Origin of the sequence: Arthrobacter sp. FX8, from assembly GCF_026723805.1 — a bacterium.
Classification (GTDB): Bacteria; Actinomycetota; Actinomycetes; order Actinomycetales; family Micrococcaceae; genus Arthrobacter.
Genome location: NZ_CP113505.1, coordinates 229,877 through 287,547, shown reverse-complemented (window position 1 = coordinate 287,547; position 57,671 = coordinate 229,877). Strand labels below are relative to the sequence as shown.

Below are 57,671 nucleotides of genomic sequence, written 5' to 3'. Positions count from 1 at the left end.
GGTCTTCGTTCATGTCGCCCACGATGACGACGGCGGCCCCCAACAGGTGCGCGCTGGTAGCTGCCGCAAGACCCACGGGACCGGCCCCGGCAATGTACACGGTGGAACCGACGCCCACCCCTGCCGTGACTGCGCCATGGAACCCTGTGGGGAAGATGTCCGAAAGCATGGCCAGGTCCATGATCTTCTCCATGGCCCGGTCCTTGTCCGGGAACTTCAGCAGGTTCCAGTCTGCGTACGGCACCAGAACGTAGTTGGCCTGGCCGCCGACCCACCCGCCCATGTCCACGTAGCCGTACGCGGCGCCGGGGCGCGCGGGATTCACGTTCAAACAGATGCCGGTCTTGCGCTCCTTGCAGTTCCGGCAGCGGCCGCAGGCGATGTTGAACGGCACCGAGCAGAGGTCGCCCACCTTGATGAACTCGACATCGCGGCCCACCTCCACCACTTCGCCGGTGATCTCGTGGCCCAGCACCAGGTTGGGCGGAGCCGTGGTGCGGCCGCGCACCATGTGCTGGTCCGATCCGCAGATGTTGGTGGCCACCGTTTTGAGGATCACTCCGTGGTTGACCGGGCGTCCCACGTTCGCGGGGTTGACGCCTGGCCCGTCCTTGAGCTCAAACGTCGGATAGTCAATGTCGATTACTTCCACCTTGCCGGCTTCTTTGTAGGCAACGGCTTTGTTCCCTGTCATCTATCGCTCCTGTAGTCAGGCGTCCGGTGGGACGGCCGTGATCTGGTTGGGTGGCACATCCCGCGAGGGGAACAGCCCTGGCCGATTTGTGCGTCCTGATATGTGAAGTGGTCAGGCAACGGTTCCGGGTGGGGATTCGCCCAGTCTAGGCACGGCCCCCCAAGGGGTCTAGGGGTATGAAGCCCCTTGTTTAGGGGAGCAATCCATGAGGGAAACCCCTATAGTGGCGTACGCTGCACCAACCGGTTCCGCTGCCCTGGAAACGACGCTGCCGGCTGGTTTCCGAACACGTTCTACCGTTGAGGAGCACCCATGAAAACGCGCACCATTGGACAACTCACAGTGTCCGCCCTGGGCCTTGGCTGCATGGGCATGAGCGAGTTTTACGGCGACGGCGATGAGCAGGAGTCGATCGCCACCATCCACGAGTTCCTGGATGCCGGCGGCTCCCTGCTGGACACAGCGGACATGTACGGCCCCTTCACCAACGAAAAACTGGTGGGCCGCGCCATCGCCGGCCGCCGCGAAGAAGCGGTCCTGGCCACCAAGTTCGGAAACGAGCGCCGCGAAGACGGTTCCTGGGTGGGCATCAACGGCCGCCCCGAATACGTCAGGTCCGCCTGCGACGCCAGCCTCCAGCGCCTGGGCGTGGACCACATCGACCTGTACTACCAGCACCGGGTGGACAAGACCGTTCCCATCGAGGACACGGTTGGCGCCATGGCGGAACTGGTCCAGGCCGGAAAAGTCCGGCACCTTGGCTTGTCCGAAGCATCCGCCGCGACCATCCGGCGGGCCCACGCCGTGCACCCCATCACCGCCCTGCAAACCGAGTATTCGCTGTGGGAGCGGGAGCCTGAAACCAAGGTGTTTCCCGTGCTCGCGGAACTGGGCATCGGTTTTGTGCCCTACAGCCCGCTGGGCCGTGGGTTCCTCACCGGGCAGATCCGCAGCGTGGACGATTTCGCCGAGGACGACTTCCGCCGCCACTCCCCGCGTTTCCAGGGCGACAACTTCACCCGCAACCTGGAACTCGTGGACCGGGTCAGGGAGCTGGCCGACAGGAAACAGTGCACTCCCGGCCAGCTGGCCCTCGCCTGGCTGCTGGCGCAGGGGGAACATATCGTCCCCATCCCGGGCACCAAGAAACGTGAACGGCTGCGCGAGAACCTGGGCGCCGTGGACATCGAACTCAGCCAGGACGAGCTTGAGCTGCTGGACCAGCTGGCACCGGCCGGGACAACTGCCGGCGCCCGCTACCCCAACATGTCCACCATCGACACGTAAACGCACCAACGGCGCTAAGGAGAACCATGGCAATGAACGACGACGAAGCACGGGTGCTGGACCAGTGGAGCCACCGGCTGGCCCAGGCACTGCAGATCCTTGACCTCAACATGGACCAGGAGATGCTCCTTGACCTGGCCCGCAAATCCTCCGAGAACGTGATCCATGCCGCCGCCCCCGTCACCACGTTCCTGGTGGGCTACGCGGCAGCGCTGGAGGCAGGCACGGGCAGCGCCGGGAACAGGGAAGCCGCTGCTGCAGCCATCGAGAAGGCTGCCAAGGTGGCGTTCCAGCTGATCGACGACGGCGCCCACGGCGGGCCGGCGGGCAGCGGGTGGGCGGACACCGGTCAATAGCCGGCGAGGACAGTCAGCCCGCGGCGGTGGGCTCGTCCTCCAGTACCTTCACCGGCTCCAGGCGGACGATGACCGCCTTGGACACGGGTGTCTGGCTGCCCTCGGCCACGCTGTCCAGCGGAACCAGGACATTGGCCTCGGGGTAGTACGCCGCGGCACAGCCCTTCGCGGACGGATAGGACACCACGCGGTAGTTCCAGAGGACCCGTTCCACGTTGTCCTTGTATACGCCGCGGATGTCCACGCGCTGCCCGTCGGCCAGCCCCAGTTCGGCAAGGTCTGCCGGGTTGACGAAAACCACTTCGCGACCCTTCCTGATGCCACGGTAACGGTCGTTGTTGCCGTAGATGGTGGTGTTGAACTGGTCATGCGAGCGCATGCTCTGCAGGATCAGGGTGCCGGCGGGGCGTTCCACGTGCTCAAGTTCGTTGACCGTCAGGATGGCCTTGCCGGTGGGAGTGTGGAAAGTCCGTGAATCCCGCGGGCCGTTGGGCAGCACGAAGCCGCCGTCCTGCCGGATCTTGCGGTTGTAGTCCCCGCACCCGTTGACAACGCGGGAGATGTGGTCCCGGATGAGGTCGTAGTTCTTCTCGAAGCCGGCCCAGTCGGCGTTGATGGTGTCTCCCAGCGTCGCCTGGGCCAGCCGGCAGATGATCGCCACCTCGGACAGCAGGTTGGGTCCCACCGGTTCCACCGTGCCGTGGGAAGAGTGCACCGCGCAGACGGTATCCTCCACTGAAACAAACTGCGGCCCGGTTTCCTGGCGGTCGATCTCCGTCCGGCCCAAGGTTGGCAGGATGAGCGCTTCAGCCCCGGCGACTCCATGCGAGTGGTTTAGCTTGGTGGAGATCTGCACGGAAAGTTCGGTGTTCTCCATGGCGCTCTCGGCCGTTGAGGTGTCCGACATCGCGCCCACGAAGTTGCCGCCAAGCCCCACAAAGACCTTGATGCCACCGTCGCGCATCTGCCGGACGGTTTCCACGGCATCCGCGCCGTGTTCCCGGGGCGGTTCGAAGCTGAACTCCTTGCCCAGGGCGTCCAGGAAGGCAGGCGGCATCTGTTCCCAGATGCCCATGGTGCGGTCACCCTGGACGTTGCTGTGGCCGCGGATTGGGGAAGCCCCGGCGCCGGGTTTTCCGATGTTGCCGCGCAGCAGCAGGAGGTTGATGATCTCCTTGATGGTGGCGACGCCCTTTTTCTGCTGGGTTATGCCCATGGCCCAGGTGATGATGACCTTGTCCGCAGCCAGGTAGCGGGCCGCCAGTTCATCGATTTCCCCGCTGCGCAGACCCGTGGCTTCGAGGACCACAGCTTCGTCGAGGTTGGCCAGGTGCGCCCGGAGTTCTGCCAGCCCCTCGCAGTGTTCCTGGAGGAAGGCGTGGTCCAGGACGTTGCCCGGATTGGCATCCTCGGCATCCAGCACCCGTTTCGAAACGGCCTGCAACAGGGCCATGTCCCCGCCGATCCGCACCTGCAGGAACTGGTCGGCAATCTGGGTGCCGTGGCCGATGACGCCCTTGACCTTTTGCGGGTTCTTGTACCGCATCAGTCCGGCCTCGGGCAGCGGGTTGATGGCGACGATGTGGCCGCCGGCCTCCTTGGCTTCTTCCAGTGCCGTCAGCATGCGCGGGTGGTTGGTGCCCGGGTTCTGGCCCATGACGATGATCAGGTCGGCCTTGCCGAAGTCGTCGTAGGAGACGGTCGCTTTGCCCACGCCGATGGTCTGGCCCATGCCCCAGCCCGAGGACTCGTGGCACATGTTGGAACAGTCGGGCAGGTTGTTGGTGCCGTAGGCCCGGATGAACAACTGGTACAGGAAGGCGGCCTCGTTGGAGGTGCGGCCGCTGGTGTAGAACGTTGCCTGGTTGGGGTTGGGCAAGGACTTCAGCTTGTCCGCGATGATCGTGAAGGCATCCTCCCAACTGACCGGACGGTAGCGGTCCTCCCCCGCGGGCTTGTACACCGGTTCGGTGAGCCGGCCCTGCATCCCCAGCCAGTACTCGGTGCGCCGGCGCAGTTCGCTGACGGGATGCCCGGCCCAGAATTCGCTTCCGACCACCACAGGGGTGGCTTCCCAGGTGACCGCCTTGGCCCCGTTCTCACAGAATTCGAAGGTCTTGCGGTGGCCCGGGTCGGGCCACGCGCAGCTCATGCAGTCAAAGCCGTCCTTCTGGTTCAGCGCCAGCAGGGTCTTGCGCGAGCGCTCCACGCCCATGTGCTTGAGGGCAGGCTGCATCGAGTGGTAGACGCCGGGCACGCCGGCAGCCCAGGTCTTGGGATGGCCGCTCACCTCAAGTTCGGATTCGTCGGGTTCTTCGACCTTCGGGTTTTCGCGCGCCACGTTGGGTTCTCCTTGCTTGCCGGTCCCAGATGCGCCTGCTGCCCAGCCGTTTCGGTAATTTCCACAGTTGTTGAGGCTGCCCCTGAAGTCAAGGACGGCCGCCGGCCGGCAGGCCCGTGGGCTGACACTCTGTCCGTCCTGCTTTTCCACATACGCCCGAAGGTTTACGACGGCGGCGCGGGGCTGGCGTAGGGTGGTTCCTACGGCTGAAGCAAGCGGCCGCAGTTTCTTCTGTGCGGAGCCGCTTTCCATGGCCGACGAACCAGCCCTCCGGGCCCTTGCTGAATCACCCTTCTCGCTGCCCCACCTGCGGGACGGCCAATTGGCCGGCATGGCAGCCCTTGCGGACGGCCGCGACGTCCTGGCCGTGATGCCCACCGGATATGGCAAATCCGCCATCTACCAGGTCGCCGCCCTGCACCTGCACAGGACCACCGGACGTCCCGCCGTCGTGGTTTCACCGCTTATTGCCCTGCAGGAGGACCAGTTGGACGGCCTGGCCCAGGCGCTCGGGCCGGATGCCGCTGTGGCCATCAACTCCTCGCACAGAGACGCCGAAGTCGAGGCGTCATGGCAGGCCGCCGAGGATGGCCAGGCCGTGTTCCTGTTCCTCGCCCCCGAACAGCTGGCCAAGCAGTCAACCGTAGACCGGATCAAAGCCCTGGGCATCTCCCTCTTCGTGGTGGACGAGGCCCACTGCGTTTCCTCCTGGGGCCACGATTTCCGACCTGACTACCTCGCCCTCGGCAATGTCCGGGAACAGCTGGGCAATCCGCCCGTGGCTGCCTTGACCGCTACGGCCTCCCCGCCGGTCAGGGACGAGATCGTGGAGCGGCTGGGCATGAACCAGCCACTGGTCCTGGTCCATGGCTTCGACCGGCCCAACATCAGCCTCGATGTGGTCCGCCACCATGAGGACAAGGGCAAGCGCAAGGCCGTCCTTGAGCAGGTGGCGGAGCTGGCCGGGAAGGGTCGAGGCCTGCTGTATGCGGCCACCCGGAAGGACACGGAGAAATACGCGGCCAAGCTGGTCAAGGAGGGGCTGCGCGCGGAGGCGTACCATGCCGGCCGTTCCGCGAGGGATCGGGAACACATCCATGAGCTGTTCCTGGCTGACCAGCTGGACGTCGTGGTTGCCACCACGGCGTTCGGCATGGGCATAGACAAGCCGAACGTCCGGTTCGTGGTGCATGCCGACATTCCGGAGTCGCTGGACTCCTACTACCAGGAGATCGGACGGGCAGGCAGGGACGGCGACCCCGCATCCGCCGTGCTGCATTACCGCTCCGAGGACCTCGGCCTGCGGAAGTTCTTCGGCACCCACTCCCCCGACCCCGGTTCCCTCCTGGCTGTGCTGAAGATCCTCAAGGCCGCCAAGGTTCCCGCGCCCAAGGCGTCCCTGGCCGAGCTCACCGGGTTACCCGGCCGCCGCATCACGGGACTCATCAACCAGCTGGAGGAGGTTGGCGCCGTCAGCACAGGCAAGCGGGGCATCCGGCTGACCTCCAAAGCCAAGCTGCCCGCACTGGTGGACGACGCCGTCGAACTCGCCGAAGCCCGGCAGCGCGTGGACCAGTCCCGGCTGACCATGATGCGTGCGTACGCGGAGACGGACGGCTGCCGGCGGCAGTTCCTGCTGGGCTACTTCGGCGAGGACCTGCCGGAGCCGTGCGGAAACTGCGACGGGTGCGCTGCTGCCGCTTCGGGGGACGCGGGGCAGCTGGACGAGGGGAAGGCGGGAAAGAAGTCCCACGCCAAGCAAAAGCAGGGGAAGAAACAGCCGGGCAAGGCGTCCGACGGCGGCGGGCCGGCTTCCGCCGCCGCCGAGCCTTTCCCGCTGCAGTCCGCGGTGGTGCACAAGGAGTGGGGGCCCGGCCTGGTGATGCGGCACGAGGATGACGTCATCACGGTGCTCTTTGAACAGGAGGGCTACAAGACGCTGTCCCGGACCGCCGTCATGGAGCACGAACTCCTGAAGCCCGCTTAGGTAGGCTGGAGGGACCCTCCGACGAAAGGCCCGCCGCGTGGAAGTATCTGCTTATATCTGGACCCTGACCATTGCGGGAATCGTGGGGCTGCTGGCCTTCGACTTCTTCTTCCACGTCCGTAAGGCGCACACGCCCTCCCTCAAGGAATCCGCCACCTGGTCCGCGATCTACGTGGGCATTGCCGTGCTGTTCGGGCTGGCCGTACTGGTGTTCGGCGGACCCGACATGGGGACCGAATATTTTGCCGGCTACGTGACGGAGAAGGCGTTGTCAGTGGACAACCTCTTCGTCTTCCTCATCATCATGGCCAGTTTCAAGGTGCCCCGCGCGGACCAGCAAAAGGTGCTGCTGTTCGGCATCGTGTTCTCCCTGATCGCCCGCACGGCGTTCATCTTCCTGGGCGCGGCACTGATCAACAGTTTTGCCTGGGTGTTCTACATCTTCGGGCTCATCCTGCTGCTCACCGCCGGCAACCTGCTCAAACCCGACAGCCACGACGACGACTCCGAAGGCCTGGTGGTCCGGCTCGCCAGGAAGCTCCTGCCGGCGTCGCAACACTACGACGGCGACAAACTCTTCACGGTGGAGAACGGCAAGCGGGTCCTGACGCCGATGCTGCTGGTGATGGTGGCCATCGGCGGCACGGACATCCTGTTCGCCCTGGATTCAATTCCGGCCATCTTCGGCCTCACCCAGAACGTGTTCATCGTGTTCACCGCCACCGCGTTCTCGCTGATGGGCCTGCGCCAGCTGTTCTTCCTGATTGACGGCCTGCTGGACCGGCTGATCTTCCTTTCGTACGGCCTGGCGGTCATCCTGGGTTTCATCGGCGTGAAGCTCATCCTGCACGCCCTGCACGAGAACACCCTTCCCTTCATCAACGACGGCAAGCACGTCAACGTGGTGGAGGTCAGCACCGTTGTCTCGCTGGGCGTCATCCTGGGTGTCCTGGTGGTGACCATCCTGGCGTCCATCTTCAGCCCCAAGGGCAAGGCCAAGAACGCGGTGTCCGGGGCGCGGCGCCACGCCACGGAATACATGGACCTCAACTACGAGACGGACATGGCCGAACGCGACAAGATCTTCGCCAAGATGTGCCGCGAAGAAAACCAGATCCGCAAGCTTCCCGAGAAGTACAAGCGGCTGGTCCGCAACGAAACCGAGTTCATGGAGCTGCTGCGCAACGCCCACGCGGAGCACGACAAAGCCCAGGTCCGGGCTGCCGCAGCCGAGAGCTGACGCCCGGCCGGCTTGCGGGGATGGGTTACCGGCCCAGCGCGGCCGCCCCGCTGGCCAGGCTGGTGATCCGCGCCCAGTCCTTGGCCGCGACGGCGTCCGCCGGAGTGAGCCAGCTGCCGCCCACGCAGGCCACATTCGGCAGCCGAAGGTAATCCGGGGCGGTGGCCGGGCTGATGCCGCCGGTGGGGCAGAACTGGACGTGCGGGATGGGCGCCCCGATGGCGGCCAGGTAGGACGGCCCGCCTGCAGGCCCGGCGGGGAAGAACTTCATCGCGTCCAATCCGGCTTCCAGGACTGCCATTACCTCGCCCACGGTGGCGACGCCGGGCAGCACCGGGACGTCCAGGGACAGCATGTGCGCGAGCAGCGCGGGGGTGACGCCGGGGCTGACCAGGAATGTGGCACCCGCTTGGACGGCGGCGTCGGCCTGGCCCGGCGTGAGGATGGTGCCGGCGCCCACCAGGATGTCCGGCACCTCCTGGGCGATCAGCTTCAGCGAGGTCAGTGCGGAGTCCGTGCGCAGCGTCAGCTCGATGGTCTTCACGCCGCCGTCCACCAGGGCACGGGCCAGGGGCACCGCATCCTGGGGGTCGTCGATGGTGACCACCGGGATGACAGGTGACACGCGGAGGACGCCTGATGCGTCAGCCATGGTGGATCTCATTTCCCAGGCCGTCCGGCCCGTTGGTTTCGATGATGCGGTACCAGTGAAGGAGCAGATCCCGGAAGGCTTTGTTCCCCGCCAGGTCCTGGTCGAAAATGGGCCGGAATCCCAGCAGCGCCGGAACCATGCTGTGGGCGTCCCGTGCAGCCGGCAGGGCTGCGTTCAGCTCCGCTGCCAGCGGATCGTTGAGGTCGGTTTCCAGGGTGCCCGCCACGTGGTGCATCCACGCGGCAACGGCTAGCGCCGCCCACCGTGGTGCCCGGCCGGCGTCGAGCGTTCCCCGGACTGTGGTGAGCAGCCGCAGCCCGACTTTCTGAGAGCCGTCGCTTCCCACCTTGGCCGTGGTGTGGCCCAGCGCCGGGTTGGCGAACCGGCGGAGAACCTGGTCGCAGTACTGCTCCCCGTCCAGCCCGGCCGGGAGGGTGATGCTGGGCAGCGCTTCCTCCAGCATCATGCGCCGGCAGGCGGTACGGAACGGCTGCACGGCCACGGCATCACTGATGGTTTCCTTGCCGGCGAGGAGGCCGAGATAGGCCAGCATCGAATGGCTGGCGTTGAGCAGCCGCAGTTTGGCTGATTCCCAGGCCGCGACGTCGTCGCTGAACACGGCGCCGGCGTCCTCCCAGCGCGGCCTGCCGGCGGCGAAGTTGTCCTCCATGACCCATTGCTTGAAGGGTTCAGCCACCACGGCCGCCTCGTCCTGTACACCGAGTTCATGTTCGACGGCGGCCAGGTCACCTGGCGTGGTGGCCGGCACCATCCGGTCCACCATGGTGGAAGGGAACGTCACATTTCCCCGCATCCATGCCACCAGGGGCCCGCTTTCGGTCGCGGGCAGGGCCGCGGCGAAGTTCCGGACCAAGGTCCCCGTCAGTATCCCGTTGGCCGGGAGATTGTCGCAGGAGAGCACCGTGACGGGCCCGGCGCCGGCCGTTGCCCGCTGTTGGAGGCCGCGGACGATTTGTCCGATGGCGGTCACCGGCGGCCGGCCGGTGAGGTCGGCCTGGACTTCCGGGTCGTGCAGGTCGAGGGTCCGCGTTTGCGGATCGAAGCCGTATCCCTTTTCCGTGATGGTGAGGGTGACGATTTTCGTGGCCGGTGCGGCGATTCGCGCCACCACCAATTCGGGGTTGTCCCTCCCGGATATGGCCTCAACGATGCTGGAGACCACACGCAGCGGGGCGGCGTTGGCTCCCCGTTCTGACACGGTGAACAAGCCCTCCTGGGGTGCCAGTTGCCGGGCCACGGAGTCGGAACGCTGGGTAACCCCCACGATTCCCCACTCGAAGTCGCCTGCCACAAGCATGGCGTCTTCCGTAAAGACGGCGGTGTGGGCACGCGCGAAGGCGCCCAGGCCCAGGTGGACGATGCCGGGCTGCAGTTTGTCCCGCCGGATGCCGGCCTGGTGTCTGCTGGTTGCCAGCGAAGATGTTGTCAGGCGTGCGATGGCTGGGCTCCTTCGGCGAAGTTCCCGGAGGCGTGGGCCTTGGTCTGCGCGAACGTGGGGATGAACCCGGTGCCGCCCTTGCCGCCCACCACCAGCGACGATGCGGCGGCCCCGTAGCGTGCCGCCGTCGGGAAGTCGTCGCCCAGCACCAGGCGTGCGGTCAGTGTTCCAATGAACGCGTCCCCGGCGCCGGTCTGGTCCACCACGGCGGGGGCGGGAATTGCGGGCACCCAGGCAGAGCCGGTCCCCGGGGCGGCGTCGCCGCTCCATTCGAGCTGGACCCCTTCCGCACCGCAGGTGACGGCGACGTTGGCGGTCCCCAGCGTGCGCAGCCTGGCCGCAGCTTCCTGCGGGAACGCCGCGCCGAGCAGCGCGCCCGTCTCGCCGGGGAAGGACGGTGTTACCAGGAAGGCCTGCGGCGCCAGGGCGGTGAGTGCCGCCGTCGCCTGTTCCGCTGTGGTGAGGCGGGGGCGGAAATTGGGATCGTAGACAAAGCGCGTGGCAAGGCCGGCAGCTTTGACGACGGCGGCGCGGGACGTTGGTGAAATGGCGCAGGCGATGCCGCCCGCCACCACGGCGCCGGCCGCCTTCACAACGTCGGGGTCGACGTCGTCCGGGCCCAGGGTGGAACCCACGCTGCCGCTGCGGGCGTAGGAGAACTCGCGTTCGCCGGCGGGATCGCTGTGGACCAGGTAAACGCCCTGCTGGCCGCGCCGGAACTTCAGGAGGTCAGTGGAAATGCCCAGCTCGGCGATGCGGGAGGCAATGGCTTGGCCCAGTTCATCGTCCGTCAGCACGGACAACAGGCCTACGGTGGCGCCTGCTGCTGCTGCGGCGGCTGCGACGTTGAGGGCGTCGCCGGAGATGCCAAGCTGCGCGGGAACGCCGTGGGCAAAGGGCAGGTCGGTGGCGACTTCGACGAGGATCTCCCCCATCACCACCACGTCAAAGGGTTGGTGGGCTGCAGTGTTCACCAGTCGTGCACCGATCCGTCCAGGCGCCGGTTCACCGGCAGGTATTTGGGGTCGAAGGGGAAGCGCGCGGCGGCTTCCTCGTTGAACTCGACGCCGATGCCGGGCGCGTCCCCGGGGTGCATGTAGCCGTCGTTGAATGTGTAGGACGTGGTGAACACCTCGTTCGCCGGCTCGCGGTGGCCCATGTATTCCTGGATGCCGAAGTTGGGGATGCTCAGATCCACATGGAGGGCGGCAGCGAACGAGGCGGGCGACAGGTCGCCTGCGCCGTGCGAGCCCGAGCGCACGCCGTAGAGGTCTGCGAGGGAGAAGATGCGGCGCAGGTGCGTGATGCCGCCGGCGTGCGAGACGGAGGTGCGGACGTAGTCGATCAGGCGTTCGGTGATGAGCTGCTGGCAGTCCCAGATCGAGTTGAACACCTCCCCGACGGCAACGGGGGTGGTGGTGTGCTGGCGGATCAGCCGGAATGCTGACTGGTCTTCGGCCGGGGTTGGATCCTCGATCCAGAACGGCCGGTACTGCTCGAGGGAGGCGCCAAGCCGGCCTGCTTCGATGGGCGTCAGCCGGTGATGGACATCGTGCAGGACGTGGACGCCGTAGCCGAACTCCGCACGGATGTGGGCCATCATTTTCGGGGCGAAGTCCAGGTAGGCGGTGGTCTCCCAGGTGTCTTCCTGGGGTACGTTTCCGCTGGCCGGTTCGTACAGCTTTCCGTCCACGGGCGCGATCCCGTAGGTCTTGTCCAGGCCGGGCACGGCAGCTTGGGCGCGGATGGCCTTGTAGCCAAGGTCCAGGTGGTGCTGGAAGTCCGCGCTGAGGTCCTCAAGGGTGGTGCCGCTGGCGTGTCCGTAGACCATCACGCCCTCGCGGGCCGCGCCGCCCAGGAGTTCATAGACCGGCATGCCGGCCGCCTTGCCCTTGATGTCCCAGAGCGCGACGTCGATGGCAGCGATGGCCGTCATGGTCACCGGGCCGCGGCGCCAGTAGGCACCCTTGTAGAAGTACTGCCAGGCATCCTCGATGCGGCGGGCATCGCGGCCGATGAGCAGCGGGCAGAGGTGCTCGGAAAGGTAGGAGGCTACAGCCAACTCGCGACCGTTCAGGGTGGCATCGCCGATGCCGGTGATGCCGTCCTCGGTTTCAATTACGAGCGTGACGTAGTTCCGTCCGGGCGACGAAACCACAACCCGTGCGTCGGTGATCTTCACTGGGAGTCCTTCTCATGGTGGTATGCAATGTTCGGGGCTTTAAGTGCCCGCTGTGAAAGCTCACAACGGGCACTTACCGCTGTTTTGGTAGGTAGGTGTCAGTCCATGCTGAGGCGGAGCATGACCTTGCTGCTGCCCGCGGCCGGGTCCGCGGCGGTTTGCATTGCTTGCTCCGCGTCGCCGATATCGAACTTGTGGGTGATGATGGGCGAGACGTCCAAGCCTTCTTTCATGGCCTGCAGGGCATCGGTGATCTCGTCCACGAAACGGTAGGACCCGATCCAGGTGATTTCCCGGGTGACCAGGTCCCCCAGCGCGGAAGCCGCGGGAGTGCCGGGCAGGTTGCCCACCTGGATGATGGTGCCGCCGCAGGCCGTGGCGCGTAGGACTCCGCCCAGGACTGCGGGGATGCCCGTGGCCTCGAAGACGAGCTCCATGTCCGTGGGAAGTGCCCCGTGCGAGACGTTCAGTACCTCGTCGGCGCCCATGGCCTTGGCAATCAGCAAAGACGCGTCGCTGATGTCGGTGGCAATCACGGTCCGCGCTCCGGCGTACTTGGCGGCCGCCGTGACCAGCGACCCGATGGGACCGGCACCGTTGACCAGCACGTCCCGGCCTTGCAGGCTGCCGGCACGGCTGACCGCATGCATGGCGACGGCGAGCGGCTCCGCCAGTGCCCCACGGAGGGTGTCCACCCCGTCCGGAAGCGGCCGGACCTGGAATGCCTTGGCGAGTTTCCGTTCGCTGAACCCACCGTCGGTGTGGGGGTCGAACGCCGCCGAACCGAAGTACCTGACCTGCGGGTAGAGGTTGGTCCGGCCCCGGAGCCGCTCCGGCATGGTGCCGTCCCCCACCAGTTCGGCCGGGTGCACCGTGACGGGCTGTCCCACTTCGAGATGTTCGACGCCGGCGCCCAGCTTGGCGATCCTGCCCGCCACCTCGTGCCCCAGGACGAGCGGTGACTTCAGCGCCGCGGTACCCGACGCTCCATGGCGCCAGTACGAAAGGTCGCTGCCGCAAATGCCGCCCCATTCGACGTCGAGCACTACCTCTCCCGGCCCGGCGACGGGCTCGGGCCGCTCATCGATGCGGAGGTCGTTGGCACCGTGTACGACGACGGCCTTCATACGGCGTCCTCCAGGCGCACCATGTCGCGGCCGCGGACCTCGGGGCCAACAGCGGCGGAAACCAGGGTAATTAGCGAGTAGCCGATGACCATGGCGGCGAGCGGCCACCAGTGACCGGTGACTGCGGTAAGCGTTGCCGCCAGCAGCGGACCGATGGCCGTGGCCAGGATGCCGCCGATTTCCTTGGCGAGGGCCAGCTGGGTGAAGCGGGTGCGGGCACCGAAGAACTCGGCCATGGTGACGCTTTCCATGGCGAACAGGCTTAGCACGCCCAGGTTCAGTCCGATGACCATGGCGATGGTGATAAGCGCCGAATTGCCGCTGGTGATCATGAGCATCATCGGGATGGCGTAGAGGGCAGTGAGGGCGCTGAGCACCAGGTACAGGGGGCGGCGGCCGAAGCGGTCACCAAGGAGGCCAATCAAGGGGATGGTGACGAAGCCGAGGATCGAGCCATACATGATCGCGTTGGTGCCCACGCTCTTGTCAGTCATCAGGACCGTGGCAAGGTAGCCCACCAGGAAGGTCTGCACCAGTCCGGAGTTGCCGGCCTGGCCAAAGCGCAGGCCCAAAGCGATCAGGAATGCCTTGCCCTTCTTCTGGTGCAGGGCCGCTTCGATGGTGCTTGTCTTTGCGAGCTCCTCGGCCGCGGCGATTTCGCGCTTGGACAGTGCAACGCCGTCCACCACGTCAGCGCGCTCTTCGAAGACGGGGCTTTCCTTGATGGAGCGGCGGATCCAGATGGCGAAGAGCATGATGACGAAGCTGGCCAGGAACGGGATGCGCCAGCCCCAGCTCAGCAGGTCTTCCTGCGAAAGGGAGCTGACCAGGATGGCCCACAATGCCGAGGCGCCAAGGGTTCCGGAATTGGTGCCCAGGCAGACCAGGGAGGAGATGATGCCGCGGCGGCGTGCCGAGGCGAATTCCGCCAGCATGACCGTGGCGCCCGCGATTTCCGCGCCGGCTCCGAAGCCCTGGATAAGGCGCAGGGCCACCAGGAGGATGGGTGCCCAGATGCCCACCATGGCGTACGTGGGAAGCACGCCGATCAGGGTGGTGGAGGCACCCATCAGGGCGATGGTGATGTAGAGGACCTTCTTGCGGCCGATCCGGTCGCCCATGCGGCCAAAGTAGACGGCACCGAAGAGGCGGGCAACATACCCCACGCCGTAGGTGGCCATGGCGGCGATCAGGCCGATGACGGGGCTGACATCCGGGAAGAAGATCTTGTTGAAGACGATGGCGGCTGCCAGCGAGTAGAGCTGGAAGTCCATGAATTCCATCGCCGTGCCAAGCCAGCCGGAAACGGCCACCTTTGCCAGGTCGCGGGTGTTCCGGGCTTCAACCTTGCTGCCGGTGGGCGGTGCAATGCTTTCGGTCATCAGTTGCTCCTTTGCAGGTGATGCTGTCTCAGGGGAGGAAGAGCGTTGAGGGGGTATGAACAGCGGAAAGCTGTGGTCTGCCCGGCGACCTGTCGTGAGACAACAGTGACCGGCAGCACTTCGATTTCTACTACCATACAAGCACTACCATTCTAGTGTGTCAACGGGTTAGACTGATGGCATGGCAACGGACAAAAGAGGCGCTACCCCCGGCTTTCGGTACGCGACCAAACCCTTGAGACGCTCCGCGGCAGGATCATCTCGCTCCAACTGCCACCGGGTGAGCCCCTGTCCGAGAACGAGTTGGCGCAGGAACTCGGCGTCAGCCGTACACCCGTGCGCGAGAGCCTCATCCTGCTCCGCGAGGAAGGACTGGTCCAGGTTTTTCCCCAGATCGGCTCGTTCGTCTCGCTGGTGGACCTGGCGCGCGTCTCCGAAGCGCAGTTCATCCGCGAAGCCATTGAGTGCGCGTCACTGCGGGACCTTGCCGTGGACACGGAGGGCATCGCCGTCCTGCGCGGAATCCTCAAGGCGCAGTCGGATGCTGACGCAGGCGGCGACGTGGAGGAATTCTTCCGGCTGGACGAGGATTTCCACCGGGAACTCCTGCGCCTGGCCGGACACGAATCCGCCTGGAGTGCGGTCAACTCCGCCAAGGCACACCTGGACCGGGCGCGCCGGATGAGCCTGCTGGACACCCGGCCCGTTTCCACCTTGATCGAGCAGCACACGGCCGTGGTGGACGCACTGGAAGCCAACGACCTTTCCGATGCGGACAGCCGCCTGCGCCTTCACCTTCGCGCCGTCTTCGAGGACGTCCAGCGCATCCAGGAAGCCACCCCGGAGCTGTTCTCCGACGCGGCTGCCCGGCGTCCTTCACGGCGGAGCGTTGCCCGCCTGACTTAACGGGCGTCCCACGCCGTTTCCTCCCGGATCAAGAAACCCATTCCACTGACCCGGCATCTGTTTGTCAGTCCCTCTTGCTAGGTTTGATTCCAGGCCAGGGAAACCGTCTCCGGGCCCGCAAACAGTTGGGGAGGCCCCGTGTTTCTGCTGGACGCTGCCGGTCATCATGCCGGATCCGCTGCGCCGCCGGACCTGGTCTTCTCCGCCAGCGACCTTGTGGCAGCTTCCGAGTGTGAGTACCGCACGCTGCGAATCCTGGACGAAAAGCTGGGGCGTACTCCCAAGGCAGAGTTCCCGGTCGATGAGATGCAGAAGCGCGCCGGCGAACTGGGCGACCGGCATGAACAGACCGTGCTGGCCAGCCTGGTGGCCAAGTACGGCCAATGGGACGCGGGCCGCGGGTCCGGCGTCTACTCACTGGACCGCGGCCAAAACCTCCGGGGCGAGCTTCAGGCGAAACACGCAGAGACCGAACTTGCCCTGCGGTCCGGGGCGGACGTCGTGTTCCAGGCCACCTACTTCGACGGCGAGTTCCTTGGTTACGCGGATTTCCTGGTCAATGAGGCGGCAGGCACCGGGAACCCCGGCCGGTACGAGGTCTGGGACACCAAACTTGCCCGGCACGCCAAGGTGGGGGCCCTGCTGCAGCTGGCTGCCTACGGCGACCAGCTCCTCGGGATGGGGCTGGATCCCTCCCCCGCCGTCACGCTGGTCCTCGGCACCCGCGTCGGCGACGATTGGCTGCGGAGCAGCCATTCCCTGCCGGACCTGCTGCCCGTTTTCCGTGAACGACGGCGGCGCTTCCGCCAACTCACAGCCACCCACCGGGCGGCCGATGGTCCCGTCCAGTGGCAGCAGCCCGGCGTCGTGCATTGCGGGCGCTGCGACTACTGCGCCGAGCAGGTGAAGTTGCACAGGGATCTGCTGATGGTGGCGGGCATGTCCGTGGTCCAGCGACGGAAACTTCATGCTGCAAAGATCACCAGCATCGATGAACTGGCAGCCATGCCGGCCGGCGAAGCCAGGAACTCCGTGGCCCGGCTCCGCGCCCAGGCGAGGATGCAGCTGGGCCTGGACCAGCCCGCAGGCTCGAGGACATTTACCAAGGATGGCCAGCCGCACACGGTCTCCTACACGGTCCTTCCGGACAACACCATCGGATCGCTGCCCGCCCCCAGTGCCGGGGACATCTTCTTCGACTTCGAGGGCGATCCGCTGTGGCAGGACCCGGCCACCGGCGCGTGGGGCATTGAGTACCTCTTTGGCGTCATCGAGGCCCCGGTGCCTGGTGCGGAAGGCGATCCCGTCTTCCGCCCGTTCTGGGCGCACTCCCGTTCCGGGGAGCGCCGCGCCTTCCTGGACTTCCTGGACTACGTGGAAAAGCGGCGTGCCCGGTACCCGGACATGCACGTTTACCACTACGCCCCGTACGAAAAGACCGCGCTGCGGAACCTTTCGCTTGCGCACCAGGCGGGCGAGGACACGGTGGATGACTGGCTCCGGCAGGGGCTGCTGGTGGACCTGTACGCCACGGTGCGGCATTCCCTTCGGATCTCGGAGGCGTCGTACTCCATCAAGAAGCTTGAACCGCTGTACATGGGAGACAACCTCCGGTCCGGGGACGTCAAGGACGCCGGCGCTTCGGTGGTGGCCTACGCCGCCTATTGTGCCGCCCGCGATGAAGGGCGGCAGGACGAGGCCGACACCATCCTGGCGTCGATTTCCGACTACAACCGGTACGACTGCCTCTCCACCCTTCGGCTGCGTGACTGGTTGCTTCGAATCGCTTCCGTGGCCCGTGCGGACGCCCAAGCGTCAGGGGACGCCCCTGCGGCGGCTGCTTTGACCGTTGCTCCCCCGACAGATCCCGCAGTCGACGGACGCCAGGATGCACAGGACGAAACCGCCGAAGAACGTCGGCTCCGCGAGTATCTTGCCGGCCTGCCGGACAACCGCCCGTGGACTGACGACGAGCGTGCCATCGCCATGGTTGCGGCAGCCACCGGATATCACCGGCGTGAGCGCAAGCAGTTCTGGTGGCAACACTTCGACCGGGTCGAGGCGCCGCTGGAAAACTGGTCCGACCAACGCAACGTGTTCGTTGTATCGTCAGCGGAAGTCGTCTCGGACTGGGCGTTGGCCAAGCCCCGGGAACGGATGCAAACCCGCGTCCTGAAGCTCCGAGGCACCATGACGGAGGGCTCCGATTTCCGCGCCGACTCCAACTGGTGCCGGCTGTACGACGCCCCGGGACCTGATGGCATGACCGCCCCGGACGCTGCCCCGGGGACCAGGGCCTACTCCTTCGGGACCAGGATCAGCGAACTGGAGCCGGCACCGGACAGCCCGGAACACTTCGTGACCATTGCCGAGCGGGAGACCGGGAAAGTTCGCGCCTATCCGCACCTTCCGGTGGCACTCACGGAGGACCAGCCCCTGGCCACCGCCAGCATTGAAGCAGCCATCGCGGACATCGCCAGCGCTGTCGGGGCTTCGGTGCCGTCCCTCCCCGCGCAACCGGGCCTGGACATCCTGCGCAAGTTGCCGCCGCGGTTCCACTCGCTGCCAGGGCCGGCGGACGTCCGGCATGGCGACGATGGTTCAGCCGATTACGCGCCGGCCATCACCGAATCTTTGCGGGACCTGGACCACTCCTATCTGGCCGTCCAGGGTCCGCCAGGGACAGGCAAAACCTACGTTGGTGCCCATGTCATCGGCAGGCTGGTGGCCGAGGGCTGGAAGGTCGGGGTGGTTGCCCAGTCCCACAACGTGGTGGAAAACCTGCTCTGCCGGGCAATCGAAACCGGCGGAGTGGACCCCCAGGTGGTGGGCAAGAAACTGGCCGCACCCCATCCTGTCCCCTGGAACCTCACCTCAGAAGGCGACGTGTCCCGCCTGCTGGCATCCCCGGGCGGATGCCTGGTGGGCGGCACCGCCTGGACCATGACCGGCAAGGAAGTCCCCGCCGGGTCCCTCGATCTCCTGGTCATTGACGAGGCCGGGCAGTTCTCGCTGGCCAACACCCTGGCGGTCAGCGTCGCGGGTACGCGGCTGCTCCTGCTTGGCGATCCCCAGCAGCTCCCGCAAGTCACCCAGGGCGCGCACCCGGAACCAGTGGACCAGTCCGCGCTTGGCTGGCTCGCGGCCGGCCACGCCACCCTTCCCGTAAGCCTGGGCTACTTCCTCGCCGATACCTGGCGGATGCATCCGGACCTGTGCCGGGCAGTGTCGAACCTCAGCTACGAGGGAAGGCTGGCATCGGCTCCGGCCGCGTCCCTTCGCGAACTGGAGGTCCTGGCGCCCGGGGTGGAGACGGTGTTCGTCAACCACACCGGCAACGCCACCGCGTCAAAAGAAGAAGCTGCAGAAGTGGTAAGCCAGGCCCGCCGGCACCTTGGCCTGAAATGGACCTGCGGCCCGGAGACCGAATCCCGCCCCCTCGGGCAGCAGGACCTGCTGGTGGTGGCCGCCTACAACGCCCAGGTCCACCTGATCCGCAGGCACCTGGCGGAGGCCGGACTGCCCGATGTCCGGGTGGGCACCGTGGACAAGTTCCAGGGCCAGGAAGCTCCCGTGGTGCTGGTCTCCATGGCATGCTCGGCCGTGTCAGAGGCTCCGCGGGGAGCGGAGTTCCTGCTCAACCGGAACCGCATCAACGTGGCGGTGTCCCGCGGCCAGTGGCGCGCGGTCATCATCCGTTCCCCCGACCTCACCAGCTACATGCCGCACAAGCCCGCGGGGCTGGAGGAACTCGGGGCCTTCATCGGGCTTAGTCCGCGGGATTAGCGCGGGACAGGCCCCCTGACGGCGCCGCGGGAACGTCGCTGCCGCGGGAGCGACTCAGTGCGCCCGGAAGCCCCGGAATTGACCGGAGGCTTCGGACATCGATGCCTCCACGTTGTCCACCCGGCCCGGCGTGCGGCCGGATTTGAGCCACTCCAGGAGCTGGCGCACCTTCGGCTCGGGCCCCTCGGCCACCACGGAAACCGAACCGTCGTCGAGGTTCTTCACTTCGCCGGAAAGTCCAAGGTCCTCAGCCTGGCCCATGGTCCGGAAGCGGAAGCCCACAGCCTGCACCATGCCGGACACGCGCGCGTCCAGCCGGATATTGGCCTGCGCCGGGTTTTCCTGCGCGGGCCCTGCGTGCCTACCCATGGTGGACCTCCTCGTCCGCAGCTTGCCGTCCCGGCCGGGCCGCGCTACCTGTCACCGTTGTTTGGAAACGACAGTCAGCGCGGCCCGGCCGGGCGGATGCATCCCTTAGTTGATGGTGATGTCGCGGGTGGCGTGGTTGTAGCGGATGGTCACCTTGCCGCCGGCGTGGTGCAACTCGTGGTTGGGACCGTCGAACGTGCCGAAGGCACCGTAGTTCTCAGTCCAGGATCGGTTGAGGGCGATCTTGAAGGTGTAGAACCCGGCGGGAAGCTCGGCGCTCTTCTTCCACAGCTGGTCCAGGAAATCGAATTCCATCTGCGCTTCGTCGTACTGCGGTGCCCAGTTCTCCGGGGCACCCAGGATGGTGTTGAAGTCACCAGCCAAGGCCACAGCTTCGGGCTGCGGAAGGGTTTCAACGTCCGGGCCCTCGAACGGCTCGGTGGCGGCGGAGGTCTCGGCAGCGGGGGCTGCTGCTGCTGCCTTGTCCTTGGCCGAAGCCTTGCCCTTGCGTACTGCCTTCACTACGGGTTCGACGGCGTCTTCGATCGCCTTGGCTGCCTTGCCCACCGCCGAGGCGGCCTTCTTCGCGGGAGCCTTCCTGGCGGTCTTCTTCGGAGCCTCCTCCTTGGCCGGAACCTCCAGCGTCGCCGCGGCGGCGGAGACCGGGCGGACAAAGCCTTCGGGAGCCGTGGGAACGGGAGTATCGGCAGGGACGGGAGTGCCGGCGTCGAGCGCTGCGGCGAAGGAATCAGCGTCGGGGAAGGCGACGGTAGCGCGCATGCCGTCCTCGGTGATGGTCCAGCCCGAGCGGCCCTTGATCAGCCAGCCGGCCTTGACCAGCTTGGCGGTGGCGGAGGTGAGGGTCTTGTGGCCGCGCGGGATTCCGCCGCTGAGAAGTTCTGCCTCATGCTCGTTGAACGGCACGCGGGCAGTTGCTTCCGCCAGGACCTGGCCTGCATTCAGTGCATCGCCGGACCACACGCCTTCGGTCAGGACATCGAGCACGGTCTTGAGTCGAAGGTAGGTGTTTTCTGCGGTGGACTTGGCCATGATTCCCCTTATATAAAAGCGATCGGTCTTAGGCATCTTGCCAACAGCCGATTAAATCGCGCGACTTTAATTGGTAAATTCTGCGTGTCGTGACCGACTATGAAGCGGATAGTGCCGCAAGTGAGGCGGAGGTCTCGGGTAAGGGCTGTCTGCATAACCCTCAAGTGCTGGCATGGATGCTGCCCTGCACTCCCCAGACACGCCTGCGGCACTTAGTTTACCGGGCAGAAAGACCGGCTGTTGCCCCCGACACAGCAGCGGTCAGTCGGACACTTCCCTGCCGTTCAATTCCGCCAGCAGCTCCGCTTTCCGCTCCTCTGACGCGAACGAGGAATGGATGGAGTTCGCTGCGAGGCGTGCCCTGTCGAAATCAGAGAGTTCAAACACCGAAGTCAGCTGCGCAAAGTTGTCATCCACGTAGCCGCCGAAGTAGGCGGGATCGTCTGAGTTGACCGAGACGTTGAGTCCGGCGGCCAGCATCGCGGGCAACGGATGGTCGGCCAGGGTGTCTACGGCACGGAGCCGGACGTTGGACAGGGGACAGACCGTCAGGGGAATGCGTTCGTCCACCAGGCGCTCCACCAGGTCGGGGTCATCCATGCAGCGGATGCCGTGGTCGATCCGCTCCACGCCCAGGAGGTCCAGGGCTTCGATGATGTACGACGCCGGGCCCTCCTCCCCGCGTGCGCCGTCAACCGCAGGCCTGCTTCACGCGCCTTCGCGTACAGCCGCTCAAACTTGGACGGCGGGTTTCCCACTTCGGCCGAATCCAGGCCGATGGCACCGATGGGCGCATTCATGGCCAGCAGCCGGCCGAGGACTTCCAGCGCGGAGTCCTCCGGCAGGTCCCGGAGGAATGCCGCGATCAGGATGGTGGAGATACCGTATTCCTCCTCCGAGGTCGCCAGCACCGATGCCACACCCCTGACGCACGCCTCAAGGGGAATGCCGCGGGAGAGGTGCGCCTGCGGGTCCATCATGATTTCCGCGTGCCGGACCCCGGCGGCAGCAGCCCGCTCCAAGTAGGCCCGGGTCATGTCCGCAAAGTCCTGCTCGGTACGCAGCACCGCCATGTTGGCGTAGTAGAGGTCAAGGAAGGACTGCAGATCCGTGAACTCATACTTCTCGCGGAGTTCGTCCAGACCGGAATACGGCAGCGCAATACCGTTGCGCTCGGCCAAGGCAAAGATGAGCTCGGGCTGCAGCGTGCCCTCGACGTGCAGGTGCAGTTCTGCCACCGGGAGGGGCTTGGCAGGGGCTGCGGGTTCCGCAGGGTCCGTTTCGGTTTCGGGCATGGTGCTGCCGCCGGCAAAGTTGTCCATCCGGTCAGGATAGTGCCCCTCCCGGTTTTGCGCCTGCCCGGGACTTCGACGCCTTAAAGACCGCCGGCTCCCCCCAGATGCACTGCACCTACCCGACACCCCTGCTGGAATCTCGATTTGATAACGCCCAAGCGATGTCCTAGCGTGAAATGCATGCCCGCCCGGCGGGCTCTTTGATTGCCCGGTGCTGCCTCCACCAGAACTGCCCAGCGGCAGCCACCGACAGTGACCTCTATTTGTCAGGGGCGGGCAGTGGCGCGACGATCTCCGGGGACGGAACCAGCGCTGGTGGCCTTCAGGAGCATCACCATCATGAAAAACACCAAATTCCGTACTGCCGCACGCCGTGGAGTCACCCTGGCCGCCGTCTCCGCGGCAGGTTTGGCCCTCTCAGCCACGGCGGCCAACGCAGCCACCCCGACCTCCACCTGGGATGCACTCGCCCAGTGCGAGAGCGGCGGCAATTGGTCCATCAACACCGGTAACGGCTTCTCCGGCGGCCTGCAGTTTACCTCCAGCACCTGGGCCGCTTACGGCGGAACCGGCTCCCCCGCGGATGCCAGCCGTGAACAGCAGATCGCGGTAGCGGAGCGGGTCCAGGCCTCCCAGGGTTGGGGTGCCTGGCCCTCCTGCGCGTCCCAGCTCGGCCTGAGCGGTGGCGGCGGAGCCCCGGTCCAGAGCGCGCCCGTCCAGGCTGCTCCCACGCAGAGCGTCCAGGTTCAAAGTGCCCCGGCTCAAAGTGCTCCGGTTAAGCAGGCACCGGCGCCGCGGCATGCTACGTCGGTTGCCCTTAGCGGCGAGACCTACACGCTGCAGGCCGGGGATACCCTGAGCATTGTTGCCGACAAGCTGGGCATCCAGGGCGGCTGGCAGCATCTTGCCGACGCCAACCTGGACACCATTTCGGATCCGAACCTCGTGTTCGAGGGACAGGTTATCCAGCTTCCCGCGTAACGCCTGAGGCGGCATCACCAGCGGCCCCCTGGCCGCCCGCCTTTGGAAGGCGACACAGACAGGTCGGCGATAGACAAATTCCGTTGACCAAAAGACGACCCCGGCACACCCCCACAAGGGATGTGCCGGCGTCGTTCTTTTAATTCCCGGGCCGCTGCCGGAGTCGGCAGGGAACCGCCGGTCAGCTGGCCGGCAGTTCGCGGACGATCCGCACCTTCCAGGCGGAGTCGTCGCTGGTGTCCAGCAGGGCAACCGTGCCGTGCGCAAGGTTCAGGGCGACACGCTTGACGGCCAGCAACTCCAGGTAGAGGTGCTCGTTCATGCGGCTGGGGGTGTCGATCATGTATTTCACGGCGTCGCGCACCTTGCGGTAGTTGGCGCTGCGTTCGCGGTGCATGTGCAGTTCCAGGGCGGAGCGCTGCTTGAGCCGCGGTTCGTGCCGGTTGAGCAGCGTCACTGCTGCGTGGACCGCAACGACCAGGGCGAGTGAGACTCCGTAGATCCACACGCCGCTGGACAGCAGGAACAGGGGCAGGTTGCCGATGGCCACAAGCGCGATGACCACGCGAAGGGCGGCGATCCGCCGGACCGTCCTGGCCACGGTGGCCATGCCGTCGCGGAACCGGTGCTGGTCCTTGCGCGCGGCGGCGGGATCGATGGTGAACTCGTCGAGGACCAGGATTCCCTGGGCTTCCGGGGCCAGCATCTGCCCGAAACGGGGCAGGGCGGTGCGGGCGTGGGCGACTGCTTTGTCAGGTGTAGATGTCATGAGAGAGCTTCCGAAACGCGATTGGGGTTGCGGTGATCTTAGTGGTTTAACCTGAACGTCGTATGCATGCGTCCACTATTTGGACATTAACCTCTCCGCGATGTGGCCGTTGGCACAGCAATTGGCACTTCCGCCGGGGACCGTCAGACTGAATAGATGCAAACCTTCCTCCCGTACCCTGACTTCCGCCAAAGCGCCAAAGCCCTGGACACTGCACGGCTGGGCAAGCAGCGGGTTGAAGCGCTGCAGACCCTCCGCGCCCTGGTGATTCCCGGGTACGGTTGGCAGACCCACCCCGCGATCCGCATGTGGATGGGCCACGTGCCGGCCCTCACCATGTATGGGCTGGCGATGGTGGACGAATGGATCGAACGTGGCCACCCGGACAACACCCGGGCGAACATCGCCGAGTTTGCGCCGCAGGCTGCCCATCCGGACTACGCCGCCAAGATCATCCTGCCGCCCTGGCTCGGGGACCCCGACTTCCACCTGAGCCACCGTTCCAAGCTGGTGCACAAGGAACCGAAGTTCTACACGTCCGTTTTCCCGGACGCCATTCCGGACATGGACTACGTCTGGCCCGAACCCCGGCACGAATTCCTGCCGCAGGAACCGGAGGGGGACATTCTCTGGATCCTGCGGGAGCCGCATGACGACGTCGACCCCCAGTCGCTCAGGACCGTTGCGCTTCCGCCGGTGAACCGGAGCGCTGCTGCCGCGGCCGCGATGTCGGCCGGAGATGACGGTTACTCCCCTGTCTACGTGGACGACGGGTCCCGCCGGCCGTCACGGGCGCCCAAGAAGGCGCCCCCGAAGCCTCAGGAGAAGAAGCCCACCCGCAAGCGCGCGGCGCAGGAGGAGGCGTTCCGGACCCTCCCGGGGAAGACGCCGGTTGCGGTTCCGTTCGAGAACGGAGCCAGGTTCGCCGTGGGACAGGTCGTGGGGCGCCCCATCACCCTCGATGACGGCCGCTTTGGCAGGAATTTCGAGGTCATGGAGATCATTGACCGCTCCGCGTTCGCGTACCCGGCGCTGTTGCAGGATCCGCGCGTGTTCTTCCCGGTTGAGGCGCCGTAGGTCGTGACGATTCTTTTGGCAGGGTGCGGCGACCTGGGTACCGAAGCGGGGCTCAGGTTCGCTGCGTCGGGGCACAGGGTTGTGGGCTGGCGCCGGTCCCCTGCGAAGCTTCCGGCAGCCATTGAAGGTGCTGCGGCGGACCTGGGCTCGCCCGAACTGCCGCCAGTCCCTGCGGACACCACCGCCGTCGTCATTGCCGTCGCTGCCGATTCCCCCTCGGAAGAGGCATACCGGACGGCGTATGTACGTGGTGTGGCACATGTCCTGGATGCGCTCGAGCGTGACGGCGTGCACCCGGACCGGGTGTTATTTGTTTCCTCCACGGCCGTCTACGGCGATGCGGGTGGCGGCTGGGTGGACGAATCCACGGCGCCGGATCCGGGCGGCTTCTCCGGACGGGTGCTGGTGGAAGCCGAGGATCTCCTGCACAACAGGCTTGCGGGAACCGGGACCACCGGTATTGCGCTCAGGTTGGGAGGCATCTACGGGCCGGACCGGACGCGGCTGATTGACCAGGTGAAGACAGGCTCGGCCGTGGTTCCCGAGGACGTGCGCTACACCAACCGGATCCACCGTGACGATGCAGCGGCCGCCATTGTGCACCTTGCCACCATGGAGGCTGCGCCCGCGCCGGCATATATCGGCGTGGATGATGAGCCGGCCGAGCTGGGTTCCGTGTTGCGGTTCCTTGCAGCCGAACTTGGGCTTCCAGAACCCCGGGTGGGTGACGCCGGTCCCGCTCGTGGAGGCAACAAGCGTTGCCGTAACCACCTGCTCCGAAGCACCGGGTTCACCTTCACGTTTCCCACGTTCCGGGAAGGGTACAGGGACGTCATAGCAGGGAACGGCATCCGCCATCCGTGACGAAGGCCGCCGTCCAATGGGTTACAGCCAGGTTGGCCGCGGGATGCCTGGCCCGAGCTAAGGCGGGGCATGGAATTTCGGCAGGTCATTGAGGCAGTTGGGCAGCTTGTCGACTTTGCGGGAGTCGCGGTGATGGTGATCGGGGCCGTGGTGTCCCTCCCGCTGGCGATCCGTGGCCATCAGCCGCGCCAGCTTCCGCCGGGGGCCGGGAAGCTGGGTTTCTACCGGTCCTACCGCCAGTTGCTGGGCCGGTCCATCCTGCTGGGCCTTGAACTGCTCGTCGCCGCCGACATCATCCGCACCGTTGCCGTCACACCCACGTTCGCCAGCGTTGGGGTGCTGGCCATCATCGTGCTGATCAGGACGTTCCTCAGCTTCTCCCTGGAATTGGAAATCACGGGGCGCTGGCCCTGGCAAAAGGAGCCGGCCGCGGCTCGTACCGGCTCCGCCGCCGCCCCCAGCTGAGCACCCGGGGTTGGGTTTTCCACATAGGGGTTTTGGGGGCTCTTGAGTGTCGGTGGTGGCTGGCAGAGTTGGGTTATGGAGGCCATTGGGGAGCAGCTGGATGAGTCGTTCGGCGGGTTGTTCGGCGGGTTGTTCGGCGGGAACGCTGACGACGCCGGCAGCCGGCGGACGAGTCCGGCCCGCCTTCGCGCCGTCCCCGGCGGGGAGGGATCCGGCCCTGCCATCCTCGGGGCACTTGCCGAAGAACTCGCCACCGCCGCCCTGGCCGCCCCGGACCTCCTGGCAGCAGCCACCTATGTCGAGGCCGCCGATTACGCCGCCCGGGTCGAGAACCTTGCCCGCACCGTGGAGTACCTGCAACTCATCTCAGCCCTGACTGTGGACCGGACCCGCACCCAAGCCATCACCCAGGCCGCGGCCAGGACCACCCACCCTGCCGCGCCCTCCCCTGCCGATGACGGCTGCCGCAACACCGCAGAGTTCCTCCGCCTCAGGCTCCGCATCCCCATCCGCGAAGCACGCCGCCGCCTCACCCTCGCCCAGCACACCCTGCCCCGCACCAGCCTCACCGGCGAACCACTCCCGCCAACCCGGCCCCACCTCGCCACCGCCCTCACACCCCACCCCGGCACGGACAGGACCCCGCAACCGCCCACCGGAACCCTCCAGGCACCGGCCGTGTCCTCCCACGCCGCGACCCTCATCACCGCCACCCTGGACCGGCTCCAACACCACACCACCCCGCACACCCTGGACCGGATCGAAAAGCACCTCACCACCGCAGCCACCACCACCGACCCCGACTTCCTCACCCGCCTGGCCCAACGCTGGACCGACACCATCGACGCCGACGGCACCGAACCCACCGAAGAAGCCCTCCGCCACACCCAAGGCGCCTTCATCCGCAAACCACGCCACGGCCTGCACCACCTCGAAATCTTCGCCACCACCGACCAATACGAACACCTCCTCACCGTCATGAACACCGCCACCAACCCCCGCACCACCACCCCAAACACCAGCACCAGCACCGGCACCGGCACCGGCACCGGGAACATCGCAACGGCGAACAACGCAACCGACCACACCGCCCAGCAGGCCCCGCCCGACCTGCCGGACCTGGACCGGCGCACCCGCGCCCAAAAACAACTCGACGGCATCATCACCGCCGCCAAAACCGCACTCGCCACCAACACCCTGCCCACCACCGGCGGCAACAAACCCCAAATCATCGCCACCATCCACTACCGGGACCTCTTCCCCACCCACACCACCACCCACAGCCCAGAAACAGGGACAGGGAAAGGGCCGGGAGCAGGAACACAGGACCGGCCGGGAGCAAAACCGGGAATACCCGCACCACCAGGGACACAGACAGGCACAGGGACAGAGGCAGGGACCGGGGCTTTCGCGTTCACCGGCCCCGTCGCCGCCACCACCCTGCGCAAAATCGCCTGCGACGCCGACATCATCCCCGCACTCCTGGGCACCAATGGCGAAATCCTCGACCTCGGCCGCAAAACCCGCCTCTTCACCCCAGCCCAACGCACCGCCCTCACCACCCGAGACCAAGGCTGCGCCTTCCCCAACTGCACCATCCCCGCACCCTGGTGCGAAGCCCACCACATCACCTACTGGACACACGGCGGACCCACCACCACCAACAACGGCGCCCTGCTCTGCAGCCACCACCACCACCTCATCCACAAAGAACAATGGACCATCACCACCACCAACCACACCCCAACCTTCATCCCCCCACCCCACATCGACCCCACCCAAAAACCCCAACAAAACCACTACTTCAAACCCCCACCACCACCCCACCAACACGAATGAAGACCAGACGGCCTTGCCACTACGGTTGCCCAGAAGTCCCGGCCGGGACCCCCTTGCCATCAGGCTCTTCCGGCCCGGCCCGGCCCTTCCTTCGACAACACCACCCGGGGACCGGCAGCCTCAGTTAGGCTTCAAGCATGACGGGCACATCAGTGCGAACGTTGCTGAATTTCTCTGCCTAGATCAGTCCAGCGAGCCTATTCAGCCGGGCCAATCGAAGGAGCACATGGGCCTTGACCGGAAACTTGGGTGCCCCGGCAGTGTGGCCGCGGCCACCGGAACTTCCTGCGCCGGTATTCTCCGACCAGCGGTGGCTCGACGCAGTCTTCCTCCACTGGCGCATCACGGAGGAAGAGGCAGCAACTTTCATGCCCGATGGCGTCCGGCCGGACGTGTTCGACGGCAGTTCGTGGGTGGGCCTGATCGGTTTCCGCATGGAACAGGCGGGACTTGGACGCGGGCCGGGCATTCCCTATCTGGGGAGCTTCAACGAGGTCAACGTTCGGCTGTATTCGCGGGAACCAAATGGGACCCGCGGCGTAGTGTTCCTGAGCCTGGATGCGAACCGGCTGCCCGTCGTTCTGGCAACGCGAGCGGTGGGAATTCCCTACGTGTGGTCCCGTATCCGGCAAAGGCCGCCTTTTCCCGGCAGTAGCGTCCGGCGCCAGCATGGCCACAGCGAGGTCGAGGCCGCCGCGATCACTGATGAATTTCCTGTGGGCTACTCCGTGCGCCGGTTCGGCAGCGCGGCGGCACGCAGCGACTTCACGGTGGTTCCCAGACTCCGCGCCGCCGCCGGCGATCCCCTGTCAGTCTTTCTGACCGCCAGGTTCGGCATGCATGGGCACTTCTTCGGAAGGACGGCCTTCATACCGAACACGCACCAAGCGTGGCCACTGTTCGGAGCTAATGTCCACCAGCTCAGCGACGGACTCATCAAAGCTGCCGGCATCAGTGTGGGCGGGCCGCCCGAGTCTGTCCTCTACTCGCCTGGAGTCCGGACCAGATTCGGCAGGCCACGTCTGGTCTGCGCCAGCGCCACCGGCTAAACCTCACGATCCGGCTGATGCAAACCTTTAGACGTCCTGCCAGCCCTGGCCTTCGCTGAAAGTACTCACCAGCGTGCCCACCCCCGCCTGCAGGGAGTTCGACGGGTCGAAGTACAAGGATGCCTCCGAGGCGCGGCTGTGGGTGATCAGCTGCTCAGCCTCGAGCTTCGCCTCAGGCACGGTAGCTCCGATAATTGCCGTACGGGCCGGAAGCTCGGGCGTGTGCACCACGTCGGCGCCGGTCTGGGTCAGCGGAACCGTGGTGCCGGTGTTGATCTCGTCGTGCGGGAACTCGAACTCGGCATCACCGGGAGCGGCAGGAACTGTGTACTCCAGGAAATAGGTCATACTCCACCCTTGCAGAAAAGCCGCCACTGCCAAAAGCCCTGATGGACTACTTGCCCAGGCCGGCCTTCCTGAGCGCCTCCGCCATTGCCGTGTTGACGGGCTGGGCTACAGGAGTGGGACGGCCACCACCCGCGGTCCTGCCTGACGGCTGCTTCCCTGGCTGTTGCCGGTCCGGGCGTCCGCTGCGCTCACCCTTGCTGCCGCCCGCTCCCCGGCGGTTGTCGTTCCCGCCCGGTCTCCCTGCCCCGGGCTTCGCCGAGCCGCTCCGCCCGGAACCTGCACCGCCGCTGGCCGGTTCGTCGTCGAGCCTTAGGGTCAACGAAATCCGCTTCCGCTCAGGATCAGCTTCCAGGACCTTGACCCTGACCACCTGACCGGACTTCACCACCTCGCGCGGATCGGACACAAAGCGGTTGGCCAGGGCGGAGACGTGGACCAGGCCGTCCTGGTGGACTCCGATGTCCACGAAGGCACCAAACGCCGCAACGTTGGTCACGGTTCCTTCGAGAATCATGCCCGGCAACAGATCAGCGATCTTTTCGATCCCCTCCGAGAAGGTGGCGGCGGCAAAGGCGGGCCGGGGGTCGCGCCCCGGTTTGTCCAGCTCAGCCAAGATGTCCCTGACCGTCGGCAGACCGAAGGTATCGTCAACGAACTTCTGTGGGTCCAGGGACGACGCCGGGGCCGCGCCGGCGGCCTTCAAAACCTTGCGCGCGACGGCGTATGCCTCCGGGTGCACGCTCGACGCGTCCAACGGCTCGGCTCCTCCGGAGATCCTCAGGAAGCCGGCACACTGTTCGAAGGCCTTCGCGCCCAGCCGCGGTACCTTCTTGAGGTCGGTGCGCTTGTTGAAGGGTCCGTGCTCGTTCCGGTAGGCCACAATGTTTTCGCTCAGCAAAGGACCGACGCCGGCCACCCGGCTCAGCAGCGCGGGCGAGGCGGTGTTGACGTCAACACCCACGGCGTTGACGCAGTCCTCCACGACGGCGTCCAGGCTGCGGTCCAGCTTCGACGCCGTCACGTCGTGCTGGTACTGGCCCACGCCGATGGATTTGGGGTCGATCTTCACGAGTTCGGCCAGCGGATCCTGCAGCCGCCGGGCAATGGAAACGGCGCCCCGGAGCGAAACGTCCATTCCCGGCAGTTCCGCGGCGGCGAGCGCGGAAGCAGAGTAGACGGACGCGCCAGCCTCGGACACCACGAGTTTCTGCGGTTTCCAGTCCACGTCCGGGAGGAGCTTGATCAGTTCGGCAGCCAATTTGTCCGTCTCGCGGGACGCCGTGCCGTTGCCGATGGCTACGAGTTCGACGGCGTGCTGCCGCGCCAACCGCACCAGGGTGGCCAGGGCGTCGTCCCACCTGCGTGCCGGGGCGTGCGGGTAGACCGTGTCTGTGGCCACCACCTTGCCGGTGCCGTCCACCACTGCGACCTTGACGCCCGTGCGCAGTCCGGGATCCAGCCCCAGCGTGGCGCGGTTTCCAGCAGGGGCGGCCAGCAGGACGTCGCGGAGGTTTGCTGCGAACACCCTGACCGCTTCGTCTTCCGCCGCCGCGAATAATCTTGCCCGGAGATCAGAGGTGAGGCGGGACAGCACGCGCGAGCGCCATGCCACCTGCGCGGTCTGCAGCAGCCAGGCGTCGGCGGGGCGGCCGCGGTCGGCGACCCCGAGGAACCTGGCCACGGCGGACTCGTAGCGGGCGCGGGCGGCGGTGAGGGCGGCCTCGTCCGATGGATCGGCTTCGGCGAGGTCCAGCTCAAGGATGCCGTCCTTCTCCCCGCGGAACAGCGCGAGGACCCGGTGGGACGGCATCCTGTCCGGCGCCTGGGCGAACTCAAAGTAGTCCGCAAATTTCTGGCCTTCTGCCTCTCTGCCCTTCTTGACGCGGGACACCATCCGGCCCTGGACCCACAGCCGGTCCCGCAAATTCGCTGCGAGGTCGGGATCCTGGGCCACCCTTTCCACCAGGATGGAGCGTGCACCTGCGAGCGCGGCGGCGGCGTCATCAACGGAATGCGCGCTGTTGAGGTACTTCGCGGCCTCGCGGTCGGGATCCAGGTCCGGCCGCTTCAAGAGTGTGTCCGCGAGCGGCTCCAGGCCTGCTTCCCGGGCGATCTGGGCCTTCGTCCGCCGCTTGGACTTGAACGGCAGGTAGATGTCCTCAAGCCGCGACTTGGTGTCCGCCGCCAAGATTGCCTTGCGCAGTTCCGGCGTCAGCTGGCCTTGCGCTTCGATCGCGTCGAGGACGGCACGACGGCGGTCCGCCAGCTCCCGGAGGTAGCGGAGCCGTTCGTCGAGGTCGCGGAGTTGGGTGTCGTCCAGCGTCCCGGTGGCTTCCTTGCGGTACCGGGCGATGAACGGAACTGTCGAGCCGCCGTCGAGCAATTCAACTGCAGCCTTCACTTGCCAGGCCTTGACCCCCAGCTCAGCAGCGATCCGGGCAAAGAGTTGGTCCTCCCCTGATGCGCTGGGGCGGACGGAAGCGGCGGAAGGTCCTGGCATTTGGGTCACCAGAACATCTTGCCTTACCGGCCTGCGGGGCTCCACCGCCGCCGTACTCGCTGAGGCGCCATAGGGAGAAGCAGGTATTCCCCTGGGACGCGCAAAGTGCTGTAGTGGACTAGCCATCACTGGCACCCATGCTCGAGGAAGAGGCCACCATGCGGGAATTGCTGGTTGTGTTTCAGGACGGGTTCGACGAAGCGAACGTCACCGTGACCGTGAACGGGAAGGCTGTGCGCAGGGATGTGGGGATTTCCACGAATCCGCTTCTCGGCATCGCGTCAGAGGTCTCGGTAGAGCTGCCGGCCAAGGGTGCCCAGGTGGGCGTTGAGGTCACCAACCGTGGGCTGAAAGCCATCACCAAGGTCAGCGGCAGGCCCAAGAGTGTGCTGGTGTCCATCGAGGACGGGCGCTTGGTGATGAAGGAAGGGACCGGCCGGGAAGCCGTGCTCTAGCGCTTTTTCCTTGCGGCAAAACTGGCTCTGGTAAGAGTCCATTCGTTGGAGTAGCATCTGATCACCGCCGGCATCCGATGGAGTCCGGCGGGCCACATAATTCTTCAGCCGTGAGGTCGTCGGATGACCTTCCGGTGTTGCTGCCCGGGACCAGCACCCCAGACAGCCAACGACGGCGGCACCCATGATGGGTGCCGCCGTCGTCGTTTTGTTCGACTCGGCCGATCCGCCGCTCAGCCCTGGTAAGCCGCTCAGCCCTGGTAGGCCGGGTAATCCGTGTAACCGGTGGCGCCTTCGGCGTAGAAGGTGGAGGCGTCGGGCTCGTTCAGCGGAAGGCTTTCCTTCCAGCGGCGGGCAAGGTCCGGGTTAGCGATCGCGGGGCGGCCCACCACCACGGCGTCCGCATGGCCCTCAGCCACCAGGCTCACGGCTTCTTCCCGGGTGGTGACCACGCCGAAGCCTGTGTTCACCAGGAAGGTGCCGCCGAAGCGTACGCGAAGGTCCTGGACAAGTTCGCCGGCAGGTTCGTGGTGCAGGATGCTCAGGTAGGCGAGGTTGAGCGGCGCAATGCTGTCCACGAGGACTTCGTACGTAGCACGAACATCCGCGGCGTCGGTCTCGGCAATGCCCTGGACGTTGTGCTCCGGGGAAATGCGCAGGCCCACCCGGTTCGCGCCGAGGGCGGCAACCACTGCGTTGACCGTTTCGATCACAAAACGGGCGCGGTTCTCGGGTGATCCGCCGTAGCTGTCGGTCCGGATGTTGGAATTCGGCGCTAGGAACTCGTGCAGGAGGTAACCGTTGGCCGAGTGCAGTTCCACACCGTCGAACCCTGCCTCAATTGCGTTCAGGGAGGCGTTGACGATCTCCTGGATGACGACGGGGAGTTCGTCGGTGGTCAGTGCCTGCGGCACCTGGTAGGGCTTCTTGCCGGCCGGCGTCCGGACGTCGCCGTCAATCGCTACGGCACTGGGGGCGACGATGTGCAGACCGCCGGTGATGTCAGGGTGCGAAACCCGGCCGCCGTGCATGATCTGGGCGAACATGCGCCCGCCTTCGGCGTGGACGGCATCCGTAACCTTTTTCCACCCTGCAACCTGCTCCTGGGTGACGATGCCCGGCTGGCCGGGATAGGCCTGTCCTGCGGGGGTGGGGTAGGTGCCCTCGCTGACGATGAGGCCAAGGGACGCGCGCTGGCGGTAGTGCTCGACGACGAGCGGGCCCGGGATGCCTTCCTGGCCGGCGCGGAGGCGGGTCAGGGGTGCCATCACCAGCCGGTTGGGAAGTTCAAGTTCGCCGAGGGTGAGTGGGGAAAACAGCATGCGCAGTTCCTTTCGAAGGCTGAAGACGTACTGCCTTTGCCAACTGTGGGGCGCGTGCAACTATTCCGGACTTTCGCTGGTGCGATGGGGATCACAGCCAGTTCTGCCCTGCTTTTGAACCTACCGTGGCGCTCCGGCACCCGGACAGCCCTGCCCCTGGGGATTGGCGTTGCAGTCGTCGGCGTAGTTGCGGGTGAGCGAGCGCCAGACGCTGATCCCTTGCGGGGGCGCGCTGAACTGGCCCTGGCCGGGTATCGGAAGGGGTGGACCGGAGTTCACCGAATAGGTGCCTTGGAACGAGGTTGTCAGCACCACCTGGAAATCGCCGGTGGATGCGTAGGCGTGGCTGGTCCGGGTCTTCTCGCCCCACCTGTCCTGCGGCAAGGCGCCGCCCATTGACGGCTGGGGGCCGAAAATTGTGCCGTCCCCGTAGTTCCAGGTGTATTGGACGGGTGTCGCCACCACGTGTACCTGTTGGCCGAACATGGTGATGTCGAACTGCTGTTCAATGGCTTCCGCGTAAAAGTTCGTCTCCGCGCCCCGGAGGGTATTGGGGCTGGGCTGCCCCACAACCTTCCCGGCGTTGACCGGCAGGTTCTGGAACTGGCGCTGGATGTCGGCGGCGATCCGGGGCAGGAGGTCCTCGGGCTTCGGGTCGTAAAGGCAGGTGGGTCCTGAGTGATGCGCCCAAACCGCGCCGGGCACGCCCCGCGGCCGCGACAACCACACGACCGGAATGCCCTTGGCACCGTCCTCCCGGTCCTTGCAGTCGAGCTGGCGGGCAAGGCAAGGGGTGTCAAAGTCTCCTCCGCCGAGGTGGCATTGGAGCTCGTACTTGTACTCGTTGGGGTCGGTGCTTACAGTCCCAGGTTCAGCACGACTAAATTCGCCAGTACCGGGGTCAGGCACCCAATTATCAGCCCCTACGCGAACTCCGGTGTTCACAAAGCCCCCGCCGATCCGTGGCTTCGAGTCCGAAGTGTCTTCTGCATAGGCAGTCAAAAAAGACGTAATCAAAAGCACCACACAGCAGGCGAGGACTGCGAGGGCCTTGCCTAGGTAGGCCATGGCTATCGGGTCAGCCCAAGGTCGTTGACCACCCATGCTGCGTCGGCGAACTTCACCATCGCGACGCTTCCCGCATTTGTTGCGGCTGTCTTCTCTTGATAGAGGCTTCCGTCGTGGTTATGGATAGCCAGTTCTTTCTGAAGTACTTGTAGAACCACCTGCATAGAGCCGTTGGTGGAAGGCTTGGCGGTAGCAACCGGAACTTCTATTTGGCCGCCAGAAATCCACTTACCTTCAGCCCAAGCAGCTTCGATATCGTCAACGAGACCCCGACAGAAGGTGCATTCAGCTTTGGAAAGCTTCGATAGAGCAACAGTGTCACCCGTCTCATATGCATAGCTCAGGACGGAGAACCAATACTTAGTAAATGCCTCTGCCCCTTCTTTCGTTTCCGTCTTGGCTACTTCCGGCAACACGGGAACCGGCACGTTTTGGGCGGGGCCGGACGCGTCGGCTGGCTTATAGACGGCGCTGGGTGTGGGGGTGGGAGTCGGCGTGGTGCTGGCTGTGGGCGTCTCGGCCGCCACGGGCGACGAAGTGCCGCCCGGCCCCGGAGAGCCCCCGGAATTGCAGCCGGACAGAGCCAGTGAAAGACCAATAACAAGGGCTGCTGCCCCGGACCGCACAGCGCGGGACGTAAAGAAGTTCTGTGATGTCATGGGCCGCTGTACCCCCAGTAAATTTCAAGACGGCTTGCTCCGGACAGTGAGTTAAGGGTAGCCCACGTCACAATTCGGCGACCGAACTTATCCACAGGCGGACCCGGTTCCGTTTCTACCATCCGGAATGCGACAGAAGAAGTCATAAAGGAAGCCGGCACACCACGTGCACCGGCTTCCTTTTGTAATGACCGCCAGAACTAAAGCGCCTATTTTCCGGCCGGGAGCACCAACTCCCCTGTCTTGTCCGTCGACAAGGCGAGCGAAGAAACGTACTGGATACCGCCGTCGGGAGCGTCCTGCGCGGAACGCACCATGTCCGGCCGCTCGAATTCCAATCCCGTCACGTGGCACAGGAGCTTGGCGTCGCTCGGGTTCCCCTCGGCGTCGAACATGGGCAGATCAATGCCGTCTTCGGTGCGGCGAAGATAAAACCTGCCGCGGGTCAGCACAGCGAGAACCGGCGGCAGGACCAGCGCCAGGCCAACCGCGAAAATGGGCGAGTACGGCTGGATTGCGGCACCGAACGCACCAAAGAACACGGCAATGGAAATTCCTGCGGACACCAGCATGGACACGAATCCGACCGGGTTCACGGCGTACAGCATGCCGCGGCGGAACTCCGGCACCTTCGGCGAGATCTTCAGCAGGTACTTGTTGATGGCGATATCGGACGCCACCGTGACCACCCAGGCCATGGCGCAGTTGGCGTAGAAACCGAGGATGGTATTGAGGAAATCGAACATGTTCGCTTCCATCAGAACCAGCGCAATCAGCAGGTTCACCACGACGAACACCATCCGGCCCGGGTACGTCTTAGTGATGCGCGTGAACGAGTTGGTCCACGCCAGGGAGCCCGAATAAGCGTTCGTGACGTTGATCTTAATCTGCGAGATGACCACCAGCACCACGGCCAGCGTCATGGCCAGCCAGGCCGGCATCATCTCCTGGTAGACGCCCAGGAACTGGTGCACGGGCTCATTGGCCGTGGCAGAGGCGGCGGGGTCCAGTGTGGCGATCAGGTAGATGGCGATAAACAGTCCCACAATCTGCTTGATCGCCCCAAAGATCACCCAGCCCGGACCGGCAAGGATCACCGCACGCCACCAGGCTCCCTTGTTGGCCTCGGTACGCGGCGGCATGAACCGGAGGTAGTCGATCTGCTCGGCGATCTGCGCCATCAGGGACAGGCACACTCCGGCTGCGAGCATCACGGACGCCAGGTTCGGTCCGCCATCGCCGGACGCACCCGCGTACGCGAAGAAGCTGTCGATGCTCTCCGGATGGGACATCAGCAGGTAGCCCACGGGAACCACCATCAGCAGCAGCCACAGCGGAGTGGTCCACACCTGAAGTTTGGCCAGGGTGTTCATCCCATAAATCACCAGCGGGATGATGATCACGGTGGAGGCGGCATACCCCAGCCACTGCGGGACGCCGAGCCCGAGCTCCAGGCCCTGCGCCATGATGGAGCCCTCCAGCGCAAAGAAGATGAAGGTGAAGGTCGCGAAAATAACGTTCGTGACCACCGATCCGTAGTAGCCAAAGCCGGAACCGCGGGTGATCAGGTCCAGGTCGATGTTGTACCGGGCCGCGTAGTAGGCCAAGGGGAATCCGGTGGCGAAGATGACGACGGCTGCCACCAGGATCCCCAGGATCGCGTTGACAGTGCCGTACGAGATCCCGATGTTCGCGCCGATCGAGAAGTCCGCCAGGTAGGCGATGCCGCCCAGCGCGCTCGTTGCCACCACTCCTGCACTCCACTTGCGGTAGGAGCGCGGCGCGAACCGCAGCGTGTAGTCCTCCAGGCTTTCCTTGGTGGCGTTCAGCGCCGCAGTGTTGCCTGCCGTCGGGGTTGCCGGGGAATGTCCGACGACGGCGGCACCGGATGGTGCCGCCGGTTCCAGTAATTGCGTTGTATCTGTGTCGTTGCCCATTAGGTGCGTCGCTTTCGTTTGCGTTTAGCCATCACGGCCCTGCGTGCGACGCTATCCAGCAGGAAAGACAGTCCGGTCACAAGCCTGTTTCGGAAGTGTTAAGCCTTGACGGACCTGTCACAAACAGGCGGAGATGGGTACAAAGCCTCTGGCGCATTTCTACTGCGAGTAGAACAATGGCCGCATGATGTTTGAACACGCGGACGGCAATCCCGTCCTGGAACTCGATGACGAGCAGTCCTGGCGCCTGCTGGCGGCAACGCAGCACGGGCGGCTGGTGGTTTCTGTTGCGGGGGAACCGGACATTTTCCCGGTGAATTACGTGACCTCAAACCGGAAGGTCTACCTGCGCACGGCGCCGGGAAACAAACTCGCGCAACTGACCATCAACGCCCAGGTGCTGTTCGAGACCGACGGCATCCTCTCGCAGGAGGCCTGGTCGGTTGTCCTGAGGGGCACAGCGCGTGTGCTCAGCAATTCGGATGAGCTCGCAGCCATTGAGGAGCTTGGCCTGAAGACCTGGGTTCCAACACTCAAGGACTTCTACGTGGAGATCGAACCGAAGTCCGTCAGTGGCCGGCACTTCGTGTTCGGCGAACAGCCGGAACGGGAGATCTAACCGCTCCTAGACTGGAAGGATGGCGGACAGGTCCACTGCAGACAAGCTCACCCCCGAGCAGCGCAGCTGGAACATGTCCCGGATCCGCGGCAAGAACACCAAACCCGAGCTTCTCGTCCGCAGGTTGCTGCACGCCAAGGGCTATCGGTACCGCCTGCACGGCAGGTCCGGCGGCACCAAACTGCCGGGAAATCCGGATCTCGTCTTCGCCGCCCGGCACAAGGTGATCTTCGTCAACGGCTGCTTCTGGCATTTCCATGACTGCAGGGTGGGCCTGCACGCTCCGAAAGCCAACGCCGAGTTCTGGGCCGCCAAACGCACCCGGACGCGAGAGCGCGACGAAGGTCAGCGCCGGCAGTTGGAAGACGCCGGCTGGGAAGTGCTGACAGTCTGGGAGTGCGAGCTGAAGGACCGTTCAGCCCTCGAAACCCAGTTGGTGAACTTCCTGGACGCCGGCGGCTGACGCAGGAATTCTTGAGGAAATCTTTAGCCGCTGCCGGCACTGTCCTTGATCCTGGCGGGGCAGGATGAACGGGTTGCCGCGATCAGGCAGCACGCCACTGGCAGTTTCGGAGCGGCTATTCCCTATCCCCTAGCTTCTCCGGGCCAACAGGGCGGACTTGAAGGCGGATGCGGACGAGTCACTGCTGTTGATGCGCCAGTCCGTTTCCTTCTGCAGATGGAACCAGACGAAGCCCATCACGTCCGGCTGCGCGGCCAGATAAGACACCAGGTCCGTGTTCCAGGCGGCTTTGGAACCACCCAACTCACTGGACGCTGTCTCCGCGATCAGGACGGGTTTTCCGGGTGCCAGGGTGCGGAGCTGGGAGATGCCGGGGCCAAGGAGATCCATCGGGGAAACCCAGCTGCTCCAGGTTTGGGACGTGCCCCAGTTGTAGCCGTCCAGCGCCACGATGTCCACGTAGCCTGCCCCCGGGTACAGGCCGGCCAGGTCGGTCGAGCCCCAGTAGGGCACGTTCGGGGACCAAACCCACTGGACATTGGCGGCACCCGTCGCGGCGACAACGTCGTGCACATGACGCCAAGCGGCCACATAGTCTCCGGGCTGGTTGCCGTTGACGCCCTCGGCCCACGGATACCAATTGCCGTTCATCTCGTGCGCAAAGCGCAGCATGACCGGCTTGCCCCAGGCCGCCAGCGACTGGCCCCACTGGGTGATATGTGCGTCGAAGTCACCGGCAGCCACCCGGTCAAGCGAATAGGCCGGCTGTTCCACCCCGCCGCCCCAAGCCCACGGCTCCCAGGTCACCAGGGGCGTGGCACCCCGCGAGCGCACCGCATCCATCTCGGCGATTGGCGGCGACTGCAGGAAATCCTTGTAGATCATGACCATCGAGGGACTTTCCCCTGCCAGGGTGGCCACCTCGTCAAGCTCGGTGCCGGCCAGCGCTCCCCCGGCGGTTGCCACTCCGAAGCGCAAGGGAGCCGTGCTGACTGTGGGCGCCTGCGGGGCAGGCGCTGGTGATGGAGCCGGGGCAGCCTGAACCACGAAAATCGCGGAAGCCTTGATGGACGAGGTCTTGGCAGTGATGGTGACGTTTCCGGTTGACGCCGCTGGAATGGTTATCCCCGTACTGAAAGCACCCGTCGATGTGGTCTGGAACGCGAAGGTCGTGGAACCCACAATCACTGTCCCGGTAGTGGAGACCTTGAACCCTGTTCCGGTAACGGTCACCGCGGAACCGGCCGGACCGGAAGCCGGGTTGAGCGTAACTTGAGGTGAAGTGGCTGCGCTGGCCGGCTGGATTATGGACACGGCCAAACCAGCCACGATTAAGAGCGCGGCAAATAAGGTCCTGAGCGTTCGGAACACGGCAATCTATCCCCAGATTGAAGGCGGTTTTGGGCCGCTGTTGACGTCAATGCGGAAAGCACTGGCCTTGATCCTATGGGCAGCAAACCGCACTCCCATCAAGAAAACCACAATTCTTGCCGAGTCTTCTGCAAGGTAAAGGGAACGGTCCTAACCTGAAAAAAGACGAAGCACCTCCGCATTACCACCCTGTTTTCCGAGTCAGCAATTCCAGCAGAAAGGAGTGTCATGAGCACTTCAGATGATGCGCCCAGGCCGCTGGTAGACCAGTCCGTCCTGGACCGGCTGCGGGAAGAGCTTGAGGAGGAAGAAGGCTACAGCAGGGTCTTCGTGGGGAACTTCATCGAGTACCTGCCACAACGGCTGGCCCGTTTGCGGCTTGCCCTGACCACCGGAGACCTCGACGGATCGATGGATGCCGTCCTCAGCTTGAAGACTTCAAGCCAGATGGTTGGAGCCGAGCGGCTGGCGGGGCTTGCCCTGGAACTGGAGAACGAGATCCGGGCCCAGGCGCGACACGCTGACATGACGGTGGCATTGCCCAGGCTGGCAGCCGCGTACCTGCGGCCCATCACCCAGTGCAGCAGGCAAACCACGCACCGGCTGCAGGCTCAGTGCTGCCCGGGCGCCAATCGGTAACCCACTCCGCGGACTGTTTGCAGCCACCGCGGCTGCTGCGGCGAGTCGCCCAACTTTTTGCGAAGGTTTCCCATGTGGACCTCGACGGAACGTTCGTCGGCCTCGCTGATGTAACTGCCGACGTCGTAATCCTCATCCCGAAGCCTGCGCACCAGGTCGGACTTGGTCCGGACCGTCCGGCCGGCTTCCAGGAGCGCGTACAGGAGTTCGAACTCCGTGCGGGTCAGGTTCATCTCTTTGCCGTCGACGGCCACCGTGCGGGACGCGTAGCTGAGCTCCAGCCCGTTGTGGCTGAAGTTTCCACGCTCGGGGTGGGCAGTTCCGTCTTGGGAAGCATCCACCGTTACCTCGCCGGGCTCGGGAACGGAGCGTGGCCGCCGCATCATGGCCGCGACGCGGGCGCGCAATTCGCGCGGCCGGAACGGTTTGGTGAGGTAGTCGTCCGCACCCGACTCGAGCCCGATCAGGGTGTCCAGTTCCTCGGTGCGGGCCGTGAGCATCACGATGTAGGCATCCGAAAACTCGCGGATCTGCCGCGACACCTCGAATCCGTCGATGTCCGGCAACCCCAGGTCCAGGGTGATGACGTCAGGATTCAGGCTCTTTGCCATCAGGACGCCCTCCGCGCCGCCGCTGGCGACCGAGACGTCGAATCCAGCCTGGGTCAGCACAGTGCGAACCAGTTCCCGAATGTCGTGGTCATCCTCGATGACCAGACCCACACGTGCCTCACTCATAGAGCCCCCTCAGTGCCAACGTCAGAAGTATAGCTGGCTGCGGATATCCTGCTGGTATGGCCCTGCAAACCCCCACATCCGCGTCTTCCACCCCATGAGCGACCCCACAGCCTGGTCCTCCGGACGGCTGCGGTTTTTCAAGCGGCCCTTTCACGAGTACCGGCTGACGGACCGGGTGGCCATGAGCCAGATGCCGTTGTTCGTGACCACCATCCTGACGGCCCTGCTGGTCTGGGCGTTCTTCCCGGACACCATGGACAACCCCCTTTTCGTCACGTTCCTCATCTCCCAGCTGGCGATCATGGCGCTGTGCTACCTCATCCCATGGGAGCGGCTGCCCTACACCAGCTTCCTGGCCATCCCGCTGCTGGACTTCATCTCGATCGCCGCCGGCCGGGAGGGCGGACAGGAAAGCCTCGCGGGTATCAGCCTGCTGGCCGTGTTCCCGGTCATCTGGCTCTGCGCGTCGGGCTACTACCCGCGGGCCGCCTTGTGGCTCTCCTTCCTGGGACCGCTGGCCATTATCTGGGTGCCGTTGCTCCTGAAGGGAAACTACACGCCACAGGACTTTGCCCGGTCGCTCCTGCTGCCGGTCATGATGCTGGGCATCGGCGTCTCAGTGAGCGTCCTGACCCTGAGCATGATGCGCCAGCAGACGCAGCTGGAGGAGAAAGACGAGCAGCTGCGGGCCAACCTGCGCATCAGCAAGCGCCAGGAGGCCCTGTTAAACACCGTGCTGGAAACCGTGCACCTGGGCGTCCTTGCCGTCGACGCCGACGGCCACGACGTCCTGATGAACCGGAAACAGCGCGCCAACCATGAACTGGCCAGGCCAAAGAATATCGCGGACCCCAACGAGCCACAGCTGCTGGTCTTCGGCCCTGACCGCAAGACGCTGGTCGCCGTGGAGGAGCGGCCGGTCCGCCGGGCCGTCCTGGGGGAAACCTTCACCGATTACCTCGTCTGGCTGGGCGAGGGGAAAGAACAGCGGGCCTTTGTCACGACGGCACGCGCCATGAAGGATTCCGATGGCAACCTCGGCGGCTCCGTCATCGTCTTCAGCGACGTCACGGACCTGGTGAACGCGCTCACCGCCAAGGACGACTTCGTCTCCAGCGTCTCCCACGAATTCCGCACGCCATTGACCTCCATCCTCGGGTACGTGGAGATCCTGCTGGCCGATGAGCTGGAAGGGCCGCAGCGCGAGATGCTGGAGATCATCCGCCGGAACTCCGAGCGGCTCCTGACCCTGGTGTCGGATCTGCTGTCCAGCAGGAACGGCCAGTTGATCGTCACGCCCCACGCCGTCGATGTGGCCGAACTCGTGCGCAGCAGCGTCTCCTCCGCGATGCCGCGGGCCGCCGCCGCCGGCGTCGAACTGCGGGCCGAAACCCCGGAGCGCCTGGAAGCTCACGTGGACAGCGCCCGGATCTCGCAGGTCCTGGACAACCTGGTGTCCAATGCCATCAAGTACTCACCGGACGGCGGCGAGGTGGTGGTGTCGCTGGCGCAGGAGGACGGCCACGTGGCCTGCCGCGTCACCGACACCGGCATGGGGATGAGCCCGGAGGACGCCTCCGAAGTGTTCGCCAAGTTCTTCCGCACCAGCAGCGTCCGCCGCACCGCCATCCCCGGCGTGGGCCTGGGCCTGCCCATCAGCAAGGCGATCGTCGAGGCACATGGCGGCACCATCGGCGTCGACAGCACGCTGGGCGAAGGGACCACCTTCATGTTCCGGGTGCCGGTGTAGCGGCCCGCGCCCGCGGGGTTACCTGGCGGGGCCTGCGGGGGCAGGACGCGGGTGGGAAACCACCTCGCCCCAGGACTGGCGGGCGAGGTCCCTGACGGAGGCAAGGATGGCCGACGGCGGCTGGCTGAGATCCAGCGGGAACTCCACGATGTCGATATCGGTGTTAAGGATGCGGCGGAGTTTCATTTCGCCCTTGCCGGCATAGACGAGCCAGGCGGTGGGTACGGCCAGCGCCGTGCAGTGCGCCAGCATCTGGTAATGGTCTGCGGTGAGGGACGCACCGGCGTCCGACGCGGCCCGGTACTTGGCGTTATACGCCACCACCGGCTGCCCACCCAGCAGGTGGACAGCATCCGGGCGCACGGACAGGCGGTCCGAGTCGCGCACCGCCTCGCTGAGGAGGGCGTTGTACCGCAGCCGAAGCTCCCCCGGATACGCGGCCATCGCCGCCCGCAGTGCGGTTCCCACGAAGTCCCCGAACACCTGGGCCATGTCCACCACGAACGAGGCCGTCCGCTGCCTGCCCTCCCCGCTTCCGCGGACGCGTTGCGCAGGATCAGCTCCGCCAGGCGCAGCACGGCGTGGTAGCGCAGGTTCATCCTGGTGGGCTTCCACGGCGGCACCGGCGCCCCGGACGGAAGGCGCGTGACGGCGTCGAGCTTTCCCTTCAGCTGCCGCAGCCGGCCCAGCACCTCCGGCCGTACCCCCGGCACCTGCCCCATCCGCTCCAGCGCAGCGCGCAGGATCCGGTTTTCCGCGATGTCCTCGGTGAACTCGTCGTACGAGACCTCCAGGGGAACCAGCATTCCGGGACGGCGGGAGATCTGGTCCGAAATCCGGATGCGTCCCTTGACCGTCCGCAGCGACTCGTCCACGGTGAGGTAGCCCTGCAGGACACCACGGCCCAGGGCCCCTTCGGCCAGCTGCGCCAGCGACTCGGCCAGGGCGCTCCACAGGTCCCGGTCCTCGTCAGCGGCCACCAGGTCCGGCCGGAAGCCCTGATCCCCCGCATAGCTGAGGAGGAAGAGGAGCCGGCTGAGCCCCAGCCTGTCCTTGGGCCGGACGTCCAGCTGGAGCGTGGGGGTCCGGACGGAGCCCACCTTGCCCACCGGTTCAATCCGGTACAGCCCCATGCCCATGGGGGATGCCTTGGCCAGCCCGCTGGAGTTCAGGAAGGAAGCACTTGGCGCGTCCAGCCGTTCCACCAGGCCGCCTGACAGCTCGTCCAGGACCAGGTGCCGCACGGACGCCCGGGGATCAGCGCGCTGCAACGCGTCCCAGCAGCTGGTCCAGCCCGAAGCGCTCCTCCAGCTGCGCCCGCGTGAGCTGGCCGTGGTAGTGCTCCTGCAGCAGCGGCATCAGCTCATACTTCCAGATCCGGCGGAGCCCGGCCGGGGTTTGGGCCGCCGGCTTCATGAAGTAGGACGGCCCGATCATCAGGTCCCGGTCCCACTCGTCGATGGCACCGTTCAGCGCATCCAGCAGCAGCGCCGGGGTGGTGTCCAGCTGCCGGGCCTGCAGGAACCGGAGCAGGGAGCCCTTGACCGGCTCGGTCTGCGGGTGCAGCTCAATGAAGGAGAACCGGCGGCGGATGGCTGCGTCCATCATGGCGATGGAGCGGTCCGCAGTGTTCATGGTGCCGATGATGTAGAGGTTGTCCGGCAGCGTGAACGGTTCGTTGGGGCTGTACTGCAGGTAGATCCGGTCGTCGCGGTATTCCAGCAGGAAGTACAGCTCGCCGAACACCTTGGCCAGGTTGGCGCGGTTCATCTCATCGATGATCAGGAAGTACGGCTTCTTCTCGTTCCCGGGCTTGGCGGCTTCCTCGGCCAGGCGGCGCAGCGGGCCAGCCACCAGCTTGAAGGACACCTGGCCCTCGTCCGTCTTGTCCGGCCGGTAGCCCTCGAAGAAGTCCTCGTAGGCATAGGACGGGTGGAACTGGACCAGCTTGACGCGCTCGTCGGTGGTGTCGTCCGCCAGCTCGGCGGCGAGGTGCTTGGCCAGGTAGGTCTTGCCGGTGCCCGGAGGGCCGTAGAGGACCAGCTGGCGGTTCTCCTCCAGCAGGTCCGCGATCTCCTGGAGCGGTTCCAGCTCCATGTGCAGCGACGCCGCGAATTCCTGCGTCAGCGGGCGGAAGCCCTCCTGGACAGGCTGGACGACGGCGGCACCGTCAGTGTCGCCGTCGGGCTCGGTTTCCGCCTCGGCAGGCAGCAGCGCCTGCAGCGCCTGGACCACCCGGGTCACGTCCACCACGATGCCGGGGGTGGCGAGCTGGCGCTGGACGTGCCGGGGAAGGCTGGTGGTGGTGTGCCCGTCGTCGAACCAGCGCACCTTACGCCGCAGCCGGCGGTTGTCGTCGTTGTACTCGGGCTCCCCCAGCACGCCGCCCAGCCGGACAGTTCCGGCGTGCTGGTAGAGCACCAGGTCACCCGGTTTCATGACGGTCAGGAAGGCAAACACCGCAGTCTTGGTGTCCTCGCGTTCCACGTAGCCAAGGTGTTTGTAGTCCTCGTCCACGGCGTGCTGGACCAGGCCGGCGGTGACGCCGGGGTCCAGGTGCCGGAGATGTTCGACGTCGAGGGTCACCTTTTCCTCGCCGTGCCAGGCCGTGAGCAGCTCGGCGTGGTCGCTGTGCGTGCGGAGCAGCCAGGCCCGCCGGCCGGGGTCGCCCACTTTGCGCCACTGGCTGACCAGCTGGCGGGAGTACCAGTCCGTGCGCTGGCCCGCCTGATCGTCCAGGTGCAGCCGGATGCGGTGGATGTCCGCCGTGATGTCCTCTTCGCTGTCGCCGTTGGCCCCGCCCACCAGCGACGCGAACGCGTCCCGGATTTCCTGCCGCTCCACGTCCGCCACCACCGGCTCGAAGTAGCTGGGCCAGGCCAGGAACTCAATGCTGCGGCGGATGGCGGGCTGATCGTCGGGAGTTGATGCAGCGAGGCGGTGGAACTGCACGGGGTCCTTGATGGCCGCCTGCACCACGCTTGCCGGCCGCTGCGCAACGTTCTGCACAAACCGGCACAGCCACTTCAGGTGGTCCCAGATGGTCCAGTTGAATTCGGCGGTCCGGTCGCGGATCACGCCGTGGTCCGTCATGCCGGCGTACAGCTCCTCGGGAAGCTCCAGCGGCGGCTCAAGCCAGCCCGCGGCCTCGGCCACGCGGGCGCGCTTGACCTTCAACGACTTCACTTCGTGGGCCAGCGGAAGCGACTGCAGGAACAGCAGCTCCACGGCCAACTGCTTGGCCCCGCGGGTGGCGCCCTCCAGGTTCTCGCGGAGGTTGGTCATCATCGGGGCCTTGGAGTCGGCGATGCCCCGGTCCAGGCGGTCGAGCAACTCCGCGGCCGCCGGAACCGACCAGGTCCGGGTGCGGCCGTCCAGGGGTGAAGCCTTGCCTTGGAGACCGGGCCCCAGCACGAACCACGCCGCATCCTCGATCTCCTTGGAGATGCCGAGGGCGCGGGTCATGGCAACAGTGGCAGTGGGGGTCATGCCTCCAAATTTACAGGGTCAAGCTGGGCGGCCGCTCCAAACCGTCCGGCCGCCCATCCGCCATGCCGGGCTAAATGCCGGTGGCGGGCCGCTTCCTGCCGAAGACGAAGTACCCCATGGGGCCGATGAAATTGATGAACGAGGCCGCCCGCCAAACAGCCTTTGGGCCGTTAATCAGCTCGGCGGGCCTGCGCGAGATGTCCCGTTGGGCGGCAACCAGCAGGGACACCTGCATGATCGCGGTAAGGATGATGCCCGCCCTGCCGGATGGGGACATTTCCTTCCATGTCTTCTTGTTCCGGCGGCCATGGGTCTTGTTCTTGGCCATCTTGTTTTTAGCCATCGGGGCTTCCTTTCACCGTTCGCTGGTTGTTCCAGTCCAGTGTGTCCAGACCGGCCCTGTCCAGAGGCTTACTGCCTGTAGGGGGCCATCCGTTCCTTTTGTTCCTGGCTGAGTCTCTGCACCCGGCCGGTCGTTTCGTCCACGAACGCCAGGTGGCTGCTCGCCTTCACGCAGTCCTCGCGGGTGACGGGGTCCTGGAGCAGGTAGTGGATATCGAAGCTGGCTCCCTTGACGGCGCCGATCCAGAGCTGCACCACCGCCGGAATGTTGCGGTACTCCAGCGTCCGGACGTAGCGGATCCTGTGATCCACCACCAGCGCCATGGTTCCGGCCGGAACGTCGTTGAACAGCGATACCGGCGGCTCCACACCGGGCAGACCCGCGCCCCGGGGCGGCCCGAAGGCGGCGATCCTTGCCTCCTCCAGCATCCTGACGATCTGGACATTGTTGATATGGCCGTAGGCGTCCATGTCTCCCCAGCGCATCGGCACCAGGACCTCAATGCGCTTACCGCCGTCCGGCCCGGCCCCTTCCGCGGCCTCCCGTCCGTCTTCCTGCCGCTGCAGCTGCTGGGCTGCCTCGGCCTGCTGGGCGCTCAGCTGCGCACCGCCGTCGAATCGTCCACCGGTACTTCTCCGGCATCTGCACCCGCGAACTGTGACATGTAGAGGCGGTGGTAGGCGCCCCGGGCATCGAGCAGCAGCTGGTGGTTGCCCTGTTCCACGATTTGTCCGTTTTCCATGACCAGGATGGTATCGGCATCGCGGATGGTGGAGAGCCGGTGGGCGATGACGAAGCTCGTGCGGTCCGAGCGCAACGCGGCCATGGCCTTCTGCACCAGGAGTTCGGTGCGGGTGTCCACGGAACTGGTGGCCTCGTCCAGGATCAGCAGCGAGGGGTTCGCCACGAAAGCACGGGCGATGGTGATGAGCTGTTTCTCGCCGGCGCTGACGTTGTTGCCCTCCTCGTCAATCACGGTGTTGTAGCCCTCGGGCAGCGCCCGCACGAAGCGGTCCACGAAGGTGGCCTTCGCGGCGGCCATCACCTGCTCGTGCGTGGCGTTGAGGTTGCCGTAGCGGATGTTGTCGTAGATGGAGCCGCCGAACAGCCACGCGTCCTGGAGGACCATACCCACTTTGGAGCGCAGCTCGGAGCGGCTGAGGTGCGTAATGTCCACGCCGTCGAGCATGATGGAGCCGGCGTTGAGCTCGTAGAACCGCATAACCAGGTTCACCAGCGTGGTCTTGCCGGCGCCCGTGGGCCCCACAATCGCCACTGTGTTGCCGGGCTCTGCCGTGAAGGACAGGTTCTCGATGAGCGGCTTGTCCGGGGTGTAGCTGAAGGTGACGTTCCGGAAGTCCACATGCCCGTCGGTCTTCGGCGGCAGGTGTTCGGTGGCGGTCTCGGCGTCCTGTTCGTCGGCGTCCAGGAATTCGAAGACGCGCTCGGAGGATGCCACGCCGGACTGCAGCATGTTGGCCATGCCCGCCATCTGGCCCAGGGGCTGGGTGAACTCACGGGAGTACTGGATGAACGCGGTGGCATCACCCAGGGACATGGCGCCGGATGCCACCCGCAGGCCGCCCACCACTGCGATGCCCACGTAGCTCAAGTAGGAGACGAACTGCATGACGGGGAAGATGATTCCGGACACGAACTGCGCCCCAAAGCTTGCCTTGTAAAGGGCCTCGTTGCGTTCCTCGAACCGGGCCAGCATGTCCGCATCGCGGCCGAAGACGCGGACCAGGTCGTGCCCGGAAAAGGACTCCTCGATCTGGCCGTTCAATGACCCGGTGTTCTTCCACTGGGCAGCAAAGAGCTTCTGGCTCCGGACTCCGATCAGGCCAGCGGCCACCCCGGACAGCGGAAGCGCGATCAGGGCAATCAGGGCCAACTGCCAGGAGACGATGAACATCATGATCACGATGCCCACCACGCTCAGCACGGAATTGACCAGTTGGGCGAAGGCCTGCTGGAGTGCCTGCTGGATGTTGTCGACGTCGTTGGTCACCCGGGACAGCACGTCGCCGCGCTGCCGGGTGTCGAAGTAGTTCAGGGGAAGCCGGTTCAGCTTGGCCTCGGTGTCATCGCGCAGCCGCCGGATGACCTTCATGACGATCCGGTTCAGCACGTACCCCTGCAGCCACATGAAGATGTTCGCCACGAAGTACATGAGCAGCACGATGGCGATGAGCATGGTGAGCTTGTCGAAGTTGATGCCGGTGCCGGGCACAAGTTCCATGCGGGCCACCATGTCCGCAAAGTTGTCCTGCCCCTGCTGCCGCAGGCCGGCAACGAACTGCTCCTTGCTGGCCCCGGCGGGAAGTTGTTTGCCAACCACCCCGGCGAAGATCACGTCCATGGCCTGGCCCAGGATCTTGGGGGCGATGACGTTGAGGACCACGGAGATGACCACCAGGCCCACCACGGCATATATGCCCAGCGCTTCGGGCTTCAGCAGCCCCATGAGACGTTTGGCAGACGGCCAGAAATGCTCGGCTTTCTTGGCCGGCATGGCACCGAACATGCCGCCGTCGGCTTCGGTGGGCTGGAACTCCTCTTCGACGTAGTCGTCATCCTCCGGCTGCCCTGCGCCCGGTTGTGCCTCCCCCGCGGGCGGCTGGACGGACATTGGCGTCTCTTCCACGGGACTGGAGTCCTTCTTGCGCGGGCTCATGCCACTTCCTCCACACTCAGCTGGGATTCGACGATTTCCTGGTAGGTGGGTGAGGTTTCCAACAGTTCCTCATGGGTTCCACGGTCAACGATCCGCCCGTTGTCCAGGACCAGGATCTGGTCAGCCTCGGTAATGGTGGAGATCCGCTGGGCCACGATGATCACCGTGGCGTCCGAGGTGGTGCGTTTGAGGGCGGCACGGAGCCGGGCGTCGGTGGCAACGTCCAGGGCGGAGAAGGAGTCGTCAAACAGGTAGACGCGCGGTTTGGTCACCAGCGCGCGGGCGATGCACAGGCGCTGGCGCTGGCCGCCGGAGACGTTGGTGCCGCCCTGCGAGATCCGGGAATCGAGTCCGTTCTTCTTTTCCCGGACAAATGATTCACCCTCGGCTGTCCGGAGCGCATCCCACAGTTCCTGGTCGGTCGCCTCGGTCTTGCCGAACCGGAGGTTGTGCCCGATGGTGCCGGAGAACAGGTAGGGACGCTGCGGCACCAGGGCGACGCGTTTGGTGATCTCCGCGCGGTCCAGCCTGTCCACCGGGACGCCGTCCATCAGCACCTGGCCTTCTGCGGCGTCGTACAACCGCGGCAGGAGGGAAAGGAGGGACGTTTTGCCGGCACCGGTTGACCCAATGATGGCGATGGTCTGGCCGGGGCGTGCAGTGAAGCTGATGTTGCTGAGCACCGGGGACTCGGCTCCCGGGTAGGCAAACGTGACGTTGCGGTACTCAACCACGCCTTGCAGGGAGGCCGGGGCTTCGGGACGCTCGGGGTCGTGGATGGAAGGTTCGACGCCGAGCACCTCGCCGATGCGGTCAGCACAGACTGAGGCGCGCGGGATCATCATTGCCATGAACGTGCCCATCATGACGGCCATCAGGATCTGCAGCAGGTACTGCAGGAATGCGGTCAGCGACCCCACCTGCATGGCACCGGCGTCCACCCGCTGCCCGCCAAACCACAGCACAGCGGCAGTGGACAGATGCAGGATCATGCTGATGGCCGGGAACATCAGGACGAACAGGGCGCCGATGCGGAGGGAGACGTCCGTGAGTTCCTTGTTGGCGCCACCGAACCGGTCCGTCTCATACGGTTCGCGGACGAAGGCCCGGACCACGCGGATACCGATGATCTGTTCGCGCAGGACGGCGTTGATCCGGTCGATCTTCCGCTGCATGGAGCGGAACAGCGGCATGAGGCGGACCACCAGGTACCCCACCACCATGGCCAGCAGCGGGACGGACACCCACACCAGCCAGGAGAGGTTGATGTCCTCACGCAGCGCCATGATGATGCCGCCGATGCACATGATGGGGGTGGCGACCATGAAGTTCAGCGCCATCAGCAGGAGCATCTGCACCTGCTGGACATCGTTGGTGCCGCGGGTGATGAGCGTGGGAGCGCCGAACGCGTTGACGTCCTTGGCGGAGAAGCTGGTGACTTTGCGGAACACCGCGCGGCGCAGGTCGCGGCCCACCGCCATGGCCGTCCTGGAGCCGAAGTAGACGCCGGCGATGGCCGCAGCTATCTGGGCGAAGGCCACCAGGAGCATCACTGCACCGGTGCGCCAAATGAAATCGGTGTCTCCGCGGGCCACCCCTTCGTCTATGATCTGCGCATTCAGGCTGGGCAGATACAGGGCGGCAATGGTGGACGCGAGCTGGAAAACGAGGACAGCCAGGATGTACGGCAAATACGGTTTGGAGTAGCGCCGTATAAGGGTGAGGAGCATGGACTCAACTCTAGTGATGCCCACCGACATTGGGTCCCCTTGGAAGCAGGTTTTCCGGCCGGAGCCACTGGTGGAGGGCCAGTCTACGGGGGCACCATGGGCAGCGGCATTCCCCGCAGTCCGCAGTAGAAGCCGCAGCCCGCACCGGGAAGTGTCTTCCCAGTGCGGGCTGCGGCGTTGGTGTTGCCGGTGCGGGGGCCGCGCCCTGCTGTCGATCGCCTGCCAGGCGCTGCTAGGAGCCGGCCCCGGCGGACGGAGCCCCGGCGGACGGAGCCTCGGCTGACAGGGCATCGGCTGACGGTGCGTCAGGCGCTGCGGCACTGTGCTTCCCGCGCCCTGCCAGGTACAGCGCGGCCGCTGCCTGGATCTTTCGCTCCTTCAGGAGCTTGCGCTGCATCCTGCTGAGCTCTGCCGCGGTGGCCGCCTGCCTGGCCGCCACGTCCTGCTGGGAGCGCAGCTGTTCCTGGATGTCCAGCACCAGGCCGCCCAGTTCCGCCTGCTGGCGGGCCAGCAGGTGCTGGGTGTCCTGCAGTTTCTGCAGGGTGGCGGCGGCGCTGGCCACCGCGTCGGCAGCCTTGTCCATCGTGTCGGCAGAGCGCAGGTCCAGCCCTTCGGAACGGAAGCTCCTGGCGAAGACTTCCTCGAAGTCCTCCGTGGCCACCCGCCCGGACGCCGCGGCAGCAGCGGCAGCACCGCCGTCGTACATCTTGGCCGGCGCTGAACCCAGCCCTGCAGGTGTGGCACTCCTTGCGGGCAGTCCGTTCCCGGGGGCGTTCCCGGCCGGCGGGACCACGGGCAGCTGGCCGGTCATGGCGGTCATTCCGGCTTCGCCGGCGGCGTTGGCCTGCAGTGTGGCCTCGGGGGTGATGTCCACGGTCCTGCGCAGCGGCACCTCCTTGATGAAGATCACGGCGATGAGGGCAACCGCGCTCACGACCGCGGAAATCATGAAGATGCCGGCAGTCGCGTCACCGTAGGCCGCCCGCATGATGTCCGCGACCGGTGCGGGCAGGTCCTTGAGGTCCATGCTGGCGCCGCTGTTGCCGGAAGCCTGGATGCCCAGCTTCGACAGTCCATCGGTGGCCAGGTCCTTGACGTGGTTGGCCATGACGGCGCCCAGGACGGACACGCCGATGGCGCCGCCCACCGAGCGGAAGAACGCGACGGAGGCACTCGCGGAACCGATGTCCTTGGCCTGGACCGTGTTCTGCACGGCGAGGACCAGGTTCTGCATCAGCATGCCCAGGCCGATGCCGAAGATGCCGGTATAAAGGCCGGTCAGCCAGAGTTCGGTGGTGTGGTCCATGGTTCCGGCTAGCGCCAAGCCGCCGATCAGCAGGACGGTGCCGCCGATCAGGAAGCGCTTCCACTTGCCGTAGCGGCTGATCAGCTGGCCGGACAGGACGGAACCGACCAGGTTGCCGGCGATCATGGGCAGGGTCAGCAGGCCCGCCTCGGTGGGCGTGGCGCCGCGGGCCACCTGGTAGTACTGGCCCAGGAAGGTGGAGGAGCCGAACATGGCCACGCCCACGGCAACGGATGCCACGATGGCCAGCGCGGTGGTGCGTTCGGAGATGATCTTCAGCGGGATGATCGGCTGCGAGACCTTGGATTCAACCAGGACCAGCAGTGCGAGCAGGAGGACGCCGCCGCCCACCATTACCGCGGTCTGCCAGGACCACCAGTCGTAGTAGTCGGCTTTGCCTGCGAAGGAGACCCAGACCAGGAGCAGGCTGACGCCGGAGGTGAGCAGGATGGCACCGAGCCAGTCGATCTTGGCCGGGCGCTTGATGTGCGGAACCTTGAGCGTGACCTGGAGCAGGATCAGGGCGACGACGGCGAGCGGCACGCAGACGAAGAACGTCCAGCGCCAGCCAAGCGAGCTGTCCACGATGAAGCCGCCCAGCAGCGGTCCGCCGGCGGTACCGACGGCCATGACGGCACCCATGTAGCCGGAGTACTTGCCGCGTTCACGCGGCGGAATGATGGAGCCGATGATCGCCTGGGCCAGGGCAGTCAGCCCACCCATGGCGATGCCCTGGATCACGCGGGCGGTGAGCAGGAACGGGATGTTTTCGGAGAAGCCTGCCATCACCGAGCCGGCCACGAAAATCACGATGCTGAGCTGGACCAGGACCTTTTTGTCGAAGAGGTCGGCGAGCTTGCCCCAGATGGGGGTGGTTGCTGCGTTGGCCAGCAGCGCGGCTGTGATGACCCACGCGAAGTCCGTCTGGGTGCCCTTGAGCTCGGACATGATGGTGGGCAGCGCGTTGGCCACGATGGTGCTGCTGAGGATTGCGGTAAAGAAGGCAGCGAGGAGACCGGTCAGGGCCTCCATGATCTGCCGGTGGTTCATGGGTGCGCCGGGTTCGTGGCGCTTGGATTGCCGCGACTCCTGTTTGGCGCTGCGTTGGCGCTGGCGCTCCTGTTCCTGGTCCGCGGCGGCGGTGACGTTAGCCATTAATGGACTCCTGCGTTTCGTGTTCAATGGTGGTTCCGGCCGCCCTTGCCCGGATGGAATTCTTCAGGGATGTGGTGAGCTTGCTCAGCATCGCGGCTGTTGCCACGGCGTCGTCCTCGTTCCAGTCGGCGAGGTAGGCCTGCAGGGTCTCCGCCCGGTGCCGCACCAACTCCGCAAGCTTTTCCTTGCCGCGCGGGGAGAGTGCCAACAGCTGGGCCCGGCCGTCGTCCGGATCCGGGGTGCGGACCACCAGGCCCGCGTCCGCCAGCTCCGCCACATGCCGGCTCAGCACCGGAGGGCTGACCCCCAGCCGCTCAGCCAGGTGCGCGGCACGGGTCTCGCCTTCGCCGATGAACTTGAGCACGCCCTGGAGGGCGATGCCCGTGTCCTGGCCCTTGATGTTGATCATGGTGACGCAGCGCAATGCGCGCTGGAGGTCATAGATGTTGCTGACGAGGTCGGCTGCAGTGGCCGGTGCGACAGACATGATCCTCCCTAAAGAATTAGTTGCTGCAAGCAACTGTATCAGGAAAAGGTTGCTTAGGGAAACGAAGTTGTTGCCGCTGGCCCTTAAACACACACGCTCCCCCACTTCAGCCGTTGTGGCAGAAGTGAGGGAGCGTGTGAGCGTTATTGGCTACATCAGTCGCCCAGGTGGGTGGGCCCGAACATCTTTAAAAGCGTCTCAACCACGACGACGTTGGGCCCGTCCCCGGCGAAGCCCGCCTTCAGCGCGTCCCCCACATCCTCCGGGGCAACCCGGGTGGCGGGAATGCCGAAGGACTCGGCAAGCCTGACGAAGTCCGGGCGGGCCAGTTCGGTAGCGGTTGCCTTGCCGAAGGCACCCACCATGTATTCACGCAGGATGCCGTAGCCGCCGTCGTCCACGATCAGCCAGGTGACCGGCACGTTGTGCTGTTTCGCCGTAGCCAGTTCGGCGATGGAATACATCGAGGAGCCATCGCCGGACACGGAGAGTACCCGGCCCGGCCTCCCCTGGGTTTCCAATCCCACGGCCGCTCCAATGGCGCCGGGAAACGCGAAGCCCAGGCCGCCGGCGCCCTGGGCTGAGTGGAACTGCCCCTGCCGCGCGTCCCAGCAGGACCAGCCCCAGTAGGCGGCGATGGTCATGTCCCAGAAGGTCTGCATGTCCGCCGGCACGGCCTCGCGGATGTCGGCCATGAACTTCAGTTCCTTGCCCAGGTCCTGGGATTCCAGCCGGGCACGGACCTTGGCGAGCGATTCCTGCACCAGCGACTCCGGCGTGGCGCCATGCCAGTCCGGGGCCGCGGCCCTGCCGGGCTGCAGTGCTTCATCAAGAGCTGCGAGCGCCTGCCCGGCGTCGGCACGGATGCCAAGGCCAGGCCGGTTGGATTCCAGCACCCGCGGTTCGGCGTCGATCTGGATGATCCGCCCGCGTGGTTCGAACGTGAAGTAGTTGGACGTCACCTCGCCCAGCGAGGAGCCGATCACCACCAGGACGTCGGCGTCCTCCAGGACGTCGGTCATGTAGCGGTCCTCGATCCAGGCCTGGAGGGACAACTCGTGGTTCCAGGGGAACGCGCCATTGCCGCCCGGCGTGCAAATCACGGGAGCGCGGAGTTTCTCCGCGATGGACAGCAGGGACTTCTCCGCCTTGCCGCGGCGGGTGCCGCCTCCTGCAATGATTGCCGGGCGCCTGGCTGCTTCCAGCCACTTCACGGCCTCCCGCACCAGTTCGATCCGCGGCGGGTTGTCCGCTGCCTCCGCCAAGGCATCCTCCACTGGAGGCACCATGATGGGATCCAGCAGCACGTTTTGCGGAATCTCCAGCCAGACCGGGCCCTGCGGCGAGGAGATGGCCTCGGTCCAGGCGTCCTGGATGGCGGACGGGATGCCCGAGGCATGCTGGATCAGCCGCTGACTCTTGGTCACGTTCGCCGCCGACGCCTTCTGGTCATCAAGCTGGTGCAGCATGCCCTTGCGCCTGGCACCCAGCCCCTCCAGGGGAATCTGGCTGGCCACCACCACCATGGGCACGCCCGTGGCGTAGGCCTCCTGCAGGCCGGCCAGGGACGTCAGCGCGCCGGGGCCGGTGGACAGGAACAGCACACCCACTTCCCCGGTGGCGCGGGAGTAGCCGTCCGCGGCAAAGGCGCTGTTGTTCTCGATCCGGGAGGAGACGAAGTGCAGGTTGCCGCGTCCCATCGCGTCGAACAGTCCCAGGGCATGCTGCCCCGGGATGCCGAACACCGTCTTGGCACCCAACGCTTCGAGGGTCTCGACGACGAGGTCCCCGCCATTGCGGGCACCCCTTCCCTCCGCGGGGGCGGGTGCCGCCAGTTCGGTCACGGCCCTACTCCTTGGTGGCCGCGGCGAAGCCGGCGGGACGGCGGGCCTCCTGGCCCAGGGCCTGCGCCTGGTAGCCCGTTTCGGCTCCGAAGCGGCTCCCGGGAACGGCATTGTCCGCCATGAGGGTCACCAGTTCGTACGCCACGTGGCTGGCGGCAACACCGGTAATTTCGGCATGGTCGTAGGCGGGCGCTACTTCAACGACGTCGGCCCCCACCAGGTTCATGCCGCGGAAGCCGCGGATGATCTCCAGGAGTTCGCGGCTGGTGATGCCACCTGCTTCCGGCGTGCCGGTGCCCGGTGCGTGTGCCGGATCCAGGACGTCAATGTCCACCGAGATGTAGAGCGGGCGGTTGCCGATCCGGTCGCGGACCTTGGCGACGGTTTCCAGCACGCCCTGGTAGTAGACGTCCGCTGAAGTGACAATGCCAAACCCAAAGCGGTGGTCGTCGTCGAGATCCTTCTTGCCGTAGAGCGGGCCGCGGGTGCCGATGTGGCTGATGGCTTCGGTGTCCAGGATGCCTTCCTCCACCGCGCGGCGGAAGGGCGTGCCATGGGTGTATTCGGCGCCGAAGTAGGTGTCCCAGGTGTCCAAGTGGGCATCGAAGTGGAGCATGGCGATGGGCCCGCCGGCGCGCTCGGCAGCGGCCCGCAGCAGCGGCAGCGCGATGGTGTGGTCCCCGCCCAGGGTCAACAGCTTGCTCCCGGCGGCGGTGAGGTCCAGCGCGTTCTGCTGGATGGTTTCGATGGCTTCGTTGATGTGGAACGGGTTGACGGCCATGTCGCCGGCGTCGGCCACCTGGATGTTCTCGAACGGGCTGACATCCCAGGCGGGATTGTAGGGACGCAGCAGCCGGCTGGCCTCGCGGACATGGTTGGCGCCGAAACGGGCCCCGGGGCGGTAGGAAACACCTGAATCGAACGGCACCCCCACCACGGTCACGTCAGCCTTGGCCACCTGGTCCAGGCGGGGAAGACGGGCATAGGTGGCAGCTCCGGCATAGCGGGGAATCCGGGATGAATCGATGGGGCCAAGGTTGCCGTTGGCTTCAATGCGCAGCTCTTCCAATGGAGGCCTCTCCTTCGAGGAGGTAAGGGACAGGTGTGACTGCAATCATACACTCCTGTTTCCCCTAGAGCATCAGGTGTTTACCAAACCTACCCCCGAACCCCGAGGACAAGTCAGCGGCTGGCGGCGGGCACCAGGACCCAGAGCACCTCTACGGGCTTGTCCGTGGGGTTGACCCAGGTATGGGGTTCGCGGCCGGGAAAGGTTACGGTGTCGCCGGTGCTCAGGTCGTATTCCTCGTTGGTGAGGATCAGCTTGATGGACCCCTTGATCACATGCAGCACATCCACGTCGCAGTCCACCGCATAGAGCTCGGACTCGCCGCGGCCGTGCGGCTCGATCACGGCCTGGATGATCTGGACCCTGCGCTCCGAGCGCGCCGTCAGGAGCCGCTCCACGATGCCCTGGCCGCCGAGCGAGATCCGGGGGCCGTCGTTCCGCTTGGTCAAGTGGGTCTCGGGTGCCGCAAAAAGGTCGCCAATGGAAATGGACAGGACCTGGCAGAGCGTCACCAGTGAGGCCACCGACGGTGAGGTCAGGTCCCGC

General features: G+C 65.7%; 46 protein-coding genes and 2 pseudogenes (2 of these 48 running past the window's edge). 17 read left to right on the top strand and 31 right to left on the bottom strand.

Going from position 1 to position 57,671, the window contains the following annotated elements; translation table 11 throughout:
• Nucleotides 1-694 carry the 5' portion of a formaldehyde dehydrogenase, glutathione-independent gene (fdhA, locus tag OUO20_RS01255; protein ID WP_018771377.1) on the bottom strand. Its footprint begins 518 nt before the window's first position, so only the first 694 of its 1,212 coding nucleotides appear in the window; its start codon is at nt 692-694; its stop codon lies off the left edge, out of view.
• Between the two features lie 312 nt (nt 695-1,006).
• Between fdhA and OUO20_RS01250 the strand changes: the two genes are divergently transcribed.
• The gene (locus OUO20_RS01250; RefSeq protein ID WP_268002660.1) at nt 1,007-1,981 is read left to right on the top strand and encodes an aldo/keto reductase; all 975 of its coding nucleotides are present in this window, start codon (nt 1,007-1,009) and stop codon (nt 1,979-1,981) included.
• A 26-nt stretch (nt 1,982-2,007) separates the two neighbouring features.
• Nucleotides 2,008-2,337 (top strand): DUF6457 domain-containing protein, encoded by a 330-nt coding sequence (locus tag OUO20_RS01245; protein WP_268002659.1) that lies wholly within the window; start codon nt 2,008-2,010, stop codon nt 2,335-2,337.
• Nucleotides 2,338-2,350: 13 nt separating this feature from the next.
• On the opposite strand, the gene OUO20_RS01240 is transcribed toward OUO20_RS01245, so the two are convergent.
• A complete protein-coding gene (locus OUO20_RS01240) occupies nt 2,351-4,678 on the bottom strand; it encodes an FdhF/YdeP family oxidoreductase (RefSeq protein ID WP_268002658.1) in 2,328 nt (775 codons plus the stop codon).
• Between the two features lie 250 nt (nt 4,679-4,928).
• Here OUO20_RS01240 and OUO20_RS01235 point away from each other — a divergent pair, with 250 nt between their 5' ends.
• Nucleotides 4,929-6,665, top strand: coding sequence for a RecQ family ATP-dependent DNA helicase (locus tag OUO20_RS01235; RefSeq protein WP_268002657.1), 1,737 nt, complete (start codon nt 4,929-4,931; stop codon nt 6,663-6,665).
• A gap of 37 nt (nt 6,666-6,702) precedes the next feature.
• The gene (locus OUO20_RS01230) at nt 6,703-7,905 is read left to right on the top strand and encodes a TerC family protein (protein ID WP_018771382.1); all 1,203 of its coding nucleotides are present in this window, start codon (nt 6,703-6,705) and stop codon (nt 7,903-7,905) included.
• Nucleotides 7,906-7,930: 25 nt separating this feature from the next.
• Here OUO20_RS01230 and eda read toward each other — a convergent pair whose 3' ends face one another.
• From eda to OUO20_RS01200, 6 genes are all read right to left on the bottom strand, one after another.
• Entirely contained in the window at nt 7,931-8,557 is a 627-nt protein-coding gene (gene eda, locus OUO20_RS01225; protein WP_268002656.1) for a bifunctional 4-hydroxy-2-oxoglutarate aldolase/2-dehydro-3-deoxy-phosphogluconate aldolase, read from the bottom strand.
• Nucleotides 8,550-9,929, bottom strand: a complete 1,380-nt coding sequence (locus OUO20_RS01220; RefSeq protein WP_442781122.1) for a mannitol dehydrogenase family protein — start codon at nt 9,927-9,929, stop codon at nt 8,550-8,552. The genes eda and OUO20_RS01220 overlap by 8 nt, the downstream gene beginning before the upstream one ends.
• A gap of 74 nt (nt 9,930-10,003) precedes the next feature.
• On the bottom strand, nt 10,004-10,990 hold the full coding sequence (locus OUO20_RS01215) for a PfkB family carbohydrate kinase (protein WP_268002655.1): 987 nt from the start codon (nt 10,988-10,990) through the stop codon (nt 10,004-10,006).
• Nucleotides 10,987-12,198, bottom strand: a complete 1,212-nt coding sequence (gene manD / locus OUO20_RS01210; protein ID WP_268002654.1) for a D-mannonate dehydratase ManD — start codon at nt 12,196-12,198, stop codon at nt 10,987-10,989. The genes OUO20_RS01215 and manD overlap by 4 nt, the downstream gene beginning before the upstream one ends.
• A gap of 98 nt (nt 12,199-12,296) precedes the next feature.
• A complete protein-coding gene (locus OUO20_RS01205; RefSeq protein WP_268002653.1) occupies nt 12,297-13,325 on the bottom strand; it encodes an L-idonate 5-dehydrogenase in 1,029 nt (342 codons plus the stop codon).
• Nucleotides 13,322-14,707: an MFS transporter gene (locus OUO20_RS01200; protein WP_268002652.1), complete on the bottom strand. Its 1,386-nt coding sequence runs from the start codon at nt 14,705-14,707 to the stop codon at nt 13,322-13,324. The genes OUO20_RS01205 and OUO20_RS01200 overlap by 4 nt, the downstream gene beginning before the upstream one ends.
• A 255-nt stretch (nt 14,708-14,962) precedes the next feature.
• On the opposite strand from OUO20_RS01200, the gene OUO20_RS01195 reads away from it, so the two are divergent.
• A complete protein-coding gene (locus OUO20_RS01195; RefSeq protein WP_268003356.1) occupies nt 14,963-15,613 on the top strand; it encodes a GntR family transcriptional regulator in 651 nt (216 codons plus the stop codon).
• 138 nt (nt 15,614-15,751) lie between these two features.
• Nucleotides 15,752-19,399, top strand: a complete 3,648-nt coding sequence (locus tag OUO20_RS01190) for a TM0106 family RecB-like putative nuclease (RefSeq protein ID WP_268002651.1) — start codon at nt 15,752-15,754, stop codon at nt 19,397-19,399.
• A gap of 54 nt (nt 19,400-19,453) precedes the next feature.
• Here OUO20_RS01190 and OUO20_RS01185 read toward each other — a convergent pair whose 3' ends face one another.
• The 3 genes and pseudogenes from OUO20_RS01185 to OUO20_RS01175 all read right to left on the bottom strand — a co-directional run bounded on the left by OUO20_RS01185 (nt 19,454) and on the right by OUO20_RS01175 (nt 22,140).
• Nucleotides 19,454-19,768 (bottom strand): acylphosphatase, encoded by a 315-nt coding sequence (locus OUO20_RS01185; protein WP_018771392.1) that lies wholly within the window; start codon nt 19,766-19,768, stop codon nt 19,454-19,456.
• Nucleotides 19,769-19,873: 105 nt separating this feature from the next.
• Nucleotides 19,874-20,818, bottom strand: coding sequence for a pullulanase X25 domain-containing protein (locus tag OUO20_RS01180; RefSeq protein ID WP_268002650.1), 945 nt, complete (start codon nt 20,816-20,818; stop codon nt 19,874-19,876).
• Between the two features lie 261 nt (nt 20,819-21,079).
• Nucleotides 21,080-22,140 (bottom strand): annotated as a pseudogene (locus tag OUO20_RS01175) (adenosine deaminase).
• Between the two features lie 312 nt (nt 22,141-22,452).
• Between OUO20_RS01175 and OUO20_RS01170 the strand changes: the two are divergent.
• Nucleotides 22,453-23,094, top strand: coding sequence for a LysM peptidoglycan-binding domain-containing protein (locus OUO20_RS01170; protein WP_056389450.1), 642 nt, complete (start codon nt 22,453-22,455; stop codon nt 23,092-23,094).
• Between the two features lie 181 nt (nt 23,095-23,275).
• Here the strand turns inward: OUO20_RS01170 and OUO20_RS01165 are convergent, their stop codons facing one another.
• On the bottom strand, nt 23,276-23,863 hold the full coding sequence (locus OUO20_RS01165) for a hypothetical protein (RefSeq protein ID WP_018771396.1): 588 nt from the start codon (nt 23,861-23,863) through the stop codon (nt 23,276-23,278).
• A 156-nt stretch (nt 23,864-24,019) separates the two neighbouring features.
• On the opposite strand from OUO20_RS01165, the gene OUO20_RS01160 reads away from it, so the two are divergent.
• The 5 genes from OUO20_RS01160 (at nt 24,020) to OUO20_RS01140 (ending at nt 29,157) form a co-directional block, all read left to right on the top strand.
• Entirely contained in the window at nt 24,020-24,940 is a 921-nt protein-coding gene (locus OUO20_RS01160; RefSeq protein WP_142068461.1) for an MSMEG_6728 family protein, read from the top strand.
• 3 nt (nt 24,941-24,943) lie between these two features.
• Complete coding sequence (locus OUO20_RS01155; protein WP_144601316.1) at nt 24,944-25,804, top strand: SDR family oxidoreductase; 861 nt, start codon at nt 24,944-24,946, stop codon at nt 25,802-25,804.
• A 69-nt stretch (nt 25,805-25,873) separates the two neighbouring features.
• Nucleotides 25,874-26,269, top strand: coding sequence for a DUF1622 domain-containing protein (locus OUO20_RS01150; protein WP_134165874.1), 396 nt, complete (start codon nt 25,874-25,876; stop codon nt 26,267-26,269).
• 75 nt (nt 26,270-26,344) lie between these two features.
• The gene (locus OUO20_RS01145; RefSeq protein ID WP_268002649.1) at nt 26,345-28,108 is read left to right on the top strand and encodes an HNH endonuclease signature motif containing protein; all 1,764 of its coding nucleotides are present in this window, start codon (nt 26,345-26,347) and stop codon (nt 28,106-28,108) included.
• 233 nt (nt 28,109-28,341) lie between these two features.
• Nucleotides 28,342-29,157 carry a YqjF family protein gene (locus OUO20_RS01140; RefSeq protein WP_268002648.1) on the top strand — a complete coding sequence of 272 codons (816 nt, stop codon included), beginning with the start codon at nt 28,342-28,344 and terminating at the stop codon, nt 29,155-29,157.
• Between the two features lie 27 nt (nt 29,158-29,184).
• Here OUO20_RS01140 and OUO20_RS01135 read toward each other — a convergent pair whose 3' ends face one another.
• Together OUO20_RS01135 and OUO20_RS01130 are read right to left on the bottom strand one after the other, a co-directional pair.
• Complete coding sequence (locus OUO20_RS01135) at nt 29,185-29,505, bottom strand: hypothetical protein (protein ID WP_018769623.1); 321 nt, start codon at nt 29,503-29,505, stop codon at nt 29,185-29,187.
• A 46-nt stretch (nt 29,506-29,551) separates the two neighbouring features.
• Complete coding sequence (locus tag OUO20_RS01130; protein WP_268003355.1) at nt 29,552-32,005, bottom strand: Tex family protein; 2,454 nt, start codon at nt 32,003-32,005, stop codon at nt 29,552-29,554.
• Nucleotides 32,006-32,142: 137 nt separating this feature from the next.
• Between OUO20_RS01130 and OUO20_RS01125 the strand changes: the two genes are divergently transcribed.
• A complete protein-coding gene (locus OUO20_RS01125; protein ID WP_018769621.1) occupies nt 32,143-32,460 on the top strand; it encodes a hypothetical protein in 318 nt (105 codons plus the stop codon).
• Nucleotides 32,461-32,711: 251 nt separating this feature from the next.
• Here OUO20_RS01125 and OUO20_RS01120 read toward each other — a convergent pair whose 3' ends face one another.
• From OUO20_RS01120 to OUO20_RS01105, 4 genes are all read right to left on the bottom strand, one after another.
• A complete protein-coding gene (locus OUO20_RS01120) occupies nt 32,712-33,782 on the bottom strand; it encodes an alkene reductase (RefSeq protein WP_268002647.1) in 1,071 nt (356 codons plus the stop codon).
• Nucleotides 33,783-33,902: 120 nt separating this feature from the next.
• Nucleotides 33,903-34,691: a PKD domain-containing protein gene (locus OUO20_RS01115; protein ID WP_268002646.1), complete on the bottom strand. Its 789-nt coding sequence runs from the start codon at nt 34,689-34,691 to the stop codon at nt 33,903-33,905.
• A 161-nt stretch (nt 34,692-34,852) separates the two neighbouring features.
• The gene (locus OUO20_RS01110) at nt 34,853-35,509 is read right to left on the bottom strand and encodes a DUF6318 family protein (protein ID WP_081620202.1); all 657 of its coding nucleotides are present in this window, start codon (nt 35,507-35,509) and stop codon (nt 34,853-34,855) included.
• Nucleotides 35,510-35,718: 209 nt separating this feature from the next.
• The gene (locus tag OUO20_RS01105) at nt 35,719-37,446 is read right to left on the bottom strand and encodes a purine-cytosine permease family protein (protein WP_268002645.1); all 1,728 of its coding nucleotides are present in this window, start codon (nt 37,444-37,446) and stop codon (nt 35,719-35,721) included.
• Nucleotides 37,447-37,630: 184 nt separating this feature from the next.
• Here OUO20_RS01105 and OUO20_RS01100 point away from each other — a divergent pair, with 184 nt between their 5' ends.
• Both OUO20_RS01100 and OUO20_RS01095 read left to right on the top strand, forming a co-directional pair.
• Nucleotides 37,631-38,065 carry a pyridoxamine 5'-phosphate oxidase family protein gene (locus OUO20_RS01100; RefSeq protein ID WP_026265824.1) on the top strand — a complete coding sequence of 145 codons (435 nt, stop codon included), beginning with the start codon at nt 37,631-37,633 and terminating at the stop codon, nt 38,063-38,065.
• Between the two features lie 19 nt (nt 38,066-38,084).
• The gene (locus tag OUO20_RS01095; RefSeq protein WP_018769616.1) at nt 38,085-38,528 is read left to right on the top strand and encodes a very short patch repair endonuclease; all 444 of its coding nucleotides are present in this window, start codon (nt 38,085-38,087) and stop codon (nt 38,526-38,528) included.
• 129 nt (nt 38,529-38,657) lie between these two features.
• On the opposite strand, the gene OUO20_RS01090 is transcribed toward OUO20_RS01095, so the two are convergent.
• Entirely contained in the window at nt 38,658-39,899 is a 1,242-nt protein-coding gene (locus OUO20_RS01090; RefSeq protein WP_134165612.1) for a glycosyl hydrolase, read from the bottom strand.
• Nucleotides 39,900-40,127: 228 nt separating this feature from the next.
• Between OUO20_RS01090 and OUO20_RS01085 the strand changes: the two genes are divergently transcribed.
• Nucleotides 40,128-40,538 (top strand): Hpt domain-containing protein, encoded by a 411-nt coding sequence (locus OUO20_RS01085; RefSeq protein WP_134165613.1) that lies wholly within the window; start codon nt 40,128-40,130, stop codon nt 40,536-40,538.
• On the opposite strand, the gene OUO20_RS01080 is transcribed toward OUO20_RS01085, so the two are convergent.
• Nucleotides 40,511-41,275, bottom strand: a complete 765-nt coding sequence (locus OUO20_RS01080; RefSeq protein WP_186447835.1) for a response regulator transcription factor — start codon at nt 41,273-41,275, stop codon at nt 40,511-40,513. The two genes, OUO20_RS01085 and OUO20_RS01080, sit on opposite strands and share 28 nt — an antisense overlap.
• Nucleotides 41,276-41,369: 94 nt before the next feature.
• On the opposite strand from OUO20_RS01080, the gene OUO20_RS01075 reads away from it, so the two are divergent.
• Entirely contained in the window at nt 41,370-43,025 is a 1,656-nt protein-coding gene (locus OUO20_RS01075; protein ID WP_268002644.1) for a sensor histidine kinase, read from the top strand.
• An 18-nt stretch (nt 43,026-43,043) separates the two neighbouring features.
• On the opposite strand, the pseudogene OUO20_RS01070 reads toward OUO20_RS01075, so the two are convergent.
• The 11 genes and pseudogenes from OUO20_RS01070 to OUO20_RS01020 all read right to left on the bottom strand — a co-directional run.
• A pseudogene (locus tag OUO20_RS01070) lies at nt 43,044-44,296 on the bottom strand (5-methylcytosine restriction system specificity protein McrC).
• Nucleotides 44,283-46,514 carry an McrB family protein gene (locus OUO20_RS01065; RefSeq protein WP_268002643.1) on the bottom strand — a complete coding sequence of 744 codons (2,232 nt, stop codon included), beginning with the start codon at nt 46,512-46,514 and terminating at the stop codon, nt 44,283-44,285. The pseudogene OUO20_RS01070 and the gene OUO20_RS01065 overlap by 14 nt, the downstream one beginning before the upstream one ends.
• A gap of 70 nt (nt 46,515-46,584) precedes the next feature.
• A complete protein-coding gene (locus tag OUO20_RS01060) occupies nt 46,585-46,842 on the bottom strand; it encodes a membrane protein (RefSeq protein WP_026265820.1) in 258 nt (85 codons plus the stop codon).
• Between the two features lie 83 nt (nt 46,843-46,925).
• The gene (locus OUO20_RS01055) at nt 46,926-47,342 is read right to left on the bottom strand and encodes an acyl-CoA thioesterase (protein ID WP_268003354.1); all 417 of its coding nucleotides are present in this window, start codon (nt 47,340-47,342) and stop codon (nt 46,926-46,928) included.
• Between the two features lie 110 nt (nt 47,343-47,452).
• Nucleotides 47,453-49,489 carry an ABC transporter ATP-binding protein gene (locus OUO20_RS01050; RefSeq protein ID WP_326498086.1) on the bottom strand — a complete coding sequence of 679 codons (2,037 nt, stop codon included), beginning with the start codon at nt 49,487-49,489 and terminating at the stop codon, nt 47,453-47,455.
• Between the two features lie 41 nt (nt 49,490-49,530).
• A complete protein-coding gene (locus OUO20_RS01045; protein ID WP_268003352.1) occupies nt 49,531-51,264 on the bottom strand; it encodes an ABC transporter ATP-binding protein in 1,734 nt (577 codons plus the stop codon).
• A 232-nt stretch (nt 51,265-51,496) separates the two neighbouring features.
• Nucleotides 51,497-53,725: an MDR family MFS transporter gene (locus tag OUO20_RS01040; RefSeq protein WP_268002642.1), complete on the bottom strand. Its 2,229-nt coding sequence runs from the start codon at nt 53,723-53,725 to the stop codon at nt 51,497-51,499.
• Entirely contained in the window at nt 53,718-54,212 is a 495-nt protein-coding gene (locus OUO20_RS01035) for a MarR family winged helix-turn-helix transcriptional regulator (protein ID WP_018769604.1), read from the bottom strand. The genes OUO20_RS01040 and OUO20_RS01035 overlap by 8 nt, the downstream gene beginning before the upstream one ends.
• Nucleotides 54,213-54,367: 155 nt before the next feature.
• Entirely contained in the window at nt 54,368-56,056 is a 1,689-nt protein-coding gene (locus OUO20_RS01030; RefSeq protein ID WP_268002641.1) for a thiamine pyrophosphate-binding protein, read from the bottom strand.
• A gap of 4 nt (nt 56,057-56,060) precedes the next feature.
• Nucleotides 56,061-57,125, bottom strand: a complete 1,065-nt coding sequence (gene speB / locus OUO20_RS01025) for an agmatinase (protein ID WP_018769602.1) — start codon at nt 57,123-57,125, stop codon at nt 56,061-56,063.
• Nucleotides 57,126-57,238: 113 nt separating this feature from the next.
• Nucleotides 57,239-57,671 carry the 3' portion of a helix-turn-helix domain-containing protein gene (locus OUO20_RS01020; protein WP_018769601.1) on the bottom strand. The gene runs 143 nt beyond the window's last position, so only the last 433 of its 576 coding nucleotides appear in the window; its start codon lies beyond the right edge, outside the window; the stop codon is at nt 57,239-57,241.

Coding starts and splice junctions, on each gene's coding strand:
- OUO20_RS01245 (WP_268002659.1), top strand. CDS start 2,008: ATGGCAATGAACGACGACGAAGCACGGGTGCTGGACCAGTGGAGCCAC.
- OUO20_RS01105 (WP_268002645.1), bottom strand. CDS start 37,446: ATGGGCAACGACACAGATACAACGCAATTACTGGAACCGGCGGCACCA.
- OUO20_RS01085 (WP_134165613.1), top strand. CDS start 40,128: ATGAGCACTTCAGATGATGCGCCCAGGCCGCTGGTAGACCAGTCCGTC.
- OUO20_RS01200 (WP_268002652.1), bottom strand. CDS start 14,707: ATGACCGAAAGCATTGCACCGCCCACCGGCAGCAAGGTTGAAGCCCGG.
- OUO20_RS01095 (WP_018769616.1), top strand. CDS start 38,085: ATGGCGGACAGGTCCACTGCAGACAAGCTCACCCCCGAGCAGCGCAGC.
- OUO20_RS01080 (WP_186447835.1), bottom strand. CDS start 41,275: ATGAGTGAGGCACGTGTGGGTCTGGTCATCGAGGATGACCACGACATT.
- OUO20_RS01160 (WP_142068461.1), top strand. CDS start 24,020: ATGCAAACCTTCCTCCCGTACCCTGACTTCCGCCAAAGCGCCAAAGCC.
- OUO20_RS01150 (WP_134165874.1), top strand. CDS start 25,874: ATGGAATTTCGGCAGGTCATTGAGGCAGTTGGGCAGCTTGTCGACTTT.
- OUO20_RS01075 (WP_268002644.1), top strand. CDS start 41,370: ATGAGCGACCCCACAGCCTGGTCCTCCGGACGGCTGCGGTTTTTCAAG.
- OUO20_RS01135 (WP_018769623.1), bottom strand. CDS start 29,505: ATGACCTATTTCCTGGAGTACACAGTTCCTGCCGCTCCCGGTGATGCC.
- OUO20_RS01120 (WP_268002647.1), bottom strand. CDS start 33,782: ATGCTGTTTTCCCCACTCACCCTCGGCGAACTTGAACTTCCCAACCGG.
- OUO20_RS01205 (WP_268002653.1), bottom strand. CDS start 13,325: ATGAAGGCCGTCGTCGTACACGGTGCCAACGACCTCCGCATCGATGAG.
- OUO20_RS01065 (WP_268002643.1), bottom strand. CDS start 46,514: ATGACCCCCACTGCCACTGTTGCCATGACCCGCGCCCTCGGCATCTCC.
- OUO20_RS01050 (WP_326498086.1), bottom strand. CDS start 49,489: ATGTCCGTCCAGCCGCCCGCGGGGGAGGCACAACCGGGCGCAGGGCAG.
- OUO20_RS01045 (WP_268003352.1), bottom strand. CDS start 51,264: ATGCTCCTCACCCTTATACGGCGCTACTCCAAACCGTATTTGCCGTAC.
- OUO20_RS01060 (WP_026265820.1), bottom strand. CDS start 46,842: ATGGCCAAGAACAAGACCCATGGCCGCCGGAACAAGAAGACATGGAAG.
- OUO20_RS01130 (WP_268003355.1), bottom strand. CDS start 32,005: ATGCCAGGACCTTCCGCCGCTTCCGTCCGCCCCAGCGCATCAGGGGAG.
- OUO20_RS01185 (WP_018771392.1), bottom strand. CDS start 19,768: ATGGGTAGGCACGCAGGGCCCGCGCAGGAAAACCCGGCGCAGGCCAAT.
- OUO20_RS01035 (WP_018769604.1), bottom strand. CDS start 54,212: ATGTCTGTCGCACCGGCCACTGCAGCCGACCTCGTCAGCAACATCTAT.
- OUO20_RS01110 (WP_081620202.1), bottom strand. CDS start 35,509: ATGACATCACAGAACTTCTTTACGTCCCGCGCTGTGCGGTCCGGGGCA.
- OUO20_RS01040 (WP_268002642.1), bottom strand. CDS start 53,725: ATGGCTAACGTCACCGCCGCCGCGGACCAGGAACAGGAGCGCCAGCGC.
- OUO20_RS01055 (WP_268003354.1), bottom strand. CDS start 47,342: ATGCGCTGGGGAGACATGGACGCCTACGGCCATATCAACAATGTCCAG.
- OUO20_RS01250 (WP_268002660.1), top strand. CDS start 1,007: ATGAAAACGCGCACCATTGGACAACTCACAGTGTCCGCCCTGGGCCTT.
- OUO20_RS01100 (WP_026265824.1), top strand. CDS start 37,631: ATGATGTTTGAACACGCGGACGGCAATCCCGTCCTGGAACTCGATGAC.
- OUO20_RS01145 (WP_268002649.1), top strand. CDS start 26,345: ATGGAGGCCATTGGGGAGCAGCTGGATGAGTCGTTCGGCGGGTTGTTC.
- OUO20_RS01170 (WP_056389450.1), top strand. CDS start 22,453: ATGAAAAACACCAAATTCCGTACTGCCGCACGCCGTGGAGTCACCCTG.
- OUO20_RS01125 (WP_018769621.1), top strand. CDS start 32,143: ATGCTCGAGGAAGAGGCCACCATGCGGGAATTGCTGGTTGTGTTTCAG.
- eda (WP_268002656.1), bottom strand. CDS start 8,557: ATGGCTGACGCATCAGGCGTCCTCCGCGTGTCACCTGTCATCCCGGTG.
- OUO20_RS01180 (WP_268002650.1), bottom strand. CDS start 20,818: ATGGCCAAGTCCACCGCAGAAAACACCTACCTTCGACTCAAGACCGTG.
- OUO20_RS01235 (WP_268002657.1), top strand. CDS start 4,929: ATGGCCGACGAACCAGCCCTCCGGGCCCTTGCTGAATCACCCTTCTCG.
- OUO20_RS01165 (WP_018771396.1), bottom strand. CDS start 23,863: ATGACATCTACACCTGACAAAGCAGTCGCCCACGCCCGCACCGCCCTG.